The following is a 56,168-nucleotide window of genomic DNA, read 5'->3' as shown; positions in this document are numbered from 1 at the left end:
ACCGGCAGGGAGGCCAGGCATGACGGGGCCCAGCTTTGAACAACTGGTGCGCCAGATCCAGGAATTGCCCGCGCTGCCGGCCGTGGTGCTGGAACTGCTGTCGAGCATAGACCAGGAAGACACGGACGTGCATGTGCTGGCGCAAAAGATCGAGCTGGACCAGGCGCTGGCGGCGAAGACCTTGCGCATCGCCAATTCCTCGTTCTACGGCATGCAGTCCAAGGTCACCAGCATACCGCAAGCCGTTTCCGTGCTGGGCTTTCACAGCATCCGCACCCTCGTCACGGCGTGCGCCCTGACGGGCAGCTTCGCGCCGGTCGGCGGCGGCTTCGATTTTGCCGCCTTCTGGCGCCATTCGCTGGCCACGGCCGTGGCGGCGCGCGTGCTGGCGCCGCAGCTGCAGGTCAATCCGGAAACGGCATTTACGGCCGGCCTGCTGCACGACCTGGGCACCCTCGTGCTGGCCACGCGCTTTCCCGCCGAACACGCGCAGATCCGCGGCTACCGCGCGGCGCACGACTGCCAGATGGCGGCGGCAGAGCAGGCCGTCATCGGCATGGACCATGCGCAGGTGGGCAGCGCCCTGGCCGCCTACTGGAAATTTCCGCTGACCATACAGCAGGCCGTCGCCGATCACCACGCCATCGACCGGCTCGATGGCGGCGGCTTGGCGCTGGTGGTGCACGTGGCCAATGCCATTGCCCACGGGCTGGACCTGTCCGGCCAGGACGACGCCCTCGTGCCGCCCCTGTCGGCCACGGGCTGGGAGCGCTTCGCGTCGGACGACGCGGCCTGGTTCGCGCTGTTCGCACGCATCGAGCGCACCTTCGATGAAATGTCGCGGATCATGCTGGCATGAGCGACGACCTGCACGCGAGCCCGCCCGGCGCCGCCGCGCCGCCGCCCGACGCGATCGCGCTGTCGGCGTTTTTCGACGGCCATCCCGTGGCCACCTTCGCCATCGACACGGACCACGTGGTGACCCACTGGAACAGCGCCTGCGAGCAGCTGCTGGGCTATTCCGCCGCCGACATGGTGGGCACGCGTAACCACTGGAAGGCGTTCTACCGCCAGCCCCGCGCCTGCCTGGCCGACCTGCTGGTGGCCGACGACATCGCGCTGGGCGAAAACGAGCTGTACCAGGGCAAGCTGAAACGCTCCGCCGTCATTCCCGGCGCCTACGAGGCCGAGGATTTCTTCGCGAATATCGGCCTCGACGGCCACTGGCTGCACTTCACGGCCGCGCCCCTGCGCGACCGTCAGGGCCGCCTGGTAGGCGCCATCGAAACCCTGCGCGACGTGACGGAGCGGCACCATGCGGAAAGCGCCCTGCGCAAGGCGCACGCCAACCTGGAACACCTGGTGGCCAGGCGCACGGCCCAGCTGGCCGAGATGAACGAGCGCCTGGCCGACGATATCCGCCAGCGCGAACTGGCCGACACGGAATTGCGCGAACGCAACCTGGCCCTGACGGAACTGAACAACAAGCTGTCGCTGGCCCAGCAAAAGCTGCTGCAGTCGGAAAAGCTCGCCTCCATCGGCCAGCTGGCGGCCGGCGTGGCGCACGAGATCAACAACCCCATCGGCTACGTGTTTTCCAATTTCGGCACCCTGGAAGGCTACCTGGCCGACCTGTTTTCCATGCTCGACGCCTACCAGGAGGCCGAACCCGGCATTGCCGTGCCCGAGGTGGCGCAGCGCCTGCGCGCCCTGCGCGAACAGATCGACCTGGCGTTCCTGCGCACCGACATCCCCCTGCTGATGGACGAGTCGAAGGAGGGCATCGTGCGCGTGCGCCGCATCGTGCAGGACCTGAAGGACTTTTCCCGCACGGACGCGCACCAGGAATGGGTGTGGGCCGACCTGCGCCAGGGCATGGACACGACGCTCAACATCGTGAATAACGAAGTCAAGTACAAGGCGGACGTGGTGCGGCAGTATGGCGACATCCCCGACATCGAATGCCAGCCCTCCGAGCTGAACCAGGTGATCATGAACCTGGTCGTCAATGCGGCCCATGCCATGGGCGAGCAGCGGGGCCGCATCACCCTGCGCACGGGCAGCGACAGCGCGGCGGAGGTGTGGATCGAGGTGGAGGACAACGGCGGCGGCATCGCGCCCGAGCACCTGTCGCGCATCTTCGACCCCTTCTTTACCACCAAGGCCGTCGGCAAGGGCACGGGCCTGGGCCTGTCGCTGGCCTACAGCACGGTGCAGAAGCACCATGGCCGCATCGACGTGCGCAGCACGCCCGGCTGCGGCACCACTTTCCGCATCACCTTGCCCGTGCGCCAGGCGCAGGCCGTCGCCCCATGACTGAACAGGACAACATGAGCACCAGCACCGCGGCCGCGCCGCCCACCATCCTGTGCGTGGATGATGAACCGAATATCCTGTCGGCGCTGCGGCGCCTGTTCCGCCCGCACGGCTACCGCGTGCTGACGGCCGAGAGCGGCGCGGCGGGCCTGACCCTGCTGGAGGCCGAGGCGGTGGACCTGGTCATTTCTGACATGCGCATGCCGCACATGGATGGCGCGCAATTCCTGGCCCAGGTGCGCCAGCGCTGGCCCGCCACCATGCGCCTGCTGCTGACGGGCTACGCGGACATCCAGTCCATCCTCGACGCCATCAACGAGGGCGAGATCTACCGCTACGTGACCAAGCCGTGGGACGAGAACGATATCGTGCTGGTGGTGCGCCATGCGCTGGAACGGCGCGCGCTGGAGCAGGAAAAGCGGCGCCTGGAAGCGCTGACGGCCAGCCAGAACGTGCAGCTGCAGGCGCTCAACGCCAGCCTGGAAGCGAAGGTGGCCACGCGCACGCAGCAGCTGAAGCAGTCGCACGACGAGGTGCAGGCGGCCAACGAGCGCCTGAAGGCCACGTTCGTGACGACGATCAAGGTATTTTCCAACCTGATCGAGATGCGCGGCGGCAAGCTGGCCGGCCATGCGCGGCGGGTGGCGGAGCTGGCGCGCAAGCTGGCGCAGACGCTGGGCCTGGAAGCGCAGGAGACGCGCGACGTGTTCATCGCGGCCCTGCTCAAGGATATCGGCAAACTCAGCCTGAGCGACGAGCTGCTGGAATTGCCCGCCAGCGCCTGGACGGGCGAACAGCTGGCCGCCTTCCGCAAGCATCCGCTGCGCGCCGAGCAGCTGCTGATGGCGCTCGACGAGCTGCGCGCCGTGTCCGTGATCCTGCGCTCGCAGCTGGAGCGCTTCGACGGCGGCGGCTTTCCCGACGGCCTCGTGGGCCTGGCCATTCCGCTGGGGGCGCGCATCCTGGCGCTGGCGTCGGACTACGACGGCCTGCAGATCGGCGCCATGGTGCAGCGCAGCCTGCGCGCCGACGAGGCCCGTACCCTGATCTACGACAGCGTCGGCAAGCGCTACGACCCGGCCGTGGTGGCCGCCTTCCGCGCCGTGATGGACGAGACGGAGCCGCCGCCGCGCGACCTGACGGTGCTGTCGGGCCAGCTGGAGCCGGGCATGGTGCTGTCGCGCGACCTGATCAGCCGCGACGGCCTCATGCTGCTGGCGGCCGAACACGTGCTGACGGCCCGCGTGATCGCCCAGCTGCTCGACTTCGAGGGCAAGAATGGCGGCCGCCTCGGCATCCGCGTGTATGCGCCCGTGAAGGAAGGCTAGGGCGCTGCCCGGGCCGCCGGCGGCGCCACGGGCAGGTGCACGGTAAAGCGCGTGCCGCGGCCCACTTCCGAGGCCACCTCGATGCGCCCGCCGTGCTTGTTGACGATGCCGTACGACAACGACAGGCCCAGGCCCGTGCCGCTGCCCACGGCCTTGGTGGTGAAGAAGGGCTCGAAGATGCGGTGCAGGTGCTCGGGCGCGATGCCGGCGCCCGTGTCGCCGATTTCCACCCACACCCAGCCGTCCGCGTGGCCCGTGCGGATGCTGATCACGCCTTCGCCGCTGATGGCCTGGCCCGCGTTGACGAGCAGGTTCATGAAGACCTGGTTCAGCTGCGAGGCCAGGCAGTTGATTTGCGGCAATTCGCCATACTGCTTCTCGATGCGCGCCTTGTATTTCAGTTCATTGCTGACAATGTTCAGGGTGCTGTCCAGGCCCGCGTGCAGGCTGGCGATCTGCCAGTCCGTCTCGCCCACGTGCGAGAAATCCTTCAGCGCCTGGACGATGTCGCGCACGCGCTTCAAGCCATCCATCGATTCGTTGACGAGGTCGACCATGTCGGCCTGCAGGTAGGCCAGGTCGGCCCGTTCGCGCACGCTGGCCACGCGCGCGGCCAGGGCGGCCGCGTCGGCTGGCTGGCGCATCGCCGCCTCGTACTGGCCGATCACGTCGAACAGGGTGCCCACATAGGCTTGCAGCGAACTCATGTTGGAATTGACGAAGCCGATGGGATTGTTGATTTCATGCGCGATGCCGGCCGCCAGCTGGCCGATGGACGCCATCTTTTCCGCTTGCAGCAGCTGGTCGTGGGCTTCCTGCAGCTTGCTGATCAGTAGTTGCTGCTCCTCGCCGCGCGCCTGCAGCATCGCTTCCATGCGCTTGCGCTCCGTGATGTCCGTCAGCGAGCCGATCACTTCGAACGGCACGCCGTGCTCGTCGCGCACGAGGCGCAGGCTGTCGTGCATCCACAGGTAGCTGCCGTCGCGCACGCGGAAGCGGTATTCATAGGCGCGCGCGCCTTCGACGAAGATCTGCGCCAGGCTGGAAAAGATGCCGGGCGCGTCGTCGGGGTGGATGTGGTCGAACCAGAAGTTGGGGTCGGCCACCATCTCGTCGGGATGGTAGCCCAGCACGTTCAAGGCATTGTTGCTGACGAAGGTCATCTTGAAGTCGCCGCTGGGCACGGTGCAATAGATGATGGACGGGGTGTTGTCGAGCAGGTATTGCAGGCGCCCGGCCGAGGCCGCCGGCGTGCCGCCGTCCGCCACCCTGGCCTCGGAAGAAAAGAAGTCGAAGTCCTCGAACTGCATCGTCACACCTCGCTGCCTGCGCGGCCTCGCCGTGGGCCTGTTGCGATTATGCCTGAAGCGGGGGCGGCTGGCACGCCGCGCGCCGGCTCAGGAGGAGAGCGGCTTGCCGCTCCTGTCCACGATATCCATGCGCCGCCGCAGGCGTTCGGCTTCCTGGGCATCGCCCGCCTGTTCCGCGCGCAGGCGCTGCACGCCCAGCCAGGCCAGCAGGGGACGGCGCCAGCCTTGGTCCGAGGCCGTCGCCACGGCCGTTTCCAGCAGGGCGGGGGTGGCGCGGCCCGAGCGCAGCAGCACGCCGGCCGCCACCAGCTGCGACAGCGGGTCGCTGATGGCGGCCACGGCGCCCGCAGCCGCCGTGTCCTGCGTCGCCGCCGCCGCGGCGCGCTGCGCCTCGGGCAGCAGGGCGATGTCGGCCGCCTGCGCCTTGCCGGCCAGGTAGGCCGCATACGCGCGGTCGGGTGCATCGGCGTCGGCGCGCAGCGCTTCGAAGCCCGGGCAATCGTCGAAGGCCAGGCTGGCCACGCGGGCAGCGCAGCGCAGCAGCTCGACCCTGGCGATCAGGGCGAGCTTGCCGGTGGCGCCCACCTGTTCGCGCGCGCGCTGGAATTCCGTCTGCTCCACCAGGGCGTTGCCGCCCAGGTAGGCGGCCTGGAAACGCTCGATCGAGCCTTGCGCATTCATCTTCCAGTCCGGCACGGGCGGGCCGCTGGAGCAGGCGGCGAGGGCCGCCAGGGCCAGGGCGGACAGGGCGGGATGGATTTTTCTCATGGCAGCTTGATCTCCGGGTTGCGCTTGAATGGCCACTTGCGGTTGATGTCATTGACCAGCTGCTCGACCTTGCGCAGGTTGCTTTCCACGTCGGCGCGCAGCGGACCCAGGTCCGCCGTCGCCGCCTTGGCGTTGGCGCCCACGGCCTGTGCCTCGACCAGCACGGCGTCGACCTTCTTCAGGCTGGCGCGTGTGTCGGCCAGCAGGGCGTTCAGCTGCACGATGGTGGCTTGCGCATCCGTCATGACGCCTTGCTCGCCGAACACGCGCCGGTCCGCATTGCCCACCAGGGCATCCGTGCGGCGCGCCAGCTGGTCGGCCGTGGCCAGCAGGGCGTTGGCCCGCTCGACGAGCAGGCGCGACTGCTTGTCGTCGCCCGTCAGCAAGCCCATGGCGCCGCCCGGACCGCTGAGCTTGCCAGTGACGGCCTGCACGTTGCGCATGGTGCTGTCGAGCGCGGAATCGGTGCCCGTCAGGCTGCCCAGGTTGTTCAGCAAATCTTTCGCGGCCGACAGCAGGCGCGGGATTTCCGCCGCCATGTCGCCCACCAGCAGGTCGCGCGTGGCGTCGTCGGGCAGGGGCGGGTCCGTCAGGATGCCGCTGTAGGCGCGCAGCTTGGCGCCGCCCACGATGCCCCGTTCCAGGGTGAAGATGGAGCTGGTGCGCAGCCAGTGCGCATCCTTCCTCGGCACGTCGACGATGACGCGGGCCTTGCCGTCCGGCGCCAGCTCGATGCGCTGCACGCGGCCGATGGGAAAGCCGGAGAAGGTCAGGTCGGCGCCCACGCCCACGCCGTCCGAATCGTCCGTCGTCAGCACCAGCGTCTGCGTGGCTTCGAAGGCGCCGCGCGCGTACATCAGGTAGACGACGGAGCCGACCACCAGCACGAACATGAAGACGAGCAGGATAGCTGCCTTCAGTTCGGCGTGGCGCACGGGCGGCGGCGCGGGCAGGACGGTTTCCTGCGTGAGACCGGCGGGCGCCGTGACGTCGACCTGGTCGGGAGTGGGTGGCTGGGGCTGGCTCATGGCTTCTGGCTCTCGTATGGGTGGTTCGTGGATCGCTGGCGGTGGCGGGCGCGGGGCATCAGTAGTAATTGCCCATCAGCGATGCCACTTCGATCAGCAGGATGACGGAAAACAGGCGCAGCATCTCGGACAGGCCGTGCGCGGCCCACAGGCGGTTGCGCCGGCTGTGCGGGTCTTCCGGGTAGTACGAGGAGGCGAGGGGGATCAGGGCCACGGCAAAGCTGAAGAAGATGACCTTGAGCATCAGGATCAGGGCCACGGCGGGATTGAAGATCTGTCCCACCACGCGCGTGTAGCCCTGCAGCGCCCACGGGGTAAAACCGTAGATGGTGAGGTAGGCGAGCACCAGCGAGGTGACGCAGCTGACGATGGCCAGCATCCACACGGCGAAGATGCCGGACATGACGCGCGGAAAGTATTCGCGGCGCAGCAGGTCGACGCCCTGGCGCTGCATGGTGTCGAGCACGCCGGAAGAGCGCATTTGCGCAAACGCAATGCCGTCCGGCAAGGTCAGGCGCAGGGCGACGAACAGGGCGGCCGTCAGCGGGATCAGTTCCAGCACCAGCACGCGCACCACCATTTCCAGCGCATAGCGCGACAGGCCGTAGCTTTGCGCGCTGACGACGACAATGCGGATGAGCACCAGGCTGACGAGGGCGCAGGCGACGCTGAACCACACGAGGTTGGGCGCCGTGTTCGTCACCAGCCGGTGCGCCAGGATGGGGCGGTTGGCGCGGTTATAGCTCGACGGCGACAGGGCCAGCGAAAACACGAGGATGGCGAAATGCAGCAGCCGCCACCAGCTGCCCAGCCAGGCCATGGTGGCCCGGTGCAGGCGGCGCAGGCTGATGATGAGGGAAACGGATGGGGTCATCATGGCATCTTAACATTGGATGCGCTGCGGACAAGCGATTGTCCAGCCGTGCGCAGGCCCGCTAGGGGGCGGCCACGCCGGCGATGATGGCGTCGGCCGCGGCGCGCACCCTGGCCGAGCGGTTCAGGTCCGCGTGCATGACCAGCCACACGTCGTAGCTTTCCGCCCGCTCGGGCCAGATGCGCACGAGCTGCGGGTCGATGTCGCCCAGGTGGGTGGCCAGCTCGGCCACGCCCAGGCCCGCCCGCGTGGCTTCCTGCAGCATCATGGCCGAGTTCACTTCCATGGCCACCCTGGCGTTGGCGACGGGTTCGCCGGCGATCTTGTCTCCATGGCGCGGCGTCACGGACTGGTGGTAGATGACGATGTCGTGCCCGGCCAGGGCCGTGCCGCGCACGGGTTCGCCCCGTTCGGCCAGATAGCTTTTTGAGGCATACAGGCCCAGGCTGCGCTTGACGAGGTGGCGCGAGATCAGGTCCGGGTCGGTGGGCCGCACGCCGCGCACGGCCAGGTCCGCTTCGCGCCGCGTCAGGCTGGCCAGCGCGGGCGCCACGTTGAGTACGATGCGGATGTCCGGGTGGGCCGCATGCAGCCGCTGCATGGCGCGGATGACGAAATGGCTGGCCATGGTGTCCGTGGTGGCCACGCGCACCAGGCCGCTTAAACGGTTGTCGACGCCCTGCATCTCGCGCTGCAGCTTGTCGGCGGCCCGCTCCATCGCTTCGGCGGCGCTCAAGGCCAGTTCGCCGGCCGGCGTGGGCACGTAGCCCGATGGCGTGCGCAGGAACAGGGTGGCGCCCAGCGCGCTTTCCAGCGCGGCCAGGCGGCGCCCGCAGGTGGCCTGGTCGATGCACAGCAGGGCCGCCGCGCCGCGCAGGGTGCCGGCGCGGCCGATGGCGAGAAAGATGCGCGCGTTATCCCAGTCCATGCTCCCGTCCTCTTTTTGTTGATGCATTTTTGCATCGGTGTGCCGATTTTATGCCTGTTTACTGCATTCTTCAAGCTTCCTACAATGACTGCCCCCGCTGCCTTTGCAAGGAAACCATCATGTCTGTCCCTCCCCCACGCCGCAGCAACGGCCTGATCCTGCTGACCCTGGCCTTCGGCTTCGTCATGGCCATGCTCGACGTCACGGCCGTCAACGTGGCGCTGTCCGATATCGCGCTCGACCTGGCCATCCCCCTCACCGGCCTCGTGTGGGTGGTCGACGGCTATACCCTGACGTTTGCCGCGCTGCTGCTGGCCGGCGGCGCGCTGGCCGACCGCTACGGGCCGAAAACCGTGTACCAGGGCGGCCTGGGCATCTTCCTGCTCGGTTCGGTCCTGTGCGGCGCCGCGCCCGACGGGCATTTCCTCACGGCCGCGCGCCTGCTGCAAGGGGCGGGCGCGGCCCTGTTCATGCCCAGTTCGCTCAGCCTGCTGACGCACAGTTTCGACGATGACAAGGTGCGCACGCGCATGCTGGGCGCCTGGTCGGCCCTGGTGGGCGTGGCGGGCGCGTCCGGTCCTTTGATCGGCGGCATCCTCGTGCACCAGTTCGGCTGGCGCAGCGTCTTCTGGGTGAATGTGCCGCTGGGCCTGCTGGCCATCGTCATGGCGCAGCTGCTGCTGGCGGCACCGGCGCGCCAGCCGCGCGCGCTGTCGCTGCTCAGCCATGCGCTCGGCGTGCTGGCGCTGGCAGGCCTCAGTTTCGTGCTCATCGAAGGACCCGTGCTGGGCTGGCTGTCGCCGGGCGTGCTGGCGGCGGGGACGCTGACGGCGGCGTCGGCCTTGCTGTTGCTGCGGCGCGAGCGCCGTGGCAGCCATCCGCTGCTGCCGCGCGCCCTGTTTGACAGCAGCAGCTTCGGCGCGGCCAATGGCGTCGGTTTCCTGATCAATTTCTGCGTCTTCGGCCAGCTGTTTTTGCTCAGCCTGTTCCTGCAGCAAGCGGGCGGCGCCGATGCCCTGCAGTCGGGCTTGCGCCTGCTGCCCATGATGGCGGCCTATACGGTGGGGAATTTTATGGCGGGAAGTATTGCGGCGCGTCATGGCACGCGCCGGCCCATGCTGCTAGGCTTGCTGGTGGGTGCCGGCATGGCCTTGCTGTTGATGGCCTTGCGTCCCGCCACGCCCTACGTCTTGCTGGCGCTGGGCACGGCCGTCATGAACGTGGCCATCGGCATCGCCATTCCCGCCATGACGGCCACCGTGATGCGGGTGGCCGGCAAGCAGCATGCGAACAGCGCGGCGGCGGCCCTGAATGCGAACCGGCAAATCGGCGCGCTGGTGGGCGTGGCCCTGATGGGCAGCATCCTGCACATGGTGCAAGACTGGTCGCTGCGCCTGCCGCTGGCCTACGCGACGATCGCCGCCGCGTATGCGCTGGCCGCCAGCCTCGTCTACCGCCACGTGCGGGTGCCGACGGCGGCCGCCGTCTGACGGATTATTGCTGGTGCTTGCTGCGCCATTCGACCAGTTCCTCGATGGTCAAAATGGGCATGCCGTGCAGTTCGGCGAAGCGCTCGATATCGTCGCCGCGCATCATGGTGCCGTCCGGATTCATCAGCTCGCACAGCACGGCGGCCGGGTTCAGGCCCGCCAGGCGCGACAGGTCGACGGAACCTTCCGTGTGGCCACGGCGCTCGAGCACGCCGCCGGGCGCGGCGCGCAGGGGGAAGACGTGGCCGGGACGCACCAGGTCGGACGGCTTGGCATCCTTGGCGATGGCGGCGCGAATGGTGGTGACGCGGTCGGCGGCCGACACGCCCGTCGTGACGCCCTCGCGCGCCTCGATGGAGACGGTAAACGGCGTGCCGTAGCGGCTGCCGTTGTCGGACGACATGGGCGGCAACTCCAGGGCGCTGACGACGTCAGTCGGCAGGCACAGGCAGACGATGCCGCTGCATTCGCGGATCAACAGGGCCATGGTTTCGTTGGTGAGTTTCTCGGCAGACAGGATCAGGTCGGCTTCGTTTTCACGGTCGAAATCGTCGAGCAGGATGACGGGCACGCCGGCGCGCATGGCGGCCAGGGCGGACTGGATGCGACCTTCGAGGTCGTTGGAAAGCAGGGTATAGCTGTTGACTAACATGGTGGAACGCTCCTCGCATCAGCGAAAAACGCAACAGGGCAAGCGAATAGACGCAACTGACCGCATCGCCGTGGCGATGGGACATCACACTACTGCACATCTTCTTTCATCCGGACTATACCGTCGGCTCTGGAGTCACACCAGATCTGCTGACCTCACCAGGCGGTGCCTGGCAAGCGCTCGCGGGCTTGACCGTTGCCGGTCTTACCGCCGGTGGGGAATCGCACCCCGCCCCGAAGACGTATTGTTGTGCCGGTCACATGACCGGCGGCAATACTTTAGCACAGATGAAAAAAACCGGCAGGGCAGGGATGCGTTTGTTATTCGGCAAAGTTGCCTGGGAAAAGCAGTTTTCCCTAAGCTATTTTTAATGGCGGAAAGAGGAATTCGGTGTAAGGTATGCTTACTGAATCTTACCGTTGAGAATACATGAAGCTGAGTAAATTACGCCTGATCTCGGGCGCCGTCCTGCTGGCCTGCGCCTGCATGGCCCAGGCGGAAATCCGTTTGAGCGATCCCCTGCCTGTGGCACCGGAAGTTACCGTTGGAAAACTGCCGAACGGCTTGACCTACTACATCAAGAAAAATGCCCGTCCCGCGCAGAAAGTGGAGCTGCGCCTGGTCGTGAAGGCTGGCTCCATCCTCGAAGATGACGACCAGCAAGGCTTGGCGCATTTCACGGAACACATGGCCTTCAACGGCTCGACGCATTTCAAGCGCAATGAACTGATTTCCTATCTGCAATCGATCGGCGTGAAATTCGGCGCCGACCTGAACGCCTACACGAGTTTCGATGAAACCGTGTATGTCTTGCCGATTCCGACGAACAGGAAGGAAAACCTGGAAAAGGGTTTCCTCGTGCTGGAAGACTGGGCGCACGGCTTGAAATTCAATCCGGCCGACATCAACAGCGAGCGCGGCATCGTGCTGGAAGAGGCACGCCTGGGCAAGGGCGCCAGCGACCGCATGAACAAGGTGCTGTACCCGAAGCTGCTGAATGGTTCGCGCTACGCGGAACGCATGCCGATCGGCAAGGAATCCATCCTGAAGACCTTCAAGCCGGAAGCCATCAAGCGTTTCTACAAGGATTGGTACCGTCCCGACCTGATGGCCGTGATGGTGGTGGGCGACGTGGAGCCGAAGCAGGCCGAAAAGCTGATCCAGCAGCATTTCGGCAAGCTGAAGAACCCCGCCAAGCCGCGTCCCCGCCTGTATGCGGAAGTGCCCCAGCGTTCGCAGACGGAAGCGCTGGTCATCACGGACAAGGAAGCGCCGGACGATACCGTCTTCATCCGCTACCCCATCCGTCCGGCGCAGGAGCCCGTCACGATTGCCGACTACCGCCGCCAGATGATCGAAAACCTGTACGGCCAGATGCTCAGCGCGCGCATGCAGGAATTGTCGCAGCAGGCCAACCCGCCGTTCATCCAGGGCGGCAGCAGCATGGGCAAGCTGGTGCGCGGCTATGAATCGTTCAGCGCGTATGCCTTGCTGGGCAAGGGCGGCGTGCAGCCGGCCGTCGATGCGCTGGTGCAGGAAGACGAGCGGGCGCGCCGCTTCGGTTTCAGCCAGGATGAGCTGGACCGCGCGCGCAAGAACATGCTGCGCAACTACGAGCGCGCGTACAGCGAGCGCGACAAGTCCGATTCGGCCGGTTTCGTCGCCGAATATTCGCGCAACTTCCTCGAGCAGGAAGCCATCCCCGGCATCGCCAACGAGCTGCTGTATGCACAGGAGCTCTTGCCACAGGTAACGCTGCAGGAAATCAACGAGACGGTGGCCAAGGTCATTCCCGACCAGCAAAAGAAACTCGTCGTCTTCATGGGTGCCGAAGCGAAGGCGGGCGATGCCGCCCCGACGGTGCCGACGCAGCAGCAATTGCTCGATGCCGTGGCGCAAGCGGAGCGGCAGAAGGTCGAGCCGCGCACGGAAAAAGTGCTTGCCAGCAAGCTGATGGACGGCCCGCCGGCGGGCGGCAGCATCGTCGCGGAAAAGCGCAACAGCGCCATCGGCGTGACGGAACTGACCCTGGGCAATGGCGTGCGCGTACTGCTCAAGCCGACGGATTTCAAGAATGACCAGGTGCTGATGGGCTCGACCCGCTTCGGCGGCCAGTCGCTGTTTGGCGACGCGGACATCTATAACGCCCGCTATGCCAGCGCCATCGTCGGCAGCATGGGCCTGAAGGACCTGGCGCCGCTGGACTTGCAAAAAGTCATGGCCGGCAAGACCGTCAACGTGGGCGCCTCGCTGGGCGAACTGAGCGAAGGCTTCGGCGGCTCCTCGAGCAGCGCCGACGTGGAAGCCATGCTGCAGCTGGTGTATCTGTATTTCCACGACGTGCGCAAGGATGCGGGCCTGTACCAGTCCTTCATCGGCAAGCAGCAGGACCTGGCGAAAAACAGCATGGCGCAGCCGGAAGCCGTGTTCTACGACGCCATCCAGCACGCCACGTTTGGCGACAACCCCCGCGTCGACGGCGTGCCCCGCGTGGCCGACTTCGACAAGGTGGGCCTGGACCGCTCGCTGGACATCTTCCGCCAGCGCTTTTCCAGCGCGCGCGACATGACCTTCATCTTCACGGGCAGTTTCGATCTCGACAAGATCAAGCCCCTGATCGCCAGCTACCTGGGCACCTTGCCCGTGGCCGACGTGGCGCATGCCTACCGCGACGTGGGCATGCGCCCCGTGAGCGGGGTGGTGAAGAAGGACATCTACATGGGCAGCGAGCCGAAAAGCACGATTTCCATCACCTTCAATGGCGACGCGGCCTACTCGGACGAGCAGAAGCTGACCCTGCAGGCGCTGGGCGAGGTGCTGAACCTGAAAGTCATCGAAGTGCTGCGCGAGAAGATGAGCATGATCTACGGCGGCGGCTTCGAGACGGCCATGGGCCAGCACCCTTACGGCCATTACTCCGTGGCCCTGACCTTGCCGACGGGGCCGGAAAACGTGGACAAGGTGATCGCCGCCGCGTTTGCCGAAATCAACAAGATGAAGACGGACGGGCCTTCGGCGGCCGACCTGGAGAAGGTCAAGCTGAACTGGATCACGCGCCAGCAGAAATCCTTGCGGGAAAACAATTACTGGATGAGCCAGCTGATGGGTTCCGTGACGCAGGGACGCGACCCCGCGCAAATCCTGCGCTTCGAGCAGCGCGTGCGGGCCATCACGCCGCAAGCCGTCCGGCAGGCGGCGCAGCGCTACCTGAACATGGACAATTATGTGCAGGTGGTGCTGTATCCGGAACGTAAAAATGTTGCGGTAAAGTAATCCTTGTTGTGGACATGCGGGGCGGCAGGGCGACGAAGCTGTTAAACTGCCGCCTATTGATGTGATATCGCCAATTAACAAGCAAGGAATGCACGATGGCCAAGAAAGAAGAGCTGGATCCGGAAACCCTGGAATTGATCAACTGGTGCATCGAGGTCGAAGGCTTCCTCGTGGCCGGCGGCGCCACCGTGGCGCAGGCGCAGGACCACATCGAAGAGCAGGTCGAGTGGTTTACCGACCAGTTCTATGACGGCTTGACGCCGGAAGAGGCGGCCAAGGAAGCCTTGGCCTGACCGGCCACAGAGATTTATCAACAACAACGCGGGCGGTGCCTGCCGGGCATCAGCCCGGTAGCGCCGCCCGTTTTGCTTTTCTGAAAAGATTTCTATCGGGCAACTTATTTTCCCTTGACTCCAGGCATCCATGACTCTCCGTTCGCGCATACTCTTATTGTGTTTCAGCACCTTGCTGGGCATCGTCCTCATCGCTTCCTTTTCCCTGTATTCCCTGCGCCAGACCATGATGGCCGAGCGCGTCGAGCAATTGACGGTGCTCGTCGAGCTGGCCAACGCTGCGGTGGAAAAGGCGTATGCGCTGGAACAGTCGGGCAAGCTCACGCGTGAGCAGGCCCAGCAGCAAGCCAAGCTGGCCATCGGCAGCTTCGTCAAGGACGAGATGTATTATTTCGTGCGCGATTTCAGCACGGACCTGCTGTACGTGCACCCGAACGCAGCGCGCATCGGCGTGCCGCAAAAGAACATGAAGCAGTCGGGCGACCGCTACCGCGCGGCCCTGGCCAACAGCCGCATCGGCCTCGTGCAGGCGGACGGCACGCGGCCCGGCGTGGCCGAGCCCGTGGCAAAGATGTATGCGGTGGTGAAATTTGCGCCGTGGGACTGGCTCATCGGCACGGGCACCTACATCGATGACATCAACCACAAGTTCTGGGCCCAGGCGGGCGTGCTGCTGGCCATCGGCGCGGCGCTGATGCTGGTGGTGGGCGGCCTGGCGGCCCTGATGCTGCGCCGCATCCTGGGCCAGCTGGGCGGCGAACCCGATTACGCGGCCGCCATCGTCGCGCAGATCGCCCAGGGCGACCTGACCACGCACATCGACACGCGCCCCGGTGACACGTCCAGCCTGCTGATGGCGATCAAGGCCATGCGCGACAACCTGGCGCACCTGGTGAGCCAGGTGCGCACGGATGCGGAATCGATCTCCACGGCATCGGGCGAGATCGCGTCCGGCAACCACGACCTGTCGGCGCGCACGGAACAGCAGGCGGGCTCCCTGGAAGAGACGGCCTCGACGATGGAAGAAATGACCTCGACCGTGCGCCAGAATGCGGACAATGCGCGCCAGGCCAACCAGCTGGCCATTTCCGCTTCGCAAGTGGCAAGCCAGGCGGGCGGCGTGGTGGGCCAGGTGGTCGAGACCATGGGCGCCATCAATGCCTCGTCGCAAAAGATCGGCGACATCATCGCCGTCATCGACGGCATCGCCTTCCAGACGAATATCCTGGCCCTGAATGCGGCCGTGGAAGCGGCGCGCGCGGGCGAGCAGGGCCGTGGCTTCGCCGTCGTGGCGACGGAAGTGCGCAACCTGGCGCAGCGCTCGGCCGCCGCCGCGAAAGAGATCAAGCAATTGATCGACAGTTCCGCCGAACAGGTGGGCGCGGGTGAAAAACTCGTCGCGCTGGCGGGCGAGACGATGGAAAAAGTCGTTTCCAGCGTGCAGCACGTGACCGATATCGTGGCCGAGATTTCCTCGGCCAGCGCCGAGCAGAGCGCCGGCATCGAGCAGATCAACCAGGCCATCGTCGAGATGGACAACATGACGCAGCAAAACTCGGCCCTCGTCGAGCAGGCATCGGCGGCGGCGCAGGCCATGAACGAGCAGGCGGCGGGCCTGGCGCAGATCGTCAGCGTGTTCAAGGTGGGCGCGGCGGTGCAGCGCGCGGCCCCGGCACCGCGCCGGCTGGGCCGCTAGGCGACTTTTTCTTGAGCGCAAGGGAACTTGGCGCCTGATCGTCTGTCAAACCCTTCTTGGTCCTTCGCGGACGTAGAGTAGAGGTGAGCATGACAGACGGTTTTTCCTATCACGCGGCGTTCGCCCGCAACCTGGGCTGGGTCACGCAGGCGGAGCAGGAGAGCTTGCGCGGCAAGCGCGTGGCCATCGCCGGCATGGGGGGCGTGGGCGGCGTGCATTTGCTGACCCTGGCGCGGCTGGGCATCGGCGCCTTCCACATCGCCGACTTCGACACCTTCGATATCGCCAACTTCAACCGCCAGGCGGGCGCCATGGTCTCTACCCTGGGCCAGCCCAAGGTGGCCGTGCTGGCGCAGATGGCGCGGGATATCAATCCCGAACTGGAGATTAAACAATTTCCCGATGGCATACATGACAGCAATCTGGCCGAATTCTTCGACGGCGTGGACCTGTACGTGGATGGCCTAGATTTCTTCGCTTTCCCCGCGCGCCAGGCCACGTTCGCCCGCTGCGCGCACCTGGGCATCCCCGCCATCACGGCCGCGCCGCTGGGCATGGGCACGGCCGTGCTCAACTTCTTGCCGGGCGGCATGACGTTCGAGGAATATTTCGGCTGGGGCGACTTGCCCGAGGAAGAAAAAGCCCTGCGCTTCCTCGTCGGGCTGGCGCCGGCCGGCCTGCACGGCCCCTACCTGGTGGACCCGTCCGCCATCAATCTGAAGGAGCGGCGCGGGCCGTCGACCATCATGGGCTGCCAGCTGTGCGCGGGCGCGGCCGCCACGGAAGCGTTGAAGATCTTGTTGAAACGCGGCAAGGTGCTGGCGGCGCCGCACGGCCAGCATTTCGATGCCTACCGCAACAAGCTCGTGCATACCTGGCGTCCCGGCGGCAACCGCCACCCGCTGCAACGCCTGGCGATGGCCATCATCAAGCGGCGCCGCGCGGCGCAGGGGGCATAAATGGCGCCAGCACTGCAGATCGATCCCGTCCTGGAAAACATCCTCGACCAGGCGCGCTGGGCGCCCAGCGGCGACAATACGCAGCCGTGGCGCTTCGAAGTCGTCGACGGGCGCCACGTCGTCGTGCACGGCTTCGATACGCGCAGCCATTGCGTGTACGACCTCGACGGCCATCCCAGCCAGCTGTCGCTGGGTGCCTTGCTGGAAAGCATGGCGCTGGCGGCCAGCAGCCATGGCTTGCGCATGGCGGCGCGCCGGCGCGCGGACATGCCCGAGACCTTGCCCACCTTCGACGTGCATTTTGTCGACAGTCCCGGCCTGGCGCCCGACCCGCTGGCGGCCTTCCTGCCCCGGCGCAGCGTGCAGCGGCGCCGGCTCAGCACGCGCCGCCTGCGCGCCAGCGAAAAGGCGGCGCTGGCGGCCAGCCTGCCGCCGGGCTACCAGGTGCAATGGTTCGAGGGCTGGCGCGCGCGCCTGGCCTGCGCGCGCCTGATGTTCGACAATGCCCGCCTGCGCCTGACCATGCCCGAAGCGCACAAGGTGCACCGCGACGTCATCGAGTGGGGCGCGCGCTACAGCGCCGACCGCATCCCGGACCAGGCATTGGGCGTGGACCCCATGACGGCGCGGCTGATGCGCTGGGTCATGCAAAGCTGGCGCCGCGTGGACTTCTTCAATACCTGGCTGGCGGGCACCGTCGCGCCGCGCCTGCAGATGGACTTGCTGCCAGGTATCTACTGCGGCGCGCATTTCCTGCTGCTGGCCGAGGCGCCGCCGCGCCACACGGACGACTATGTGGCGGCCGGCAGGGCCGTGCAGCGCTTCTGGCTGACGGCCACGCAGCTGGGCCTGCAACTGCAGCCGGAATTGACGCCGCTGATCTTTTCCCGCTACGTGCGCGAACGGCGGGCCTTTTCCCGCACGGATGGCATGCAGGAATTGGCGCAGGACCTGGCGGCGCAATGCCAGGCCGTGCTGGGGACGGCGGCCGCCGGGCGGGCCGTGTTTCTCGGCCGCCTGGGCGCCGGGCCGGCGGCGCAGGCCCGTTCCCTGCGCCGGCCGCTGCAGGACTTGCTGGTGGCGCCGGCCGAGGCAAGGCCGCCGGCGTGAACGGCATGCGCCGGGGCGCTGCCGCAGCGGAAAAAGCCGCCGGGGATGCCGGCGGCTTTTCAGCGGGGTGATGCCCATGTCAGGACTTGCGCTGTCCCTCTTGCTGGCGGCGCGCAGTCATGCCCAGGCCAAACAGGCCGATGCCCAGCAGGGCGATCGTGCCTGGCTCAGGTACTGCCGCCTGGAACAATTCCAGGCCGCCCCCATCGGCCATCGCGACGAAACTGTCGGTCAGGCTGCCGCCGACGAAACTGTTCGTATTCCCGCTGAGAGACTCCAGGGGGAAAAACGGATTGGGATTGACGAAGAATAATTGTCCTTGCGGAGTCAGCGTCGCGTTAAGCAAGGCCTTGAAGTCGCCTTGGGCCAGGCCGTCGAAAATGTGCGCTTCGCCCACATCGAGGGTGTAGGTCACGATTGCATAGTCATCCGCGGAGATGCCGCCCACGTTCACCGGCGAGCCTGCGACGTTGCTGAGCGACAGCGTCGTATCCTGGTTGGGATCGATGTACAGCGTCATGGTCAGGGTCTGGAAGGTGGCATGGATGCCGGCAGCCAGGGCGTCCGCCTGGCCGGTGATGGTGAACAGGCCATACATGCCATAGCCATTGAGGGCGTTCAGCTGCGATGGAATGCTGCCGTTGGCGGGGGTGCCGAACGCGGCCTTGCTCAGGAAGCCCGTTTCAGTGAAGGGATCGTTGCCGCCGCCGAGACCACCCACGATGGTCTGTTCGATGCGCGCGTGATATTCAAAGCTGATGCGGTCGGCCACCACCAGGTTGGGGGCGGCGCCGGGAACGGAACCTTCATTGACGGTAAACAAAGGACCGGCGGATGCGGGCGCGCTGATCAGCGCGGCGCCGATGACGGCCGCGGAGAGTGCGAGACGCAGGAATGAGGACAGCGGTTTCATGGCATTTCCTTCAGCGTGAGGGTTGATCGGACCAGGTCACTGTGGCGTCTGCCTCAGATAACCTCATACGCCCTTCAAGCAGAATTTGTACCATCTCATCTTTCTATTTACATTCAAGGACTTACAAAAACGGGTCAGCCATTTTGCGCGCGCGTGTAAAGAAAGCCGACGTTTCGCGCCGCCTGTTCACGGCGGCCGGGAAGGCCAGGGCCGGCGCGGCCCGCGTCTGGCACGGGACGGCGTGCCGGCAGGGCGCCGCTTGCGGGCGCCAGCCTTTCCCGTCCTGGGCTACAGTTGCAGGCAAAGGAGGTCACACCATGCAACTACCATCCCGTCACGCCCCGCTGCGTGCGCACAGCACGCCCGAACCGGATATCCCGCCGCCGCCCGAAGGCGATCCGCTGGTGCCGCCAGCGGAAAAGCCGCCCCACACGGAGCCCGTGCCCGTCGAGGAGCCGACGCCGCCGCCACCCGTCAAGATGGGCTGAACGCGAGGCGCCGTGCTGCCGCACGCCCTGTTTATTTCTAGTCGGAAATGGATTGCGCGGGCGGCCGGATAGCCACGCCATTTAAACAACAAAAATGCCAATAAACGTTGCCGAGTGGATACAAATCAAGGCTGAACTGCTGTGTGTCATGCGGCCGTCACGATTCTGTTCTTATAATGAGACATCATAAAAATTCTTGTACAGGAGACCATCATGGGCAATTCCTTGCATAACAAAATTTACCTGGGCCGTCGCCCTGTGATCACCAGCAAGAACATGGTGGCACTGGCGCTGGCTGGCGCCGTGGCTGGTTGCGGCCTGGCCTGGCTGCTGCTGCGCAGCTACAAATAAGCGCCGTCCTGGCGTCTTTTCAGCGCGCCGTCCGCGGGGCGGGCGGCGGCTGAATCACGTTGCCTGTTGCCGATGCGCAGCGGGGCGCGTACCATGGGGGCCGAACACCTGGCCTTTTATGGAAAAGTAATGAAGAACGAGAAATTAACAACCGATGAATATGACGCGCTGGAGCAAGTTGCACGCGGCATCAAGACCGAGCGCCCCAGCGCTTGCGTTGCTCGCAATGCCAAGCGCCTGTCCGGCCTGAAGCTGCTCAGCTACGCGCGCGATGGCCGCCTGTCCATCACCGAGAAGGCCCAGCAGATGCTGTTCCTGCGCCGCTGCATCATGGGCTTGCGCGCCGTGGCTGCCGATCCGCTGACCAAGCTGGACACGGACGTGGCCTACTTCCTGGGCAAGAAAGCCCACATCGTGGCGCGCGCCGAAGGCGAGGGCCACGACATTTCCGACAAGGGCCGCGACTCGCTGGCCGACATCGACACCCTGGGACTGTAACAGCCGGTCCCTGCCACCGGCCCCTGGGGCCGGTTTTCATATCCCCCATGCATTGATAAACCATCCCCTTTGGAGAACACTTTGGACAGCGCGATGAACTGGTCGGCCCACGAACTGACGATGACGGTCCTGATGACGCCCGATATGGCCAACTTTTCCGGCAACGTGCACGGCGGCACCATCCTGAAATATCTCGACAGCGTCGCCTATGCCTGCGCCAGCCGCTATTCGGGCAGCTACGTAGTGACCCTGTCCGTGGACCAGGTGATGTTCCTGCAGCCCATCCACGTGGGCGAACTGGTGACCTTCCTGGCCTCGATCAACTACACGGGCACGACGTCGATGGAAGTGGGCATCCGCGTGGTGACGGAAAACATCCAGCAGCGCCTGGTGCGCCACGCCAACAGCTGCTACTTCACCATGGTGGCCGTGGATGCCAACCGCAAGCCCGTGGCCGTGCCGCCGCTGGTGCTGGAGACGCCGGAGCAGCAGCTGCGCTTCGAGCAGGCCAAGCTGCGCAAGCTGTCGCGCCAGAAGGTGTCGAAGAAGTAAATTGCCGGACAATAAAAAAACGGCCACCAGAGCGATCTGGTGGCCGTTTTTTTATTGTCTGCCGCCTGCTGGCGGCAGGGAACCGTGATTAACGGTCGCCGTAGCTGCGGCGTGCGCCGTCGGTGCTGCGCGGGTTGGAACCCTTGTAGCCGCCGCCGGTGCTAGGTGCGCCGTCTTTACGCGGTGCGCCCGGCTTGCTGAACGTGCGTTGGCCCGGTTTCGCGCCGCCGCGGTTGTCGCCTGGTTTCCAGCCGCCTGGACGGGCGCTCGAACGTGGTGCCGAGGCCGTTTTCTTCGGCTCGAAACCTTCGATGACATTGACCGGGATCAATTGCTTGGTGAAGCGTTCGATGCGCTTGACGTTCATGCCTTCAGCGTGGTTCACCAGCGAGATGGCCAGGCCATTGCGGCCAGCGCGGCCGGTACGGCCGATGCGGTGGACGTAGTCTTCCGGGAACTTCGGCAGGTCGTAGTTGAACACGTGGGTGATCGTTGGCACGTCGATGCCGCGGGCGGCAACGTCGGTGGCAACCAGCACCTTCACCTGGCCGCGGCGCATGCCGTCCAGGGTGCGGTTACGCGCGCCCTGGTGCATGTCGCCGTGCAGGGCGGCAGCCGAGAAACCGGCGATGTTCAGGCGGTCGGCGATGGTGTCGGCGTCACGCTTGGTGGCGGTGAACACAACAGCCTGGTCCAGCGTTTCGTCGCGCAGCAGGTGGTCCAGCAGGCGATTCTTGTGCGACAGGTCGTCGACGAAGTGCACGCGCTGCGTGATGTTTTCATGCTTGTTGCTCGAGCTTGCCACCTGGATGACCAGCGGGTTTTTCGTGATGCGGCGGGCCATGTTGCCGACCACGCCATCCAGGGTTGCCGAGAACAGCATGGTCTGGCGGCCTTCCGGCGTCGCTTCGACGATTTTTTCGATGTCGTCGATGAAACCCATGTCCAGCATGCGGTCGGCTTCGTCCAGCACCAGGATTTCCAGTTGCGAGAAGTCGATCTTGCCCGAATCCATGTGGTCGATCAGACGGCCAGGGGTAGCGACCAGGATCTCAGGATTCTTGGCCAGCAATTGCATCTGTTTCGGGTAAGGCATGCCGCCCAGGATCGATACGGCCTTGATGCGGCGGATGCCGGTGCTGTACTTGTCGGTGTTGGTGGTCACTTGCAGGGCCAGTTCGCGCGTCGGCGTCAGCACCAGCATTTTTGGCTGGGCAGCCTTGAAGCGTGGACGCTCGCCACGGGCGCGCGATGCTTGCATTTCCTGGTTCGGCGTCTTGCCGGCGGCGCTTTGTTCGGCGCTGGCCAGTTTGTGCAGCGACGGCAGCATGAATGCTGCGGTCTTGCCCGAACCGGTCTGCGACGAGACCAGCAGGTCACGGCCTTCGATCGCGGCGGGAATCGCTTGCGACTGTACCGCGGTTGGCGCGGTGTAGCCCGATTCGGTCAGAGCGGCGAGGATGGACGGATGCAGGCCTAAGGATTCAAATGTCATTCTTTTTCTTTCGTGAAAATCAGCGTTCTTGCAAAAAGCAGAACGCAAAATAGCAACGCCAACCAAAACGAAATGACTCAACTAGAAAGAAATTTCGGCACAAAAGCTTTGCGCCGGGACGGTGTCAGGTGCGACACACAAGGCGGGAGGGCTTTATTAAGCGGCATCCTGTGGATGCGCTAAGGCTTGCGAAGCTGCTAAGTTTGTAGTGCATGTAACTGCGGTGTTGCCATCGCTTCAAGGAAACATATTGCAGCGCACAACGACACTATACCGTATTTGCCGGCATTTTGCACTGTCTAAATGGGAATAAACGCGGGGCCTACCACGTTTTGTCCGTGTTTCCTATGTGAAATCAGTATGAATACGTAGTTTTCGCGCAGTTCCCGGCCCATCAGGCGAGCAGGGCGCTCATGTCGGCGGGCAGCGGCGGCGTCTGCGTCGCTTCCCGCGCCAGGTTGATTTGCCGCGCCGCCCGGGCCACGTCGATCAGGCCGCGTTCCAGCTGGTAACTGCCCCTGGCATGCAGCCACGCCAGCACGTCGGCCAGGTGCCAGATGGTGGCGCTGCCTTCGTGCACGGGGGCGGGAAAGCTGTGGCGGTGTTTGTTCATCAGCTTGTGCAGGTTTTGCCGGGACAGGCCCAGCACCTGGGCCACGTCCGTCAGCCCCACGAAGTCGGGCGCGGCCTCGACGAGGCGGGCGCCGGGCACGACGGCTTTCACGTCGGCCATGGCGCTTTGCAGCGCCGCGCTGGCGCTGCCGGCCTCGCGCGTGAATTCCAGCGCCAGGCGGCCCGCTTGCCCGATGCCCACGAGCGCATCGTCGCAGCCGCCGCTGCCCAGGCGCCCGGCCAGCGCGTCGAGGTCGGTTTCGTCGTCCGGCAGGCGGTATTTGAGGGTGAAGATGTAGTCCATGGCTATTCCCTGGTCTGGCGCTGCTCGAAGGCATGCAGCAGCTTGTGCACGCTGCAATGATCGACCGCCCGGCGGATCGCCCGCGCGTGGTTGCCGGGATTTTTCGGCGTGCTCCAGATGCAGGCGATGCAGAATGCGCCGCAACGGCAGCCGTCATTATTGTAGGGGCAATAGATCTTGCCCCAGGCATGGCTGCCGCCCGTTTCCACGCGCCAGCCCTGGCTTTCCGCGTGGCGCAGCGCCGCTTCGATTTCTTTCTTGGGGTGCGGGGAGCGCGCCATGCGATGCCTCCAAGGTAGACCGTTATTTGACGGTTGTCAAGTGACAACCGCCAAATAACGGTCATCACCGCATTACTCTACTTCCGGATTGACGGCCATCACTTGCGAAAAGCCGCCATCGACGTAGGTAATCTCGCCCGTGATGCCCGAGGCCAGGTCGGACAGCAGAAAGGCGGCCGTGTTGCCCACTTCTTCGATGGTCACGTTGCGCCGCAGCGGGGCGTGCTCGGCCACGAAGCCCAGGAGTTTACCGAAATCCTTGATGCCGGAAGCGGCCAAGGTCTTGATGGGGCCGGCGGAGATGCCGTTGGCGCGGATACCGCGCGGACCCAGCGATTCGGCCAGGTAGCGCACGGACGCTTCCAGCGAGGCCTTGGCCAGGCCCATGGTGTTGTAGTAGGGCACGGCGCGCACGGCGCCCAGGTAGGTCAGGGTCAGCACGGACGCGCCCGGATGCAGCAGGGGCAGGGCGGCCTTGGCCATGGCAGGAAAGCTGTAGGCGGAAATGTCGTGGGCGATGCGGAAACTGTCGCGCGACAGGCCGTCGAGGAAGTCGCCGGCGATGGCTTCGCGCGGGGCGAAGCCGATGGCGTGCACGAGGCCGTCGAGGTGTTCCCAGTGCTGCGCCAGGTCGCGGAAGACGGCGCTGATCTGCTCATCGCTGGCCACGTCGCAGTCGAAGACCAGTTCGCTGCCGAATTCGGCCGCAAATTCCGTGATGCGCTCCTTGAAGCGCTCGCCCACATAGGTGAAGGCGAGGGTGGCGCCTTCACGGTGGCAAGCCTTGGCGATGCCGTAGGCGATGGAGCGATTCGACAGCAGGCCCGTGATGAGGATTTTTTTGCCTTGCAAGAAAGCCATGACGACTCCTGTCTGGGTGGTGGGCGGGTAGAGCGGATGTACCACCGGCCGCGACAGCTAGGCTGTGGCGGCCGGTGGGCATCAGGTGCTGGGCGGGTGGCGTAGCCTGACAACGCCTGACAGCAGCGTCGCGACGCGCACTAGCTTATGCCAGGTGTACTCAATGGCGGGCCTTGGCGCGGTTGTTGCCGCCGCCGCGCTGGATGCGCGGTTTCACCAGGGAGATGGGCGCGGCCTGCACCTTGCCACCCTTGGCGGCGCGGTGCGCGGCCTTGGCGACCCGTTCGGGACGGTCCGCTTCCAGCAGCATGGTGGCGCTGTCGGCGATTTCCTGGGTGATGTCCTTGTTCATCGTGGCCGACGTTTTCGGCACGAGGATGGTGGAACCGGCACGCAGGCGGGTACGCTGGGGAATGTTGTTGGCCTGGCGCAGCACGTCGGCCGTGGTGCCGAATTTCGACGCCAGGGTTTCCAGGCGTTCGCGCGCGTTGGTGATCTTGTGCGTGGTCCAGCTCGACAAGGCATGGCCCCATTGCGCCAGGTTGGTGGTGAACTTGGCGGCGTTTTCCTGTGGCAACAGGATCTTCGTCTTTTCGCCGCCGATGATGACGGGGCGGTTAAATTGGGGATTCAGGGCCTTGAATTCGTCCATCGACAGTTCGGCCAGCTGGGCGGCGACGGTGATGTCGATGTCGCTCGTCTTGTCGATGGCCGTGAAGTAGGGCTGGTTGTCGACGACGGGCAGGGTCAGGCCGTACTGGGCCGGATTGGCGATGATGTTCTTCACCGCCTGCAGCTTGGGCACGTAGTTGCGCGTCTCGGCCGGCATCAGGTCGGCCAGGCTTTCGAAATCGGTGGGCTTGCCCAGCGCCTGGTTTTTCTTGATGGCGCGCTGCACGGAGCCTTCGCCCCAGTTGTAGGCGGCCAGGGCCAGTTGCCAGTCGCCAAACATGTCATACAGGCGCTGCAGATACGTCAGGGCCGCATCGGTCGAGGCCAGCACGCCGCGGCGCTCGTCCTTGAACATGTTCTGCTTGAGGTTGAAGTCGCGTCCCGTGGCGGGCACGAATTGCCACATGCCGGCCGCATTCGCGCTGGAGAACGCCTGCGGGTTGAAGGCGGACTCGATGAATGGCAGCAAGGCCAGTTCCGTCGGCATGCCGCGCTTTTCCAGTTCCTGCACCACATGGAAGATGTAGCGCGAGGCGCGCGCCGTCGTGCGGGCGATGTAGTCGGGGCGGGTGGCGTACCAGTTGACGTGGTTGGCCACCAGCTGGTTGTTAATGTCGGGAATCGCATAGCCGCTGCGGATGCGGCCCCAGACGTCGGCTTCGCGCAGCGGATCGGAGCTGTCGCTGAGGTTTTTCAGCAGGCGGTCGGTCTTTTGCAGGCGGTTGTCGAGGGTGGGGAGTTTCGCCGTGACTTGGGGCGTCATCGGGATCAGGGCAGGTGCGGCGGCGGCGACTGGCGCGTTATCGCTCTCAACACCGGCTTCGTACGCCTGGCTGAGGGCGGGCGCAAGCGCCAGGGCCAACGCCGCCAGGACGGTCGATTTAAAGGAGTTTTCGTGCATAGTGTTCCATTGTTGTCGTCGGAGAAACATCGGACAGACCCATGATTAAGCAGCGAGTGTACGTATATCCACATGCCGGAGTCAAGAATTATGTCAGCATGATGACAGCACATAGGCGGAAATAGCTAAGTTTCCATTCGCCAATAGTGCAATTATTGCAAATTTAATTTGCCGTTTGCGTGATTCGGCCGCTGTTATAGCATACATGGCGACGAAGCCGGCGCAAGCCTGGCAAGCGCCGGGTATGAGACTGCGCAAAGAGTGCGTACAATTTGGCTTTGGCTGGCCAATTGCGCGCCGGCCACGTCACCGATAGAGAGTACGCATATGAACACCCCGCCGCGCCACGACGACGACCACGCCGTCATCATCGCCAATACCGTTGCCTGGATGGAAAAAGCCGTGATCGGCCTGAACCTGTGCCCGTTCGCCAAGGCCGTGCACGTCAAGAAGCAGATCCGCTACGTGGTCTGCGATTCCAGCAATCCGGAAGATCTGCTGGCGCTGCTGATGGACGAGCTGCAAATCCTGGCCGATGCGGACCCCGAGCAGATCGACACGACCCTGCTGATCCACCCGTACACCCTGAACGACTTCCTCGACTACAACGAATTCCTCGACGTGGCCGACGCGGCCGTGGAAGACATGCACCTGGCCGGCGAACTGCAGGTGGCCAGTTTCCACCCGCACTACCAGTTTGCCGAGACGTTCGAGGACGACATCAGCAATTACACCAACCGTTCGCCATACCCCACCCTGCACCTGCTGCGCGAAGACAGCATCGAGCGCGCCGTGGAAGCGTTCCCGGAAGCGTCCGAGATTTTCGACAAGAATATTGCCACTCTGGAAAAACTGGGCATCGACGGCTGGGAAAAGCTCGGCGTGCCGAAGGTGTCCTGATGGCGGACAAGGACTTGCCGCTGCGCCCGGACACGCCCTGCGTGGCCGTGTGCTCGACCACTTTCGATGAAATCTGCCGCGGCTGCGGCCGCACCGTGGTGGAAGTGGCCCACTGGGTGTCGATGACGGATGAAGAGAAGGAAGTGGTGTGGGTACGCATTCTGGCGCAGGGGTATCCGCGCCGGAATACTTGATTTGACCCAACGGCAACTGCTGGGGTCAGACCCCCAAGGACGCTAACGCAGAGCTCAGCGTTGGCGGCCGCGAGGGTCTGACCCCGGTACTATTGGCGTCAGCTATTAATAACTGCCAATAAAATCTTTTTTACCGACTTCGATGCCGTTGTGGCGCAGGATGTCGTACGCCGTCGTTGCGTGGAAGAAGAAGTGCGGCAGCGCGTAGTGGAACAGATAGGTCTGGCCCGTGAAGTGCTTGGTCTTTTCGCCGCTGCCGGTGGTGATGGCGCGCGTTTCGCTGCCGTCGATGTCCGCCTGCGGCAGGCTTTCCAGGAAGGCGATGGTTTTCACGATGCGCGCCTTCAGTTCAGCAAAGCTCTGTTCGCTGTCTTCATACGGCGGCACGGCCACGCCGGCCAGGCGCGCGCCGCAGCCTTTGGCGAAGTCGGTGGCGATCTGGATCTGGCGCACGAAGGGCAGCATGTCCGGGAACAGGCGGAACTGCAGCAGGGCGTTCGGGTCGATTTTCTTGTCTTGCGCGTGTGTTTCCGCCTTGTCCAGGATGGCGGCCAGGCTGCCCAGGATCTGTTTGAAGACGGGGATCGATGCGGAATAGATGGAGAAGGTCATGGTGGTTCCTCTAGGTGAAGTGGCGCGATGATAGCAAGCGGCGCGGTTTTCTGCTGGCCGCCATGGGCGCTGCGCACGCACGTGTGGTTTTTCGGCCCTGTGCATATGGCATGCGGCGGCTGGCAGCGCGTGTTTATTGGTGACTTTTCCCGCTTTTTCCATGCATAATTGCTTCTGAAAAAGTTTCTTCCCGCCCCATCCACCCGGATTCCCCCGTAAAACGTTCGATGATCGCTCGCCAGATCCCTGTTGCCCCGTTCCTGCATGTCTAATTCACCCTACCAACGCCTGCGTGCCCGCCTGAGCGCCCTGTATGGCTCGTCGATCTATGGCGCCCTGCTGCTGGTCGTGTTTGGCGGCCTGGTCATTCCCGCCATCATCGGCAGCTACCTGCTGGTGGGCGTGCACGAGCGCCAGTCGGCGCGCACCAGCCTGAACGAATCGCTGCAGCGCAACGCCGACATCCTCGCGCTGGGCATGCAGGAATCCCTGTGGAACATGAATGCGGAATCGGCCCATTCGCTGGTCGAATCGGTGATGCGCGACCGCGCCGTGCTGCTGGTGCAGGTGGTGGGGCAGGGCGACACGGAATTCATCCGCCTGCAGGCGCCGCAGCGTTCCGTGGGCAATGTGTACCGGGCCGAGCGCGACATCCTCGTGCGCGGCGAACGCATCGGCCACGTCGTGGTCGAGATGGACGATGCGCGCAGCCAGCAGGAGCTGCGCGAAAAGCAGGTGGCGTATATTTTCGTGCTGGGCGCGCAGCTGGCCGTGTCGATGGCGCTGATCGTGCTGTTCCTGAACCGCCGCCTGCTCAAGCCGCTGCGCCGCCTGATGCGCTTTTCCGACCGCCTGTCGCACGGCGATTTCGACACGCGCCTGGATTCGGGCAGCAATGACGAGCTGGGCCGGCTGGCGGCCCAGCTGGAACAGATGCGCGCCGCCATCGGCCAGCTGTTCGAGGACGTGGGCCAGCGCGAGGAGCGCTTCCGCACCATCGTCACGCAGGTGCCGGGCGCCGTCTTCCGCTACCGGCCCGACGGGCCCATCGACTTCGTCAGCGACGCCATCGAGGAAATCGCCGGCTATTCCGCGCGCCAGTTCATGCGCGGCACCACGCATGCCTGGGCCGACCTGATCTGTCCGGAAGACCGCCGCGAACACCGCCGCGCCGTCAGGCAGGCCGTGCTCGAGGTGCAGCCGTACGCGCTGGAATACCGCATCATCGACGCCTTCGGCACCGAGCGCTGGGTGGCCGAGAACGGCCAGCCGCAGGCGGGCGAGCACGGCGTGACCTGGGTGGACGGCATCATCGCCGACATCAGCCAGCGCAAGCACCACGAAATGCGCATCGAGGCGCTGCTGACGGAACAGAGCGCCATCCTCGACAACGTCATGTTCGGCGTGATGTTCGTGCGCCACCGCCGCATCATTTCCGTGAATCGCCGCTGCGAAGACCTGTTCGGCTATGATCCCGGTCAAATGATGGGCAATTCGACGGCCATCGTCTTCACTTCCTCGTATGATTTCGAGGAGGCGGGCGAGCGCCAGTACCCGGCCCTGGCCCTGGGGGGCGACTTCAGCGAGGAACGCCAGTACCAGCGCCGCGACGGCAGCCTGTTCTGGGCGCTCGTCAGCGGCTGCGCCCTCGATCCGCTGCGGCCCAACGAAGGCAGCATCTGGGTGTATGCCGACATCACGGCGCGCAAGGAAGCCGAGGAAAAGCTGCGCCTGTCGGCCACCGTGCTCGAACATATCGCCGACGGCGTGATGGTGGTCGATGCGGACGGCATCATCGTCACCATCAATCCCGCCTTCACGCAGATCACGGGCTATAGCGAAGCGGAGGCGCTGGGGCGGCATGCGTCGCTGACGCGCTCGGAACGCCACGACGCGGCCTTTTACCAGGCCTTGTGGGAGGAACTGGCCGTCTCCGGCTTCTGGCGCGGCGAGATCTGGAACCGGCGCAAGAACGGCGAAATCTACCTGGAGTGGCTGACCATCAGCGCCGTGCGCGACACGCGCGCCGGCACCACCCATTACGTGGGCGTGTTCAGCGACATCACCCTGATCAAGGAGTCGCAGGAAAAGCTCGACCACATGGCGCACCACGACCCCCTGACGGCGCTGCCGAACCGGCTGCTGTTCCACGACCGCCTGCAGCACGCCCTGCAGCGCGCCGGACGCGACCAGGAGCAGCTGGCCATCCTGTTCATCGACCTGGACCGTTTCAAGAACGTCAACGACACCCTGGGCCACCACGTGGGCGACGAATTGCTGCAGAAGGTGGCCGGCCAGCTAGCGGCCCGCCTGCGCGAAGGCGACACCCTGGCGCGCCTGGGCGGCGACGAATTCATCGTCCTGCTCGAGCGTATCGATGGCGAGTATGGCGCCACGCAGGTGGCGGAAAAGCTGATGACCATGTTCGAGCAGCCGTTCACGGTGGCCGACCATGAACTGTTCGTCACCTGCAGCGTGGGCATCAGCCTGTATCCGGACGATGCGCTGGACTTGAACATGCTGATCCGCAATGCCGACGTGGCCATGTACCAGGCCAAGGCGCGCGGGCGCAACGGCTACCGCTTCTACGCGCCGTCGATGACGGGCGAGGGCGTCGAGCGCCTGCGCCTGGAAACCTTTTTGCGCCGCTCGATCGAGAAGAACGAAATCTTCCTCACTTACCAGCCGCAGGTGGAAATCGACACGGGCCGCCTGGTCGGTGTCGAGGCGCTCGTGCGCTGGAATCACCCGGAACTGGGCCTGGTGCCGCCGGCCCGCTTCATTCCGCTGGCCGAGGACAGCGGCTTCATCAACCAGCTGGGCAAATGGGTGCTCGACGCGGCGTGCCGCCAGATGATGCACTGGCAGGCGCAGGGCCTGCGCGTGCCGAAGATGGCCGTGAACCTGTCCGTGAAACAGTTCGAGCGGGGCAGCATCGCCGGCATGGTGGCCGACATCCTCCGGGAAACGGGCCTGGAACCGCAGCGCCTGCAGCTGGAAGTGACGGAATCGGTGATCATGAACACGGGCGACGCGCTGGGCTTCATCAACGACCTGCATGCCATCGGCGTGGGTCTGGCCATCGACGACTTCGGCACCGGCTATTCCTCGCTGGCTTACCTGAAACAGCTGCCCGTGCAGACGCTGAAGATCGACCGCTCCTTCATCAAGGATATCTCGACGGACGTCAACGACGAGGCCATCGCCATTGCCATCATCCAGCTGGGCAAGAGCATGCACTTGTCCGTGATCGCCGAAGGCGTGGAGACGGAAGAGCAGGCGGCGTTCCTGCTGCGCCACGGCTGCAAGCTGGCGCAAGGCTATTTATATAGCCGTCCGGTGCTGGCGCAGGATATGCTGGAGCGCTGGCTCGACCACCCACCACGATAAAGGACTACCCATGGCCGCACACTCTTCCACTTCGCGCCGCCGTTTCCTGCTCGGTGGCCTGGGCTTCGGCGTGGCCGGCGTGGGCGCCCTGGTGCTGGGCTGGGGCGTGCTGCCGCCGCGCCAGCGCCTCCATGGCAGTGCGCCGCTGCCCGTCACCGACGGGGCCGTGGCCCTGAACGGCTGGCTGGCCATCCAGGCCGACGGCACGGTGCTGCTGGCCATGCCGCGCAGCGAAATGGGGCAGGGCGTGCATACGGCCCTGCCCATGCTGGTGGCGGAGGAACTCGACGTGGCTTTGAGCAGCGTCAAGCTGATCCAGGCGCCCATGGATAAAATCTTTGGCAATGTCGCCATGCTCAAGGACAGCCTGCCGTTCCACCCGGACGACCAGGGTCGGCTGAAGGCGCTGGCGCAGTGGACGGTGGCCAAGGCTGCGCGCGAACTGGGCGTGATCGTCACGGGCGGCTCGTCCAGCGTGAAGGATGGCTGGGGCCCCATGCGCGAGGCAGGCGCCTGCGCGCGCGCCATGCTGCTGCAAGCGGCCGCGGCACAGTGGCAGGTGCCGGCCGCGCAGTGCCGCACAGAACAGGGCGAAGTGCTGCATGCGGATGGCCGGCGCGCCAGCTACGCCAGCCTGGCGCAGCGCGCCGCCGGCATGGACCCGGGCACGCCCGCGCTCAAATCCCCCGGGGAGTTCAAGCTGATCGGCCAGCCGGCGCCGCGCCGCGACACGCCGTCGAAAGTCAACGGCAGCGCGCGCTTCGGCATCGATGCCCGCCCGCCCGGCATGCTGTATGCGGCCCTGCAGCTGCCGCCGCGCCTGGGCGATGCCGTCGCCGCCTTCGATGCGGTGCCCGTGCTGGCGCTGCCCGGCGTGAAAAAGGTGGCGGACCTGACGCCGGCGCTGCGCCAGCGGGGCACGGCGTCTCCCTCCTGCGTGGCCGTGGTGGCCGACACGTACTGGCGCGCGAAGACGGCGGCCGCCGCCCTGGCCGTGCAGTGGCAGGCGGGGCCGCAGGCGGCCCTGTCCAGCGATGCCGTGTATGCCGGATTTGCCCGCCTGCTCGACAGCGAGGCGGGCCATGCGTATTACGCCAGCGGCGACGTGGAGGGCAAGGCCGTGCAGGCCTTGCGCAGCGTCAAGGCCGAGTACCGCGCGCCTTTCCTCGCGCATGCCGCCATGGAACCCGTCAACTGCACCGCGCAGGTGAAAAATGGCAAGGTGATGTTGTGGGTGTCGACGCAGGCGCCCGGCATCGCCGTCGACGTGGCGGCCAAGGTCGCCGGCGTCGCTGCGCAGGACGTGACGATCGAGGTGCTGCTGCTGGGCGGCGGTTTCGGCCGCCGCCTGGAAGTGGACATGGTGGCGCAAGCCGTCGCCATCGCCCTGCAGTGCGATGGCCTGCCCGTGCAGCTGCTGTGGACGCGCGAGCAGGATACGCAGCACGATATGTACCGTCCCGCCGCGCTGGCCCGCTTTGCGGCCCGCCTCGACGCGCAGGGCCGTATCGCGTCCTGGGACAACAAATCCGTCAGCGGTTCCATCACGCACCAGTTTTTGCAGCGCAATTTCGGCTTGCCGGGCGCGGGGCCGGACAAGACCACGGCCGAAGGCGAATTCGACATGCCCTATGAGATCGCCAACCAGCGCATCGCCCACGTGATCGCCGACAGCCCCGTGCCGATCGGCTACTGGCGCTCCGTCGGGCACTCGCATAACGCGTTCTTCAAGGAAAGTTTTATCGATGAGCTGGCCCACGCGGCGGGGCAGGACGGCGTCGCCTTCCGCCGCGCCATGCTGGCGCAGCACCCGCGCCACCTGGCCGTGCTCGATGCGGCGGTCGCCAGGGCGGGCACGCCGCCGCCCGGTCACGCGCACGGCGTGGCCCTGCACCAGTCCTTCGGCAGCATCGTCGCGCAGGTGGCGCAGGTATCCGTGGAAAACGGCGAAATCCGCGTGCAGCGCGTCGTGTGCGCCATCGATTGCGGCATCGCCGTCAATCCGAACATCATCGCCCAGCAGATGGAATCGGCCGTGCTGTTCGGCCTGTCGGCGGCGCTGGGCGGCGAGATCACCTTCAAGGAGGGGAAAGTCGAGCAAAGCAACTTCCACGACTATCCCGTGCTGCGCATGGGCCAGACGCCCCAGGTGGAGACCCTCATCATCGCCAGCGCCGAGCATCCCGAGGGCGTGGGCGAGCCGGGCACGCCGCCCATCGCGCCGGCCGTGGCCAACGCCGTCTTCATCTTGACGGGGAAACGGCTGCGCAGCCTGCCGCTGCGCCTGGCCTGAGATGGGTCAGGCCAGGGTAGCGGCCAGTAATTGACGCAGATTGCAGTCGCGCTGCCAGTCGCGCCGCTCCGGCGTGCTGGTCGACAGCCGCGCCAGTTCCTCGGCACCAAGCGCCTGCTGCGCCTGCACCATGAGGTGCGCCAGGCCGCCGTCGGGCAAGACCGTGCCGAAGAAGGCCACGTTGTCTTCGCGCTGGATCAGCAGGGTGGGGAAGTTGTCGATGTCGAGGTCGCCCACCACGTCGGCCTGGTCTTCGATGTCGATCCAGACGAAGAGCGTGTCCGGGTGGCGCGCGGCCAGTTCCTCGAACGTGGCGCGGTAGCTGCCGCACGTGCCGCACCACAGCGCGCACAGGCAGGCCACGGTCCAGCGCGGGCCGGCCAGGGCTGCCGCGACGTCGCTGCGGTTATCGGTCGTGAGGGTCAGGCTGTGCATGGTCATCTATATGAGTAGGGCAATGGACGCGGGGCGCCCGATGCGCGTATTCTACCGCGCCCGGCCGGCGCAGTCCCGAGAATGCATGGGCTTGTTTATCCGTGTTTTTTGATGCAACCCACCTTTCTGGTGGATAATGCTGGTAATTGCGCGCTGATTACGCTGGTCCATGCTGTTTCCTGGCCCCGCAGCCTGACTCCTCCAGTCTGTTTCATGCCCTGCCCGGTGTCAGCGCTCCCGCCTTTGTTTATTTTTATTATGGAATTAGCCAGCTTATGTTGAGTTACCGCCACGCCTTTCACGCGGGTAATCACGCCGATGTGTTGAAGCATTATGTGCAGATTCAGTTGTTGCAGTACCTGAATCAAAAAGATACCGCCTATAGTTATATCGATACCCACTCCGGCGCAGGCGTATATGCGCTCGACGGCGGTTACGCCTCGAAGAATGCCGAGTACGAAACGGGCATCGCGCCCCTGTGGGACCGCACGGACCTGCCCGCCTCGCTGGCCGAGTACATGAAGCTGATCAAGGAAATGAATCCGAGCGGCAAGATGCGCTATTACCCGGGTTCGCCGTACTGCGCCGACAAGGTCAGCCGCGAGCAAGACCGTCTGCGCCTGTTCGAGCTGCACCCCGCCGATGCAAAGATTCTGGCAGACAACTTCCGCAAGGTCGAGGCGCATGCGCTGGCCCAGGGCGAGCGTCCCACCGTGCGCGGCAAGCGCGTCATCATCACCAAGGCGGACGGCTTCCAGAGCCTGAAAGCCCTGCTGCCGCCCCCATCGCGCCGCGCGCTGGTGCTGATCGATCCGCCATACGAAGACAAGATGGATTACCGCAAGGTCAAGGACACCCTGGCCGACGCCCTCGTGCGCTTCCCGTCGGGCATGTATGCCGTCTGGTATCCGGTGCTGCAGCGCATGGAATCGCGCCAGTTCGCCGACAAGCTCAAGCAGCTGCCCTGCTCGGACTGGCTGCACGTGACCCTGACGGTGAACACGCCGTCGCCGGACGGCTTCGGCCTGCACAGCAGCGGCATGTTCATCCTGAACCCGCCGTACACCCTGGAGCCGATGTTGCGCGAAGTCATGCCGTACCTGGTAAAAGTGCTGGGCCGCGACGATGGCGCCAAGTTCGTGCTGGAGACGGGCAAGGGCGGACAGAAAAACACGGGCACGCGCCGCGTCTGAGGGCGCCTGAACTAACCTGCTGCGCGTCGGGACAGGCGGGCTGCGATGCTCACCGTACCAGTACTGGAGTACGGTTGCGCTTCCTGGCCACCTCGCCCTTGCGCCCGCTACGGTGTTGTCAGGTGTCGTAACCATCGTAGTTAAGCAAAGTAAACGCCACGGCAAATATGTTCGTGGCGTTTGTCGTTTACTGTCCCAGCAGCAAGAACACGGTGGGTTTCTTGTGGAAGTCCGGTGCCTTGCCGGCGGCCAATTGTTTCTTCCACTGCCCGCCATTCCACGTCTGCACGCTTTCCGTGTCCAGGCTCAGGTCGGTGGCGACGCAGATCAGGGTGGACGGGGCGCATTGCGCCACGAGGGCTTCGAGCATGGCGGCGTTGCGGTAGGGCGTCTCGATGAAGAGCTGGGTCTGCTTTTCCGTGCGCGAACGCACTTCCAGTTCCTTGATGCGCTTGGCGCGCTGGGCCGCATCCGTGGGCAGGTAGCCGTTGAAGGCGAAGCTCTGGCCGTTCAAGCCGCTGGCCATCACGGCCAGCAGGATCGAGGACGGTCCCACCAGCGGGCGCACGCGGATAGAGTGCTGGTGCGCCAGGCGCACCAGGTCGGCGCCGGGGTCGGCCACGGCGGGCACGCCCGCTTCCGACACGAGGCCCGCGTCGCGTCCCGCCAGCAACGGCGCCAGCAAGCCGGCCAGCGCTTGCGCCGGGGTGTTGACGTTGAGTTCGGAAATGGTGATTTCCTGCAAGGGCTTGGCCAGCGGATACTGGCTGCCGATCAGTTTCAGGAAGGCGCGCGCCGTCTTGGCGTTTTCCGCAACGAAATAATCGAGCTGCGAGGTGATCTGCTGCACCTGGCTGGGAATGATGTGGCCCAGCGGGTCGGCGGGGCCGTCGGACAGGCCGAGGTGGTTGGGGATCAGGTACAGGATGCCGGTCATAGTGTTAGCTTTGTATAGACCGGGGTCAGACCTTCGGGATCGGAGCGTGCTCCATTGAGCCTGCTCCTCCGTCGGGTCTGACCCCAGGGTGATTAAAATGTGAAAAACGCCACGCCTGCCTTGCGCAGCATGCCGGTGAGGGCGATCAGCGGCAGGCCGGTAAGGGCGGTGGGGTCCGTGCTGTCGATGCGTTCGAGCAGGGCGATGCCCAGGCCCTCGTTCTTGGCGCTGCCGGCGCAGTCGTACGGTTGCTCGATGCGCAGGTAGGCGTCCAGTTCCGCGTCGGGCAGGTCGCGCACGGTGACGCGGGTCTGGATGTCTTCCACCTGCGCCACGGCGGGCGTCTGGCGCCCATCGAGCAGGCACAGTGCCGTGTGGAACACGGTCTGGCGGCCGCGCATGGTTTGCAGCTGGCGCAGGGCAACGGCATGGTTGCCCGGCTTGCCGATCTGCGCGCCGTCCAGGGTGGCGACCTGGTCGGAGCCGATGACGAGGCTGCCGGGATGGCGGTCGAGCACGGCCTGTGCCTTGGCCTGCGCCAGGCGCAGGGCCGTGGCGCTGGGGCTTTCGCCGGGCAGGGGGCGTTCGTCGAGGTCGGGCACGGCCACCTCGAACGGCAGGCGCAGGCGTTCCAGCAGTTCCTTGCGGTAGGTCGAACTCGATGCAAGAATCAAGCGCAATGGGGCGGAAGTTGGTATCATTCGGTAGTGGATGGCGGCCGGCATGGCCGCACTGGTCGATGTCAGCGGAATTTCACGCAAATTCCAGGGCGCGGAGCCCACAACTGAGGCTCCATGCGGCATGACGATGTTGATGAAGATGTCACGAAATGGCAATCGGCTTGTAATCAAGGCATCAAAAAAGATGCTTAGCCTTTGACTCGGCGCTTAAAACCCTGTTATTATCGCAGGTTTTCCGGGGAAATTTTCTACCAATGAATGCTTTTGTGATCGACGCCTTTGATTTTTGTCGTATCAGCGGGAGCCGCGAGGGTGTAACTCCTGTCGCTGAAATGACCCGGTTGACCAAGGATTGTGCAGATGCTTCCGGCGATATCGCCTGGAAGGTCGTCGGCGGCACCAGCAAGCTGGGCTACCCGCAACTGACCTTGTCGGTCAACGGCACCGTTCAGCTGGTTTGCCAGCGCTGCCTGACTCCGTATGCTTACGCGATTGATTCTTCGACTGTTCTGATGCTGGGCAAGGATGACGAGCATGCGGACGAGATCGAAGAAATCATCAACGATGAAACGATCGACGTGATCGTCGGCAGCCGCAGCATGGATGCCTCGGCCCTGATCGAAGATGAAGCCTTGCTGGCCCTGCCGCAGGTACCCAAACATGACGTCTGCCCCGATACGGCGCAGCTCGATGCTCTCAAGACTGAAAAGAAGTCGCCGTTTGCGGCACTGAAAGACTTGAAGCCAGAATAAGTTAAGAGAAAAGTTAAGTAGTAGTGGTAGTTTGTAGGGGGCCTCAAAAACCGTAGCGAGCGGTCCAATATCGTCTTGAGTAGCGCAAGCGTACGGAAGTACGCTGAGCAACGCCGAGGCGATAGTGGGGCGCGCAGTAGGTTTGTGAGGTTCCGTTTAGAGAACGTGTCAAACGCGTGTAGTAATCGAGTATGGCAAGTGTAGTGAAATGTAATTGTAATAAACGATGTCGGTCCGGGCTATTTTCGGGTAGTCTTTGCCGCTGGGATACTCGATTCGCATGTATTTGCTAATCGATTGTGCTAAAATTTTAGAACTTATGTATTAGGAGTCATCATGGCAGTTCAACAGAACAAGAAAACCCCTTCCAAGCGCGGCATGCACCGTTCGCACGACTTCCTGGTCGCGCCGCAATTGAGCGTCGAGCCAGTTACCGGCGAAACCCACATGCGTCACCATATCAGCCCTAACGGCTTCTATCGTGGCCGTAAAGTGCTGAAGACCAAAAACGACGAGTAATCGACGTTTTTGTTGGGTAAGATGAAAGCGGTGTTACGTGGTTATTCGGCGTGGCGCCGCTTCTTCTTTTTTATCGGCTGCAATTCATCTTGCACACCGTCATTTTGAATCAAGCTTGCCAGAGCTGTGGTCGCATGCGCCGCCTTGGTATGCTCCAGTCCGATTCACATCTTGCCGCAAGCCCGCAGCGGTACTGAATCAAAACAAATGACAATCAAAATTTCTATCGACTGCATGGGCGGAGATCATGGTCCCTCAGTCACTATCCCCGCAGCAATTTCCTTCGTAAAACATGAGCCTGAAGCCGAACTGATCCTTGTTGGATTGGAAGACGTGATCCGTGCCGAACTGAAAAAACACAAAGCCGACGCGCACCCGCGCCTGTCGGTACTGCATGCCTCCGAACAAGTTACCATGGACGACCCCCTGGAAGTGGCCCTGCGCCGCAAGAAGGATTCGTCCATGCGCGTGGCCATCGAACAGGTCAAGAGCGGCGTGGCGCAAGCCTCCGTCTCCGCCGGTAACACGGCAGCCCTGATGGCCGTGTCGCGCTATGTATTGAAAACCATGTCCGGCGTCGACCGCCCGGCCATCTGCAGCATCCTGCCGAATCAAAAGAACGGCCCCACCTACATGCTGGACCTGGGCGCCAACGTCGATTGCGAACCGCATCACCTGCACCAGTTCGCCATCATGGGTTCCGTGCTCGTGTCCGCCATGGAAGGCATCGCCCGTCCCACGATCGGCTTGCTGAACGTGGGTACGGAAGATATCAAGGGCAATGAAGTGGTGAAACTCACCTCGAAGCTGCTGCAGGCCGACCACGAGCGCGGCGCGCTGAACTTCTACGGCAACGTGGAAGGCAACGACATCTTCAAGGGCACGACCGATATCGTCGTCTGCGACGGTTTCGTCGGCAACGTCACCCTGAAAGCCATCGAAGGCCTGGCGCGCTTCATGAAAGACGTGCTCACTTCCGAATTCAAGCGCAATCCGATTACCATGCTGGGCGCGCTGATCGCCCGCGGGGCCCTGAAAGCCATCGGCAACCGCCTGAATCCGTCGCGTTATAACGGCGCCAGCCTGCTGGGCTTGCGTGGACTCGTCTTCAAGAGCCATGGCAGCGCCGATGCCTATTCCTTCGAATGGGCCTTGCGCCGCGCCTTTGATGCGGCAAAAAATGACGTGCAAGCGCACCTGGCCAGCCTGATCGCCGAGCTGATGCCGCGCACGCCAGTACCGGACGAACCTACATCAACAAGCTCTACCATTTAGTGGACGGGTACTTGCATGACTGTTTTTAGCAAAATCTACAGCAAAATTATCGGTACCGGCAGCTACCTGCCGGAGAAACGCGTCACCAACCAGGATTTGACCGAACAGCTCGCCGCCAAAGGCATCGAGACGTCGGATGAATGGATCGTGTCGCGCAGCGGCATCTCGGCGCGCCATTACGCGGCGCCGACGCAAAATTCCTCGGACCTGGGCGTGGAAGCGGCCAGGAAGGCCCTGGAAATGGCTGGCCTGAGCGGCAACGACCTGGACCTGATCATCGTCGCCAGCTCGACCCCCGATTTCTTCGGCAGCTTCCCCAGCACGGCCTGCATCGTGCAAAACAAGCTGGGCATCACGAATAACTGCGCCGCCGTCGACGTGCAAGCCGTCTGCAGCGGTTTTGTCTATGCGGTGGCAACGGCCGACAGCTTCATCCAGTCGGGCATGCACAAGAACGTGCTGGTGATCGGCGCCGAAGTGTTTTCGCGCATCCTCAATTTCGACGACCGCGGCACCTGCGTGCTGTTCGGCGACGGCGCCGGCGCCATCGTCCTGACGGCGTCCACCGAGCCGGGCATCCTGGCCACCAAGCTGCACGCCGATGGCCGCCACTCGAACATCCTCAGCGTCCCGGGCAGCCTGGCCGGCGGCGCGCTGGACGGCAGCGCCTTCCTGTACATGGACGGTCCGGCCGTGTTCAAGCTGGCCGTCTCCGTGCTGGAAAAAGTCGCCCACGAAGCCCTGGAACACGCCAACATGACCTCGGACCAGATCGACTGGCTGATTCCGCACCAGGCGAACATCCGCATCATGAACAGTACGGCCAAGAAACTCGGCTTGCCGCTGGACAAGATGGTCGTCACGGTGGACCAGCATGGCAACACCTCGGCCGCCTCCATCCCGCTGGCACTGGACATCGCCGTGCGCGACGGCCGCGTCAAGAAGGGCGACAACGTCATGATGGAAGGCGTGGGCGGCGGCTTTACCTGGGGCGCCGTGCTGGCGCGCATGTAATCCCGCAATACTATTAAAAAAACGGAGTCACCATGACACAATTTGCATTTGTTTTCCCAGGCCAAGGTTCGCAAGCGATTGCGATGCTCGACGGCTTCGCCGGCAACCCCGTCGTGGCCCAGACCGTGGCCGAAGCGTCGGACGCCCTGCAATTCGACCTGGGCAAGCTGATCGCCGAAGGTCCGAAGGAAGAACTGGACCTGACCACCAACACGCAGCCCGTGATGCTGACGGCGGCCGTGGCTTTCTACCGCGCCTGGCTGGCGGCCGGCGGTCCCGTGCCGACGGTCGTCGCCGGCCACAGCCTCGGTGAATATTCGGCGCTGGTCGCCGCCGGCGTCATCGATTTCAAGGATGCCGTGCCGCTCGTGCGTTTCCGCGCGCAAGCCATGCAGGAAGCCGTGCCCGTCGGGCAGGGCACGATGGCTGTCGTGCTGGGCCTGTCGGACGACGACGTGCGCGCCGCCTGTGCGGAAGCGGCGGCGGAAAACCCGGCCCTGGTGGTCGAGCCCGTCAATTTCAATGCACCTGCGCAAGTGGTCATCGCCGGCCACACGGCTGCCGTCGAGCGCGCCTGCGAACTGGCCAAGGCCAAGGGCGCCAAGCGCGCCATGAAGCTGCCCGTCTCCGCGCCATTCCACTCGTCGCTGCTGAAGCCGGCATCGGACCGTCTGCGCGAATACATGGCGGGCCTGACGTTCGCCGCGCCGCAGATCGCCCTGATCAACAACGTCGACGTGGCCATCGTCAATGACGTGGCCGGCATCAAGGATGCGCTCGTGCGCCAGGCTGCCAGCCCCGTGCGCTGGGTGGAAACCATGCAAAAGGTGGCCGCGGACGGCATCACGCAAGTGATCGAATGCGGTCCGGGCAAGGTCCTGATGGGCCTGGCCAAGCGCATCGATCCCGTGCTGGTGGGCGACGCCATCGTCGACCAGGCCTCGCTGGAACGCATTTTGACGCAGCTCAAGTAAACAGCAAGCGGCAGTGCAGCGATGCCTGCCGCCAGCCATCTTTAAGGATACTCATGAATTTAGCAAATCAAGTCGTGCTGGTCACGGGCGCCTCGCGCGGCATCGGCCGTGCCATCGCCACCGAACTGGGCAAGCAGGGCGCCACCGTCGTCGGCACCGCCACCTCGGAAAGCGGCGCGCAAGCCATCACCGATTACCTGGCCGCCGAAGGCGTGACGGGCAAGGGTCTGGTCCTGAACGTGACCGATGCGGCGCGCTGCGCGGCCGTCGTCGACGAAGTGCAGAAAACCTACGGCAGCCTGTCCATCCTGGTCAACAATGCGGGCATCACGCAAGACCAGCTGGCCATGCGCATGAAGGATGAAGAGTGGGACAGCGTGATCTCCACCAACCTGTCGGCCGTGGGCCGTTTGTCGCGCGCCGTACTGCGCGGCATGATGAAAGCCAAAACTGGGCGTATCATTAATATCACGTCGGTGGTTGCCTCGTCGGGCAATCCGGGGCAAATGAACTACGCGGCGGCCAAGGCCGGCGTGGAAGGCATGAGCCGCGCGCTGGCGCGCGAAATCGGCAGCCGCAACATTACCGTGAACTGCATCGCGCCGGGCTTCATCGATACCGACATGACCAAGGCGCTGAGCGAAGAGCAGCACGCGGCGCTGTTGACGCAGATTCCCTTGTCCCGCCTGGGCAAGCCGGAAGATGTGGCGGCTGCCGTGGCCTTTTTGGCCTCGCCGCAAGCGGCGTATATCACGGGCACGACCCTGCACGTGAACGGCGGTATGTACATGAATTGATGTGAACGCTAGACGGGGCGGCCATTTGTGGCATGATTCACGGGCCGTTTTTGTCTATAATCGCATCTTTTAGCAGCAGCTTCGGTCGAATTAGCAGCAGACACCGAAATTAGTATTCGGACGCGCAAACCTGATAAAATGCGCGCACTTTCCGTAACACACACTTTGGAGCCATAACATGTCGGATATCGAACAACGCGTTAAGAAAATCGTCGCTGAGCAACTGGGCGTTGCAGAAGCAGACATCAAAATCGAATCCTCCTTCGTCGACGACCTGGGCGCCGATTCCCTGGACACCGTGGAACTGGTGATGGCCCTGGAAGACGAATTCGAAATGGAAATCCCTGACGAACAAGCTGAAAAAATCACCACCGTGCAACAGGCGATCGACTACGCCACCGCACACGTCAAGGCATAAGCCTGTCTGACCGACTTCAGGAGAATCGCTTGAGCCGTTCTAAAAACCGTCGTGTTGTTGTCACCGGCCTGGGCTGCGTTTCACCTGTCGGCAATACTATTGCCGAGGCGTGGGGCGCAATCATTGAAGGTAAATCCGGCATTGCCACGATTACCAAGTTTGATGCACAGCCATTCACCACGCATTTTGCCGGTGAAGTCAAAGGCTTCAATATCGAAGATTACATCTCCGGTAAGGAAGCCCGCCACATGGATACCTTTATCCATTACGGCATGGCTGCGGGCATCCAGGCGATCCAGGACTCCGGTCTGGAAGTGACCGAAGAGAACGCCGAGCGTATCGGCGTCATCATCGGTTCCGGTATCGGTGGCTTGCCGCTGATCGAGGAAACCAAGTCCGAGTACGAAAAGCGCGGTCCGCGCCGTATTTCGCCATTTTTCGTGCCTGCCTCGATCATTAACATGATCTCTGGCAACCTTTCGATCAAATATGGTCTGAAGGGCCCGAACCTGGCGATCGTCACGGCCTGCACCACCGGTCTGCACAGCATCGGTGCCGCCGCGCGCATGATCGAGTACGGCGATGCCGACGTCATGATCGCCGGCGGTGCCGAATCGACCGTGTCGCCGCTGGGCCTGGGCGGTTTCGCCTCGGCACGCGCCTTGTCGACCCGCAACGACGATCCGGCAACGGCGTCGCGTCCGTGGGATACCGACCGCGACGGCTTCGTGCTGGGCGAGGGCGCCGGTGTCATGGTGCTGGAAGAGTACGAGCACGCGGTGGCCCGTGGTGCCAAGATCTATGCCGAAGTGCATGGTTTCGGGATGAGCGCAGATGCTTATCACATGACCTCGCCGCTGGAAGATGGTAGCGGCGGCAGCAAATCGGTGATCGCGGCCCTCAACAACGCAGGCTTGAACCCGGATCAGATTCAGTACCTGAACGCGCACGGCACGTCGACCCCGCAAGGCGACGTGGCGGAAGTGATGGGCATCAAGCGTACCTTCGGCGAGCATGCCAAGAATCTGGTTGTCAACTCGACCAAGTCGATGACGGGCCATTTGCTGGGCGGCGCGGGCGGTCTGGAAGCGGTGTTTACGGTCCTGGCAGTGCACCATCAGGTGTCGCCACCGACCATCAACATCTTCAACCAGGATCCGGCTTGCGATCTCGATTTCTGTGCCAACACGGCGCGTGAAATGAAGATCGATTATGCAGTGAAGAACTCGTTCGGCTTCGGCGGCACGAATGGCACACTGATTTTCGGCAAAGCGAAATAAGCAGGAACTTTCAAGCGCTCGCTGCGGTCAAACCGTAGTGAGCGCTGATTCGGTGCCAACGTTCGTTGGCACCTGAATTTGCCCGGCATGTTGCCGGCGCGCCTTTTTTTCCCATGTTGTATGTCTATCGCTGTTTCGGCGGTCATCCGTACGCCTGTCTGTTTGCGCTGGCTGCAAGCGACGCTGGGCCTGTGTGCCGTGCTGGCCGCCTGGCCCTTGAGCGGTCTGTGGAGCCGTGCGCCCGTATCTGGCGAACTCGTCGGCTGTTACGCCCTGGGCGGGGCTGGCGCCGTGCTGAGTGCGGCTGGAGGCGCGTTTTTACTGCTTTTGCTGCGTTCGCGCAGAAAGCCGCAGGCGCTTGATATTTCGCCGGTTGGCCAGCTGCGGCTGGCGGTATATCTGGAGCATGGCGGCGCGGCGCCGGTGCCGCCGGCAGCGTCGGCAGTGCGCCTGCTGCCCGGCTCGACCCTGTGGCCTGCGCTGCTGGTGCTGTGCCTGATGGACGATGCCGGACGGCGGACGGTTGTGCTGGCCCAGCGGGGCAGCGGCTGTGCCGCGTTCCGCCAGCTGGCCGTGGCTTGCCGGGCGCTCGCGGCGCGGGGAAAGGAAGAATAAAAGTGGGGTGAACACTGAACTTCTTGCAGCGGGCCAACTCTATATCCATACGGGCGCCCACGCTGCATGCCAACGGGGACATGGGGCGTGAGGACAGAGCGCGAGTATGATCAGTTACTGGTCGAGCGGGTGCGGGCTGGCGACAAGCGGGCATTTGACGTGCTGGTATCGAAGTACCAGCGCCGCCTGATGCGCCTGGTGTCGCGCCTGGTGCATGACCCGGCGGAGGCCGAAGATGTGGTGCAGGAAACCTTTATCAAGGCGTATCGGGCGCTGCGGCATTTCCGCGGCGACGCCGCCTTCTATACGTGGTTGTATCGCATCGGCATCAATACGGCGAAGAATTACCTCGTCACCCAGGGGCGGCGCGCCGCCACGTCCAGCGACGCCGACGCCGAGCAGGCGGAATCCTTCGATGACGGCAATAAGTTGCGCGATAACAATACCCCCGAATCAGTGCTGGCCAGCAAGCAGATTGCGGCGACCGTCAATGCCGCCATGGATGTGCTGCCCATCGAGTTGCGCACGGCCATCGTACTGCGCGAAATAGAGGGACTGAGCTACGAAGAAATATCGGAGATCATGGCATGCCCCATCGGCACCGTGCGCAGCCGCATTTTCCGCGCGCGCGAAGTGATCGCGGAGAAATTGAAGCCTTTGTTGGACATGCCGATTGACAAGCGCTGGTAATGTGATGAGTATGAGGTTGGCATGGCTGCGCCCGGTTTCCGCACCGATCCTCTTGAAATGGCAGGGCCTATCATGGACACGCACACACGATTGCTCGAGACGATTTCCGCCCTGGCCGATGGCGAGCTGGCGGCCAGTGAGCTCGAACTGGCCTTTGCCGCCCTCGACACGGACGAGGGCCGGCAAGCCTGGGATGCGTATCGCCGCATCGGCGATACCTTGCGCTCGGACCAGTGCGGCCATGAGTTGAGCGCCCAGTTCGACGCGCGCCTGGCCAGCCGCCTGGCGGCCGAGTCCGCGCCGCTGGCACCCGTGACCGCTGCCATCGTGCCGCCCGGCCTGCCGGAACCGCTGGAGGCGGGGCCGCTGGTGCAGCGCTAGGCCCGTCACGCCGCCGCGCGCCTGCGCGCCCCCGGCACCTTACGCGAGGCTTAACGGCCGTCTGCCGCTCTTGACATGGGCCTTCTACACGATTGACACTATGAACAGGCAATATCTTGCTTTTGCGATATATTGTTGTATGGTTTGCCATGCGTGCTGCCGGGTGTGTCGTCCCCCGAAATTCCGCGATGCGGGTGAATCATGCACGTGGGCAATCGCCTGATCCGTTTTAATATTCGAAAAGATCCTTTCCATGAAAAAAAACATGTGTGCCGCCAGCAAGACGTTTTCAGTGAAGACGCTTTCCGCCTTATTGTTCGGTACGGCTGGTGTCTTCCTCGCCCCGACCATGCTGGGCCTGGCGCCGCAAGCGCAGGCGGCCGTGCCGGCCGTAAAGTTGCCTGATTTTTCCGACCTGGTGGACGCCGTCGGCCCCGCCGTCGTGAATATCCGCACCACCGAGCGCCTGAAAATGGGCGGCGCCGGTGCCGGCGGCCAGGATGAACAGGAAATGCAGGAATTCCTGCGCCGCTTCTTTGGCGGCGCCATGCCGACGCCGCGCCAGCAGGCGCCGCGCGGCGGCCGTCGTGCCGTGCCGCAAGAGCAGGAAGTGCAGCGCGGCGTCGGTTCCGGCTTCATCATTTCGGCCGACGGTTACGTGCTGAGCAATGCGCACGTGGTCGATGGCGCCGACGAAGTCTACGTGACCCTGACGGACAAGCGCGAATTCAAGGCCAAGGTGATCGGCGCCGATGCGCGCACCGACGTGGCCCTGCTGAAAATCGAAGGCGGCAACCTGCCGCGCCTGACCATCGGCGACTCGAACAAGATCCGCGTGGGCGAATGGGTGATCGCCATCGGTTCGCCCTTCAACCTGGAAAACACGGTGACGGCCGGCATTATTTCCGCCAAGTCCCGCGATACGGGCGATTACCTGCCCCTGATCCAGAGCGACGTGGCCGTCAATCCCGGCAACTCGGGCGGCCCGCTGATCAATATGCGCGGTGAAGTGATCGGCATCAACTCGCAGATCGCTACCCTGTCCGGCGCCTACAACGGCATCTCGTTTGCCGTGCCCATCGACGAAGCCATGCGCGTGGGCGAGCAGCTGAAGAAGACGGGCAAGGTGGTGCGCGGACGCATCGGCGTGCAGATCGGCGAAGTGAGCAAGGACGTGGCCCAGTCGCTGGGCTTGCCGAACGCCAAGGGCGCGCAAGTGTCGATGGTGGAAGAGGGCGGTCCTGCCGACAAGGCGGGCATCAAGCCGGGCGACATCATCCTGAAATTCAACGGCACGGCCATCGAGCGCTCGTCCGACCTGCCGCGCCTGGTCGGCGGCGCGCCCGTCAACGGCAAGTCCACCGTCACCGTCTGGCGCAAGGGCGCGCAACAGGACATTCCCGTCACCGTGGTCGAGCTGGAAGGCGACAAGACGGCGAAGAAGGGCGTCAAGGAGCCGGAAGCGCAAGCCGTCAACGCGCTGGGCCTGAAGGTCAGCGACGTGCCGGCCGCGAAGAAGCAGGAGCTGAAAATCGACGGCGGCGTGCAGGTCGACGACGCGGACGGCGTGGCCGCCCTGGCGGGCCTGCAGCCTGGCGACGTCATCTTGCAGTTGAATAATGTTGCCGTCAAAGATGCCAAGCAGTTCAACGCGCTGGTGGCCAAGCTCGATCCGAAGAAATCCGCGGCCGTGCTGGTGCGCCGTGGCGACGTGGCCCAGTTCGTCTCGCTGCGCCCGTCGGCGAAGTAACTAGGTGATCCTCCCGCATTCCGGCCGCAGCCGGGATGCGGTATCCTGCCCGCCATGCACTTTACCCTCTATTCCCGCAGTTATTGCCATTTATGCCAGGACATGCTGGACGCCTTGCTCCTGCTGCAGCCGCCCGCTGCGCCCTTCACGGTGGACGTGATCGATATCGATGCCTCGCCCGATGCCTCGCTGCTGGCGCGCTTCGACGAGCTCGTGCCGGTGCTGTTCGGCGACCTGGCGCAGCCTGAGCTGTGCCATTATTTCCTCGACGAAGCGGCCGTGCGGCGCTGCCTGGTATAGGCTAAATACCAATATTGACACTGCAATGCACCATTCTGGTGCTGAAATCAGGCAAAATTGTGGCCTTGCCCCGGCGCCGGCCTCATAAGACGGGCTTTCTACTCTGAAATCCGGTAAAATGGGGAGGTCGAAAAAGCTACTGTCCGAGGCAGCAGCTTCTGTCGCTTCAAAAGCGCTCGCCTGGGCATGCAGATGTCCTGCTCGGAGCGCTTTTTTCATCATGAGTGGGGCGCCGGGCCTGGCCCGAGCATGATCCCCATGATTCCTGTTAAAGCAGTGTCGTCAACTTCGCACTTATATTAGTTAATGAACAACATACGCAACTTCTCCATCATCGCCCATATTGACCACGGTAAATCGACCCTGGCTGACCGCATCATTCAATTGTGCGGCGGCTTGTCCGACCGCGAGATGGAGGCGCAGGTGCTCGATTCGATGGATCTGGAGCGCGAGCGCGGCATTACCATCAAGGCGCAAACGGCGGCCCTGCACTACAAGGCCCGCGATGGCCAGATCTACAACCTGAACCTGATCGATACGCCGGGCCACGTCGACTTCAGCTATGAAGTGTCGCGCTCGCTGTCCGCCTGCGAAGGCGCGCTGCTGGTCGTTGACGCATCGCAAGGCGTGGAAGCGCAAACCGTGGCCAACTGCTACACGGCGCTGGACCTGGGCGTGGAAGTGGTGCCGGTCCTGAACAAGATCGACTTGCCGAACGCAGACCCGCCGACAGCCATTGCCGAGATCGAAGACGTGATCGGCATCGATGCGGGCGACGCCGTGCATTGCTCGGCCAAGACGGGCCTGGGCGTGCAGGACGTGCTGGAGTCCTTGATCGCCAAGGTGCCGCCGCCGAAGGGCGACCCCGATGCGCCGCTGCAGGCGCTGATCGTCGACTCCTGGTACGACTCCTACGTGGGCGTGGTGATGCTGGTGCGCGTGGTCAACGGCACCCTGAAGCCGAAGGACAAGATCCGCCTGATGGCCACCGATTCCGTGCAGCTGGTGGAAGACATCGGCGTCTTCTCGCCCCGTTCGCAATCCTTGCCGCAATTGTCGGCAGGCCAGGTGGGCTTCATCATCGCCGGCATCAAGGAATTGAAGGCGGCGAAAGTGGGCGATACGGTCACCCTGGCCAACCGTCCTGCCGCCGAGCCATTGCCTGGCTTCAAGGAAGTGCAGCCGCAAGTGTTTGCCGGCCTGTTCCCCGTGGAAGCGAACCAGTACGACGCGCTGCGCGACTCGCTGGAAAAACTGAAACTGAACGACGCGGCCCTGATGTACGAGCCGGAAGTGTCGCAGGCGCTGGGCTTCGGCTTCCGCTGCGGCTTCCTGGGCCTGCTGCACATGGAAATCGTGCAGGAACGCCTGGAGCGCGAATTCGACATGGACCTGATCACGACGGCGCCGACCGTCGTGTACGAAGTGATCCAGCGCGATGGCACCCTGATCAACGTCGACAATCCGTCGAAGATGCCCGATCCGTCGCGCATCGAGGAAGTGCGCGAGCCTATCGTCACCGTCAACCTGTACATGCCGCAGGAATACGTGGGTTCCGTGATCACTCTGTGCATCGCCAAGCGCGGCATCCAGATGGACATGAGCTACCACGGCCGCCAGGTCAAGCTCGTGTATGAAATGCCGATGGCCGAGATCGTGCTGGACTTCTTCGACCGCCTGAAATCGACGTCGCGCGGCTATGCCTCGATGGACTACGAGTTCAAGGAATACCGCGCGGCCGACGTGGTCAAGGTCGACATGCTGATCAACAGCGAAAAGGTCGATGCGCTGGCCATCATCGTCCACCGCTCGAACAGCCAGTACCGTGGCCGCCAGGTGGCCGCCAAGATGCGCGAACTGATTCCGCGCCAGATGTTCGACGTGGCCATCCAGGCCACCATCGGCGCCAACATCATTTCGCGCGAAAACGTGAAGGCCTTGCGCAAGAACGTGCTGGCGAAGTGCTATGGCGGCGATATCAGCCGCAAGAAAAAATTGCTGGAAAAACAAAAGGCGGGTAAGAAGCGCATGAAGCAAGTGGGTTCCGTGGAGATCCCGCAAGAAGCATTCCTGGCAATTTTACAAGTGGACGATAAATGAACCTGCAAGTGATCTTAGGAAATTTCGCTTTAATCCTGTTCGTGCTGATGGTGCTGACGGGCCTGGTCTGGTGCCTGGACGTGTTCTACCTGTCCAAGCAGCGCCGCAAGGCGGCCGACCGCGCCCTGGCCGAGTTCGATGCGCGCCAGTCCCGGCTGTCGGCCGAAGGCATCAAGTCCGATGCGGGCGGCAACCGCGCCGCCATCGAGGCAGCCCTGTTGCGCCAGCCCACCTGGGTCGAGTATTCGGGCAGCTTCTTCCCCGTCATCGCCCTCGTGTTCTGCCTGCGTTCGTTCCTGTACGAGCCATTCAAGATTCCGTCGAGCTCGATGGTGCCGACCTTGCTGGTGGGCGATCTGATCCTGGTGAACAAGTTCACGTATGGCATCCGTTTGCCGATCGTCAACAAGCGCATCATCGAAGTGAACGACCCGCAGCGCGGCGACGTGATGGTGTTCAAGTATCCGAAAGATATGTCGCAAGACTATATCAAGCGCGTGATCGGCGTGCCCGGTGATAAAATCACCTATGAAAACAAGCGCTTGACGGTCAACGGCAAGGAAGTGCAGTACACGCCGCTGGACGACTACCTGGACGACGAAAGCACCGTGTACCACAAGCAGCTGGAAGAAAACCTGACGGGCGTGAGCCACCGCATCCTCAACGATGAGCCGGCGCCGACCTTGAACTTGCGCGAAGTCAAGGATTTCCCGCACAAGGAAGCGTGCGACTACAACGAAGACGGTTTTACTTGCGTGGTGCCACCAGGCAACTATTTCATGATGGGCGACAACCGCGACAATAGCGCGGACAGCCGCTACTGGGGCTTCGTGCCGAACGAAAACATCGTCGGCAAGGCTTTCCTCGTATGGATGAATTTCAGCAACCCGAAACGCGTAGGCGGCATCCATTAAGTCTTTCTTGCATGCACTACCCATGGCTGCCGCGCCGATTCCCCGCGCGGCGGCCAGCCGAATCAATCAGATGACACAGAAACAACAATGAATCTTCAGCTATTGCAAACCCGTCTAGGCTATACGTTCCAGGATGCTGGCCTGTTGCAGCAAGCCTTGACGCACCGTAGCCACAGCAGTTTGCATAACGAGCGGCTGGAATTCCTCGGCGACTCCATCCTCAACTGCGTGGTCGCTTCCATCCTGTACGAACGCTTCAAGGCCATCGACGAGGGCGACCTGTCGCGCCTGCGCGCCAACCTGGTGAAGCAGCAGTCGCTGTACGAAATCGCGCAAAAGCTGGAATTGTCGCAGTTCCTGCGCCTGGGCGAAGGCGAACTGAAGTCGGGCGGCTTCCGCCGGCCATCCATCCTCGCCGACACGCTGGAAGCGCTGCTGGGCGCCATCTTCCTCGACACGGGCTTCGATGCGGCCAGCACGGTGATCCGCGCCTTCTACATTCCCATCCTCGACTCGGTCGATCCGCAGACCCTGGGCAAGGATGCCAAGACCCTGCTGCAGGAGTTTCTGCAAAGCAAGAAAATTTCGCTGCCACAGTACAACGTGGTGGCCACCCACGGCGCCGCCCACAGCCAGGAATTCGAGATCGAATGCCTGGTGCCGAAATTGAACATCCAGGTCTACGGCCGTGGCGGAAGCCGCCGCGCCGGTGAGCAAGCCGCCGCCAAACTGGCGCTGGAGGTGGCCGAGCAGGCACTGCTGAAGTCGCCAGCCGCCAGCCGCAAGCCCAAACCGCGCGCCGCCCAGCTCAAGCTGGCCGGCATTGCCACCATCCAGAGCGACGACGCGCAAGCCCCTGCGGCCCCCGCGATCGCCGCTCACACTACACAGAATCGACACTAGCATGACCACCACCAAAATGCCTGACAACTTCCGCTGTGGCTATATCGCCATCGTGGGCCGCCCCAACGTGGGCAAATCGACCCTGATGAACGTGCTGATCGGCGCGAAGGTCAGCATCACTTCGCGCAAGGCGCAAACGACGCGCCACCGCATCACGGGCATCCAGACCTTGCCGGACGCGCAGTTCATCTACGTCGACACGCCCGGTTTCCAGACGCGCCACTCGAACGCGCTGAACAAGACGCTGAACAAGACGGTCACCAATACCCTGATTTCCTCGGACGTCATTCTGTACGTGATCGAGGCGGGCACCTTCGGCCCGGCCGACCAGCAAGTGATGGACCTGCTGCCGAAGGAAGTGCCGTGCATCCTCGTCATCAACAAGTCCGATCGCGTCAAGGATAAGGCCGTATTGTTGCCGTTCGCGCAAAAAATCGCCGCCATGCGCGACTTCGCCGCCATCGTGCCCGTCTCGGCCAAGCTGCATTTCCAGCTGGAAGGCTTGCAGAACGAGATCAAGCGTTTCTTGCCGGAAAACCAGCCCATCTTCGGGCCGGACGACATCACGGACCGCAGCGAAAAATTCCTCGCCTCGGAAATCGTGCGCGAAAAGCTGTTCCGCTTCGTCGGCGACGAACTGCCGTACACGAGCACCGTGCTGATCGAGAAATTCGAGCAGGAAGGCGATCTGCGCCGCGTGTTTGCCGCCATCCTCGTCGAGCGCGATACGCACAAGTCCATGATTATCGGCAACAAGGGCGCGCGCCTGAAGGAAGTCTCCACCCAGGCCCGCCTGGACATGGAAAAACTGTTCGGCGGCCCCGTGTACCTGGAAATCTGGGTCAAGGTCAAATCGGGCTGGGCCGACAACGAGGCGGGCTTGCGCGCCTACGGCTACGAGTAATCCGCAACCCGGGGGCGACGCCACACGCATGAGCACCACCACGCCAGCGCAGCCTGATCTCGCGCCAGCTTCACTCGTCGTTCCCGCGCCGGCGGCCCTCGCGCCGCCGGCCGCCATTCCCGCATGCGCTCCACCCGCCGCGCCGCGGCGCAGCCGTCCGCCCGCGCGCGACGGCAAGGTCACGGGCCAGCCCGCCTTCGTGCTGCACAGCTATCCGCATAAAGAAACCAGCCTCATCGTCGACGTGTTCACGCGCGAATACGGCCGCATCGCGCTCGTCGCCAAGGGCGCCAAGCGCCCCCATTCGCAGCTGCGGGGCGTGCTGCAGACCTTCCAGCCCCTGCAGGCGGGCTGGACGGGCAAATCCGAGCTGCGCATCCTGACGGGCGCCGAATGGGTGGGCGGCATGTTGCCGCTGGAAAAGACGGCCTTGCTGTGCGGCTTTTACCTGAATGAACTGCTGGTGAAACTGCTGGCGCGCGACGATCCGCATCCCGTCCTGTTCGACCACTACGTTGCCACCTTGAATCAACTGGCGCACAATGAACCGCCGCCCATCGTGCTGCGCAAGTTCGAGCGCGCCCTGCTCAAGGAAACGGGCGTGGCGGCCGACCTGACGCGCTGCACGGGCACGCGCCAGGCCGTCGATGCGGGGCAGGTGTACGTGGTGGACCCGGAGCGGGGGCCGCGCCCGGCGCGCGCCGCCGACGCCTGGCCTAAGATCACGGGCAAGACCCTGCTTGACATGGAGCGCGAAGAATATGGCGATGTGGCCACGCAGGCGCAAAGCAAGCTGCTGATGCGCTTCCTGCTGGCCCATCAGCTGGGGGGCGCCACCTTGAATACGCGCCAGATATTGATCGATTTAATGCAGCTGTAGCGGCGCTGTGCCGCGCGACAGCACTTTACGGATACCATCACTATGAGCTTTTTGCAGCCTTCCGGCCCCGTCATCGACTTGGGCGTCAATATCGACCACGTGGCCACCTTGCGCAATGCGCGCGGCACGGCCTATCCGGATCCGATCCGCGCGGCCCTGCTGGCCGAACAGGCGGGCGCCGACGCCATCACCCTGCATTTGCGCGAAGACCGCCGCCACATCAAGGATGCGGATGTGATCGCCATCGCGCCGCAATTGCTCACGCGCATGAACCTGGAAGCGGCCGTCACGCAGGAGATGATCGACTTCGCTTGCCGCATCCGCCCGGCGGACGTGTGCCTGGTGCCGGAAAAGCGCACGGAAGTGACGACCGAAGGCGGCCTGGACGTGGTGCGCTACTTCAAGGAAGTGCAGGCGGCCGTGCAGCAATTGCAGGGCGAGGGCATCCGCGTGAGCCTGTTCATCGATGCGGACGAGCAGCAGATCGCCGCCGCCGCCGAGTTGAAGGCGCCCGTCATCGAGCTGCACACGGGCCGCTATGCGGACACCGAAGGCGCCGAGCAGCTGGCCGAGCTGGAGCGCATCAAGGCGGGCGTGCTGTTCGGCGTGGGCCGGGGCTTGAAGGTGAATGCGGGCCACGGCTTGCATTACACCAACGTGCAGGCGATTGCCGCCATCCCGGAAATTGCCGAACTGAACATCGGCCACGCCATCGTCGCCCATGCCGTGTTTGTCGGCTGGGAAAACGCCGTGCGCGAAATGAAGGCCATCATGGTGGCCACGCGCCTGGCCAGCAAGGCATAAGCGCGCGGACACAGGAGGCAGCATGATCTACGGCATCGGTACCGACATCTGCAAGATTCCCCGCATCGAGGCGGCGCTGGCGCGCCACGGCGAGCGTTTTGCGCAAAAGATACTGGGGCCGCAGGAGCTGGAAAAATTCCGCGCCCGCAGCGCCAAGCATGCCGTGCGCGGCGTGCGCTTCCTCGCCACCCGTTTCGCCGCCAAGGAGGCGTTTTCCAAGGCCATCGGCCTGGGCCTGCGCATGCCGATGACGTGGCCCGCCGCGCAGATGCTGAACCATCCCAGCGGCAAGCCGATGATCGTCTGCAGCGGCGTGCTGGCGGAGTTCATGGAGCAGCACCGCCTGAGCGCGCAAGTGACCGTCAGCGATGAAGAAGAGTATGCCGTGGCGTTTGTGATCGTGGAACAAGCGGAGTAGCAATGAGATGCCGGGGTCAGTCTTTTCGATCGGAATGCGTCCCATTGGGACGTATTCCCCCGGCGGGTCTGACCCCATTTAAGAGCCAGCAATGACCGAAGCAAGCCCAGAATCTTCCTTGGCGGAAACGCCGCCCGACCCGCGCGCGCAAGTGCTGGCCACCGTCGCCAAGCTGCCGAACCTGCCCGGCGTGTACCGCTATTTCGATGCGGCCGACAAGGTGTTGTACGTCGGCAAGGCGCGCGACCTGAAAAAGCGCGTCTCCAGCTATTTCCAGAAGAACCTGGCCAGTCCCCGCATCGCCATGATGGTCGAGCGCATCGCGCGCCTGGAAACGACCGTCACGCACAGCGAGGCGGAAGCGCTGATCCTGGAAAACAACCTGATCAAGGCCCTGCAGCCCCGCTACAACATCCTGTTCCGCGACGACAAGTCGTACCCGTATCTGAAAATCACCAGCGGCGATGCGCCGCGCATGGTGTATTACCGGGGCGCGGTGGACAAGAAAAACCAGTATTTCGGGCCGTTCCCCAGTTCCTGGGCCGTCAAGGAATCGATGCAGATCCTGCAAAAGGTGTTTTTGATCCGCACCTGCGAGGACAGCGTGTATGCCAACCGTACGCGGCCGTGCCTGCTGCACCAGATCGGCCGCTGCAGCGCGCCCTGCGTGGACCTGATCAGCAAGGAAGACTACAAGAACGACGTGGAAAACGCGGCGCGTTTCCTGCGCGGGCGCCAGAGCGAAGTGCTGGCCGACCTGGAAAAGAAGATGCACGCCTTTGCCGCCAAGCTGAAATTCGAGCAGGCCGTGGTGGTGCGCAACCAGATCGCCTCGCTGTCGCGCGTGCTGCACCAGCAAAGCATGGAAACGACGGGCGACGCCGACGTCGACATCATCGCCGTGCTGGTGCAGGGCGGGCGCGCCTGCGTCAACCTGGCCATGGTGCGGGGCGGGCGGCACCTGGGTGACCGCGCGTATTTCCCCAGCCAGCTCAGCGACGCGGCGGCCATTGCCGAAGAACCCATCGAAGTGGAAGTGCTGGCCGCCTTCCTGGCCCAGCACTACACGGAAAAATTCATTCCCGGCACCCTGATCCTGAACATCGAATTTGACCAGCCGGCCCTGATGGTGGCCCTGATGGAGCAGTGCGGCCACCGCATCAACCTGATCTTCCAGCCGCAGGGACAGCGCCGCCAGTGGCTTGAGCTGGCGCAAAAGGGCGCCGAGATTTCGCTGGCCCGCCTGTTGTCCGAGCAGGGTTCGCAGCAGTCGCGCACGCGGGCGCTGGCCGAGGCGCTGCGCCTGGAAACGGAAGACCTCGACAGCCTGCGCGTGGAGTGTTTCGACATCAGCCACACCCAGGGCGAGGCGACGCAGGCGTCCTGCGTCGTGTTCCACCACCACGCCATGCAGAACGGCGAATACCGCCGCTACAACATCAACGACATCACCCCCGGCGACGATTACGCGGCCATGCGCCAGGTCCTGATGCGCCGCTACGAAAAAGTGGCCAACGGCGACGGCGTCATGCCCGACGTGGTGCTGATCGACGGCGGCAAGGGCCAGATCGAGATGGCGCGCCAGGTGTTTGCCGAGCTGGGGCTCGATATCAGCCTGATCGTCGGCGTGGCCAAGGGGGAAGGGCGCAAGGTGGGCCTGGAAACCCTGCTGTTCGTCGATGGCCGCGCGCCGCAGGAACTGGGCAAGGAATCGGCCGCGCTGATGCTGATCGCGCAGATCCGCGACGAGGCGCACCGCTTTGCCATCACCGGCATGCGCGCCAAGCGCGCCAAGACGCGTCAGACGTCGCGCTTGGAAGAGATAGAGGGCATAGGCGCCAAGCGCCGGCAAAAACTGCTGTCGCGCTTTGGCGGCTTGCGCGGCGTGGTCGA

The 56,168-nt window shown here is 63.9% G+C and carries 56 protein-coding genes and 1 riboswitch (1 of these 57 running past the window's edge); of the genes, 40 read left to right on the top strand and 16 right to left on the bottom strand.

The window, feature by feature from the left end; genetic code table 11:
- The 4 genes in view from EBS11_RS15980 to EBS11_RS15965 are tightly spaced (at most 14 nt apart) and all read left to right on the top strand, a layout consistent with a single transcriptional unit that may run on beyond the window.
- Positions 1–23, top strand: partial view of a hypothetical protein gene (locus tag EBS11_RS15980; RefSeq protein ID WP_290604300.1) — the 3' portion only. Its footprint begins 319 nt before the window's first position; the window shows 23 of its 342 coding nt (coding positions 320–342); the start codon falls outside the window, past its left edge; the stop codon is at positions 21–23.
- Positions 20–859, top strand: a complete 840-nt coding sequence (locus EBS11_RS15975; RefSeq protein WP_290604298.1) for an HDOD domain-containing protein — start codon at positions 20–22, stop codon at positions 857–859. The genes EBS11_RS15980 and EBS11_RS15975 overlap by 4 nt, the downstream gene beginning before the upstream one ends.
- Positions 856–2,316 (top strand): ATP-binding protein, encoded by a 1,461-nt coding sequence (locus EBS11_RS15970; protein WP_290604296.1) that lies wholly within the window; start codon positions 856–858, stop codon positions 2,314–2,316. Before EBS11_RS15975 ends, EBS11_RS15970 begins: the two co-directional genes overlap by 4 nt.
- Before the next feature lie 14 nt (positions 2,317–2,330).
- Positions 2,331–3,644, top strand: a complete 1,314-nt coding sequence (locus tag EBS11_RS15965) for an HD domain-containing phosphohydrolase (RefSeq protein WP_290604294.1) — start codon at positions 2,331–2,333, stop codon at positions 3,642–3,644.
- On the opposite strand, the gene EBS11_RS15960 is transcribed toward EBS11_RS15965, so the two are convergent.
- The 5 genes from EBS11_RS15960 to EBS11_RS15940 all read right to left on the bottom strand — a co-directional run bounded on the left by EBS11_RS15960 (position 3,641) and on the right by EBS11_RS15940 (position 8,552).
- Positions 3,641–4,954, bottom strand: coding sequence for an ATP-binding protein (locus tag EBS11_RS15960; protein ID WP_290604292.1), 1,314 nt, complete (start codon positions 4,952–4,954; stop codon positions 3,641–3,643). The two genes, EBS11_RS15965 and EBS11_RS15960, sit on opposite strands and share 4 nt — an antisense overlap.
- A gap of 87 nt (positions 4,955–5,041) precedes the next feature.
- Positions 5,042–5,722 (bottom strand): hypothetical protein, encoded by a 681-nt coding sequence (locus EBS11_RS15955; RefSeq protein ID WP_290604291.1) that lies wholly within the window; start codon positions 5,720–5,722, stop codon positions 5,042–5,044.
- Positions 5,719–6,750 (bottom strand): MlaD family protein, encoded by a 1,032-nt coding sequence (locus EBS11_RS15950; protein ID WP_290604289.1) that lies wholly within the window; start codon positions 6,748–6,750, stop codon positions 5,719–5,721. Before EBS11_RS15950 ends, EBS11_RS15955 begins: the two co-directional genes overlap by 4 nt.
- 58 nt (positions 6,751–6,808) lie before the next feature.
- On the bottom strand, positions 6,809–7,627 hold the full coding sequence (locus EBS11_RS15945; protein ID WP_290604287.1) for an ABC transporter permease: 819 nt from the start codon (positions 7,625–7,627) through the stop codon (positions 6,809–6,811).
- Positions 7,628–7,685: 58 nt separating this feature from the next.
- The gene (locus tag EBS11_RS15940) at positions 7,686–8,552 is read right to left on the bottom strand and encodes a LysR family transcriptional regulator (protein WP_290604285.1); all 867 of its coding nucleotides are present in this window, start codon (positions 8,550–8,552) and stop codon (positions 7,686–7,688) included.
- Positions 8,553–8,671: 119 nt separating this feature from the next.
- On the opposite strand from EBS11_RS15940, the gene EBS11_RS15935 reads away from it, so the two are divergent.
- The gene (locus EBS11_RS15935) at positions 8,672–10,042 is read left to right on the top strand and encodes an MFS transporter (RefSeq protein WP_290604283.1); all 1,371 of its coding nucleotides are present in this window, start codon (positions 8,672–8,674) and stop codon (positions 10,040–10,042) included.
- A 4-nt stretch (positions 10,043–10,046) separates the two neighbouring features.
- On the opposite strand, the gene ribB is transcribed toward EBS11_RS15935, so the two are convergent.
- Positions 10,047–10,694 carry a 3,4-dihydroxy-2-butanone-4-phosphate synthase gene (ribB, locus tag EBS11_RS15930; RefSeq protein ID WP_290604281.1) on the bottom strand — a complete coding sequence of 216 codons (648 nt, stop codon included), beginning with the start codon at positions 10,692–10,694 and terminating at the stop codon, positions 10,047–10,049.
- A gap of 94 nt (positions 10,695–10,788) precedes the next feature.
- A riboswitch (FMN riboswitch) is annotated at positions 10,789–10,939 on the bottom strand.
- 184 nt (positions 10,940–11,123) lie between these two features.
- Between ribB and EBS11_RS15925 the strand changes: the two genes are divergently transcribed.
- The 5 genes from EBS11_RS15925 (at position 11,124) to EBS11_RS15905 (ending at position 18,025) form a co-directional block, all read left to right on the top strand.
- Entirely contained in the window at positions 11,124–13,967 is a 2,844-nt protein-coding gene (locus EBS11_RS15925) for an insulinase family protein (RefSeq protein ID WP_290604279.1), read from the top strand.
- A 95-nt stretch (positions 13,968–14,062) separates the two neighbouring features.
- Positions 14,063–14,260 (top strand): hypothetical protein, encoded by a 198-nt coding sequence (locus EBS11_RS15920; protein WP_010399555.1) that lies wholly within the window; start codon positions 14,063–14,065, stop codon positions 14,258–14,260.
- Between the two features lie 130 nt (positions 14,261–14,390).
- Positions 14,391–15,956, top strand: a complete 1,566-nt coding sequence (locus tag EBS11_RS15915) for a methyl-accepting chemotaxis protein (protein WP_290604274.1) — start codon at positions 14,391–14,393, stop codon at positions 15,954–15,956.
- 89 nt (positions 15,957–16,045) lie between these two features.
- A complete protein-coding gene (locus EBS11_RS15910; protein ID WP_290604272.1) occupies positions 16,046–16,915 on the top strand; it encodes a ThiF family adenylyltransferase in 870 nt (289 codons plus the stop codon).
- Positions 16,916–18,025, top strand: a complete 1,110-nt coding sequence (locus EBS11_RS15905; protein ID WP_290604270.1) for a nitroreductase family protein — start codon at positions 16,916–16,918, stop codon at positions 18,023–18,025.
- Between the two features lie 79 nt (positions 18,026–18,104).
- Here EBS11_RS15905 and pepA read toward each other — a convergent pair whose 3' ends face one another.
- Positions 18,105–18,938, bottom strand: coding sequence for a flocculation-associated PEP-CTERM protein PepA (gene pepA / locus EBS11_RS15900; RefSeq protein ID WP_290604268.1), 834 nt, complete (start codon positions 18,936–18,938; stop codon positions 18,105–18,107).
- Positions 18,939–19,255: 317 nt separating this feature from the next.
- Here pepA and EBS11_RS15895 point away from each other — a divergent pair, with 317 nt between their 5' ends.
- The 4 genes from EBS11_RS15895 (at position 19,256) to EBS11_RS15880 (ending at position 20,827) form a co-directional block, all read left to right on the top strand.
- Positions 19,256–19,426 carry a hypothetical protein gene (locus EBS11_RS15895; RefSeq protein ID WP_290604266.1) on the top strand — a complete coding sequence of 57 codons (171 nt, stop codon included), beginning with the start codon at positions 19,256–19,258 and terminating at the stop codon, positions 19,424–19,426.
- Between the two features lie 213 nt (positions 19,427–19,639).
- Positions 19,640–19,777: a hypothetical protein gene (locus EBS11_RS15890; protein WP_290604265.1), complete on the top strand. Its 138-nt coding sequence runs from the start codon at positions 19,640–19,642 to the stop codon at positions 19,775–19,777.
- Between the two features lie 129 nt (positions 19,778–19,906).
- Complete coding sequence (locus EBS11_RS15885; protein ID WP_131372926.1) at positions 19,907–20,275, top strand: hypothetical protein; 369 nt, start codon at positions 19,907–19,909, stop codon at positions 20,273–20,275.
- 93 nt (positions 20,276–20,368) lie between these two features.
- Positions 20,369–20,827, top strand: coding sequence for an acyl-CoA thioesterase (locus tag EBS11_RS15880; protein ID WP_152258266.1), 459 nt, complete (start codon positions 20,369–20,371; stop codon positions 20,825–20,827).
- Between the two features lie 88 nt (positions 20,828–20,915).
- On the opposite strand, the gene EBS11_RS15875 is transcribed toward EBS11_RS15880, so the two are convergent.
- The 5 genes from EBS11_RS15875 to EBS11_RS15855 all read right to left on the bottom strand — a co-directional run bounded on the left by EBS11_RS15875 (position 20,916) and on the right by EBS11_RS15855 (position 25,953).
- Entirely contained in the window at positions 20,916–22,322 is a 1,407-nt protein-coding gene (locus EBS11_RS15875; RefSeq protein ID WP_071322891.1) for a DEAD/DEAH box helicase, read from the bottom strand.
- Between the two features lie 394 nt (positions 22,323–22,716).
- Positions 22,717–23,238 (bottom strand): AlpA family phage regulatory protein, encoded by a 522-nt coding sequence (locus EBS11_RS15870; protein WP_290604261.1) that lies wholly within the window; start codon positions 23,236–23,238, stop codon positions 22,717–22,719.
- 2 nt (positions 23,239–23,240) lie between these two features.
- Complete coding sequence (locus tag EBS11_RS15865) at positions 23,241–23,519, bottom strand: hypothetical protein (RefSeq protein WP_290604259.1); 279 nt, start codon at positions 23,517–23,519, stop codon at positions 23,241–23,243.
- Between the two features lie 72 nt (positions 23,520–23,591).
- Positions 23,592–24,380, bottom strand: coding sequence for an enoyl-ACP reductase FabI (gene fabI / locus EBS11_RS15860; RefSeq protein WP_290604257.1), 789 nt, complete (start codon positions 24,378–24,380; stop codon positions 23,592–23,594).
- Positions 24,381–24,540: 160 nt separating this feature from the next.
- A complete protein-coding gene (locus tag EBS11_RS15855) occupies positions 24,541–25,953 on the bottom strand; it encodes a transglycosylase SLT domain-containing protein (RefSeq protein WP_290604255.1) in 1,413 nt (470 codons plus the stop codon).
- Between the two features lie 327 nt (positions 25,954–26,280).
- On the opposite strand from EBS11_RS15855, the gene EBS11_RS15850 reads away from it, so the two are divergent.
- The gene (locus tag EBS11_RS15850) at positions 26,281–26,853 is read left to right on the top strand and encodes a DUF1415 domain-containing protein (protein ID WP_290604253.1); all 573 of its coding nucleotides are present in this window, start codon (positions 26,281–26,283) and stop codon (positions 26,851–26,853) included.
- A complete protein-coding gene (locus EBS11_RS15845; RefSeq protein ID WP_290604251.1) occupies positions 26,853–27,047 on the top strand; it encodes a DUF1289 domain-containing protein in 195 nt (64 codons plus the stop codon). Before EBS11_RS15850 ends, EBS11_RS15845 begins: the two co-directional genes overlap by 1 nt.
- Positions 27,048–27,152: 105 nt before the next feature.
- Here EBS11_RS15845 and EBS11_RS15840 read toward each other — a convergent pair whose 3' ends face one another.
- Positions 27,153–27,659, bottom strand: a complete 507-nt coding sequence (locus EBS11_RS15840; protein ID WP_034779265.1) for a DUF1993 domain-containing protein — start codon at positions 27,657–27,659, stop codon at positions 27,153–27,155.
- A 264-nt stretch (positions 27,660–27,923) separates the two neighbouring features.
- Between EBS11_RS15840 and EBS11_RS15835 the strand changes: the two genes are divergently transcribed.
- Positions 27,924–31,049: an EAL domain-containing protein gene (locus EBS11_RS15835; protein WP_290604247.1), complete on the top strand. Its 3,126-nt coding sequence runs from the start codon at positions 27,924–27,926 to the stop codon at positions 31,047–31,049.
- Between the two features lie 10 nt (positions 31,050–31,059).
- Positions 31,060–33,342, top strand: a complete 2,283-nt coding sequence (locus tag EBS11_RS15830; RefSeq protein WP_290604245.1) for a molybdopterin cofactor-binding domain-containing protein — start codon at positions 31,060–31,062, stop codon at positions 33,340–33,342.
- A gap of 6 nt (positions 33,343–33,348) precedes the next feature.
- Here EBS11_RS15830 and EBS11_RS15825 read toward each other — a convergent pair whose 3' ends face one another.
- Positions 33,349–33,777, bottom strand: a complete 429-nt coding sequence (locus tag EBS11_RS15825) for a thioredoxin family protein (protein WP_290604243.1) — start codon at positions 33,775–33,777, stop codon at positions 33,349–33,351.
- Positions 33,778–34,052: 275 nt separating this feature from the next.
- Between EBS11_RS15825 and rlmJ the strand changes: the two genes are divergently transcribed.
- The gene (gene rlmJ / locus EBS11_RS15820) at positions 34,053–34,970 is read left to right on the top strand and encodes a 23S rRNA (adenine(2030)-N(6))-methyltransferase RlmJ (protein WP_290604241.1); all 918 of its coding nucleotides are present in this window, start codon (positions 34,053–34,055) and stop codon (positions 34,968–34,970) included.
- A 187-nt stretch (positions 34,971–35,157) separates the two neighbouring features.
- On the opposite strand, the gene EBS11_RS15815 is transcribed toward rlmJ, so the two are convergent.
- Positions 35,158–35,907, bottom strand: a complete 750-nt coding sequence (locus EBS11_RS15815) for an SAM-dependent methyltransferase (RefSeq protein WP_290604239.1) — start codon at positions 35,905–35,907, stop codon at positions 35,158–35,160.
- Positions 35,908–35,999: 92 nt separating this feature from the next.
- Entirely contained in the window at positions 36,000–36,608 is a 609-nt protein-coding gene (locus EBS11_RS15810) for a Maf-like protein (RefSeq protein ID WP_290604237.1), read from the bottom strand.
- Between the two features lie 233 nt (positions 36,609–36,841).
- Here EBS11_RS15810 and EBS11_RS15805 point away from each other — a divergent pair, with 233 nt between their 5' ends.
- The 21 genes from EBS11_RS15805 to uvrC form a co-directional block, all read left to right on the top strand.
- Complete coding sequence (locus tag EBS11_RS15805) at positions 36,842–37,339, top strand: YceD family protein (protein WP_290604235.1); 498 nt, start codon at positions 36,842–36,844, stop codon at positions 37,337–37,339.
- Positions 37,340–37,675: 336 nt separating this feature from the next.
- Positions 37,676–37,858 carry a 50S ribosomal protein L32 gene (rpmF, locus tag EBS11_RS15800; protein WP_034749653.1) on the top strand — a complete coding sequence of 61 codons (183 nt, stop codon included), beginning with the start codon at positions 37,676–37,678 and terminating at the stop codon, positions 37,856–37,858.
- A 207-nt stretch (positions 37,859–38,065) separates the two neighbouring features.
- The gene (gene plsX, locus EBS11_RS15795; RefSeq protein ID WP_290604232.1) at positions 38,066–39,133 is read left to right on the top strand and encodes a phosphate acyltransferase PlsX; all 1,068 of its coding nucleotides are present in this window, start codon (positions 38,066–38,068) and stop codon (positions 39,131–39,133) included.
- Positions 39,134–39,148: 15 nt separating this feature from the next.
- Entirely contained in the window at positions 39,149–40,147 is a 999-nt protein-coding gene (locus EBS11_RS15790; protein WP_290604230.1) for a beta-ketoacyl-ACP synthase III, read from the top strand.
- 32 nt (positions 40,148–40,179) lie between these two features.
- The gene (gene fabD / locus EBS11_RS15785; protein WP_290604229.1) at positions 40,180–41,121 is read left to right on the top strand and encodes an ACP S-malonyltransferase; all 942 of its coding nucleotides are present in this window, start codon (positions 40,180–40,182) and stop codon (positions 41,119–41,121) included.
- Between the two features lie 53 nt (positions 41,122–41,174).
- Positions 41,175–41,918 (top strand): 3-oxoacyl-ACP reductase FabG, encoded by a 744-nt coding sequence (gene fabG / locus EBS11_RS15780; RefSeq protein ID WP_034749638.1) that lies wholly within the window; start codon positions 41,175–41,177, stop codon positions 41,916–41,918.
- A gap of 178 nt (positions 41,919–42,096) precedes the next feature.
- Entirely contained in the window at positions 42,097–42,336 is a 240-nt protein-coding gene (acpP, locus tag EBS11_RS15775) for an acyl carrier protein (protein ID WP_008449912.1), read from the top strand.
- Between the two features lie 29 nt (positions 42,337–42,365).
- Positions 42,366–43,616, top strand: a complete 1,251-nt coding sequence (fabF, locus tag EBS11_RS15770) for a beta-ketoacyl-ACP synthase II (RefSeq protein WP_071322906.1) — start codon at positions 42,366–42,368, stop codon at positions 43,614–43,616.
- Between the two features lie 120 nt (positions 43,617–43,736).
- Positions 43,737–44,231 carry a hypothetical protein gene (locus EBS11_RS15765; RefSeq protein ID WP_290604201.1) on the top strand — a complete coding sequence of 165 codons (495 nt, stop codon included), beginning with the start codon at positions 43,737–43,739 and terminating at the stop codon, positions 44,229–44,231.
- 87 nt (positions 44,232–44,318) lie between these two features.
- Positions 44,319–44,921 carry an RNA polymerase sigma factor RpoE gene (gene rpoE, locus EBS11_RS15760; protein WP_290604200.1) on the top strand — a complete coding sequence of 201 codons (603 nt, stop codon included), beginning with the start codon at positions 44,319–44,321 and terminating at the stop codon, positions 44,919–44,921.
- A gap of 72 nt (positions 44,922–44,993) precedes the next feature.
- Complete coding sequence (locus EBS11_RS15755) at positions 44,994–45,302, top strand: sigma-E factor negative regulatory protein (protein ID WP_290604198.1); 309 nt, start codon at positions 44,994–44,996, stop codon at positions 45,300–45,302.
- A gap of 253 nt (positions 45,303–45,555) precedes the next feature.
- The gene (locus EBS11_RS15750) at positions 45,556–47,052 is read left to right on the top strand and encodes a DegQ family serine endoprotease (RefSeq protein WP_290604196.1); all 1,497 of its coding nucleotides are present in this window, start codon (positions 45,556–45,558) and stop codon (positions 47,050–47,052) included.
- A 54-nt stretch (positions 47,053–47,106) separates the two neighbouring features.
- Entirely contained in the window at positions 47,107–47,352 is a 246-nt protein-coding gene (locus tag EBS11_RS15745) for a glutaredoxin family protein (protein WP_290604193.1), read from the top strand.
- Between the two features lie 306 nt (positions 47,353–47,658).
- Positions 47,659–49,452, top strand: a complete 1,794-nt coding sequence (gene lepA, locus EBS11_RS15740) for a translation elongation factor 4 (RefSeq protein ID WP_290604191.1) — start codon at positions 47,659–47,661, stop codon at positions 49,450–49,452.
- Positions 49,449–50,366, top strand: coding sequence for a signal peptidase I (lepB, locus tag EBS11_RS15735; protein WP_290604189.1), 918 nt, complete (start codon positions 49,449–49,451; stop codon positions 50,364–50,366). The genes lepA and lepB overlap by 4 nt, the downstream gene beginning before the upstream one ends.
- Before the next feature lie 87 nt (positions 50,367–50,453).
- Positions 50,454–51,269, top strand: coding sequence for a ribonuclease III (gene rnc / locus EBS11_RS15730; RefSeq protein WP_290604187.1), 816 nt, complete (start codon positions 50,454–50,456; stop codon positions 51,267–51,269).
- Between the two features lies 1 nt (position 51,270).
- Positions 51,271–52,173, top strand: a complete 903-nt coding sequence (gene era, locus EBS11_RS15725; RefSeq protein ID WP_290604185.1) for a GTPase Era — start codon at positions 51,271–51,273, stop codon at positions 52,171–52,173.
- A gap of 28 nt (positions 52,174–52,201) precedes the next feature.
- Positions 52,202–53,053, top strand: a complete 852-nt coding sequence (gene recO / locus EBS11_RS15720) for a DNA repair protein RecO (protein WP_290604183.1) — start codon at positions 52,202–52,204, stop codon at positions 53,051–53,053.
- A gap of 42 nt (positions 53,054–53,095) precedes the next feature.
- A complete protein-coding gene (gene pdxJ / locus EBS11_RS15715; RefSeq protein WP_290604181.1) occupies positions 53,096–53,857 on the top strand; it encodes a pyridoxine 5'-phosphate synthase in 762 nt (253 codons plus the stop codon).
- A 22-nt stretch (positions 53,858–53,879) separates the two neighbouring features.
- On the top strand, positions 53,880–54,275 hold the full coding sequence (gene acpS, locus EBS11_RS15710; protein ID WP_290604179.1) for a holo-ACP synthase: 396 nt from the start codon (positions 53,880–53,882) through the stop codon (positions 54,273–54,275).
- 91 nt (positions 54,276–54,366) lie between these two features.
- Positions 54,367–56,168: excinuclease ABC subunit UvrC (gene uvrC, locus EBS11_RS15705; protein ID WP_290604177.1), on the top strand; the 1,802-nt coding region annotated here is incomplete at its 3' end.

Origin of the sequence: Janthinobacterium sp., from assembly GCF_009923995.1 — a bacterium.
Taxonomy (GTDB): Bacteria; Pseudomonadota; Gammaproteobacteria; order Burkholderiales; family Burkholderiaceae_D; genus Janthinobacterium.
This window is presented reverse-complemented; position numbering and strand designations above follow the sequence as displayed.

Bases quoted from the DNA above. Each gene is read 5' to 3' on its own strand.
- EBS11_RS15975 (WP_290604298.1), top strand. From the start codon at position 20: ATGACGGGGCCCAGCTTTGAACAACTGGTGCGCCAGATCCAGGAATTG.
- EBS11_RS15970 (WP_290604296.1), top strand. From the start codon at position 856: ATGAGCGACGACCTGCACGCGAGCCCGCCCGGCGCCGCCGCGCCGCCG.
- EBS11_RS15965 (WP_290604294.1), top strand. From the start codon at position 2,331: ATGAGCACCAGCACCGCGGCCGCGCCGCCCACCATCCTGTGCGTGGAT.
- EBS11_RS15960 (WP_290604292.1), bottom strand. From the start codon at position 4,954: ATGCAGTTCGAGGACTTCGACTTCTTTTCTTCCGAGGCCAGGGTGGCG.
- EBS11_RS15955 (WP_290604291.1), bottom strand. From the start codon at position 5,722: ATGAGAAAAATCCATCCCGCCCTGTCCGCCCTGGCCCTGGCGGCCCTC.
- EBS11_RS15950 (WP_290604289.1), bottom strand. From the start codon at position 6,750: ATGAGCCAGCCCCAGCCACCCACTCCCGACCAGGTCGACGTCACGGCG.
- EBS11_RS15945 (WP_290604287.1), bottom strand. From the start codon at position 7,627: ATGATGACCCCATCCGTTTCCCTCATCATCAGCCTGCGCCGCCTGCAC.
- EBS11_RS15940 (WP_290604285.1), bottom strand. From the start codon at position 8,552: ATGGACTGGGATAACGCGCGCATCTTTCTCGCCATCGGCCGCGCCGGC.
- EBS11_RS15935 (WP_290604283.1), top strand. From the start codon at position 8,672: ATGTCTGTCCCTCCCCCACGCCGCAGCAACGGCCTGATCCTGCTGACC.
- ribB (WP_290604281.1), bottom strand. From the start codon at position 10,694: ATGTTAGTCAACAGCTATACCCTGCTTTCCAACGACCTCGAAGGTCGC.
- EBS11_RS15925 (WP_290604279.1), top strand. From the start codon at position 11,124: ATGAAGCTGAGTAAATTACGCCTGATCTCGGGCGCCGTCCTGCTGGCC.
- EBS11_RS15920 (WP_010399555.1), top strand. From the start codon at position 14,063: ATGGCCAAGAAAGAAGAGCTGGATCCGGAAACCCTGGAATTGATCAAC.
- EBS11_RS15915 (WP_290604274.1), top strand. From the start codon at position 14,391: ATGACTCTCCGTTCGCGCATACTCTTATTGTGTTTCAGCACCTTGCTG.
- EBS11_RS15910 (WP_290604272.1), top strand. From the start codon at position 16,046: ATGACAGACGGTTTTTCCTATCACGCGGCGTTCGCCCGCAACCTGGGC.
- EBS11_RS15905 (WP_290604270.1), top strand. From the start codon at position 16,916: ATGGCGCCAGCACTGCAGATCGATCCCGTCCTGGAAAACATCCTCGAC.
- pepA (WP_290604268.1), bottom strand. From the start codon at position 18,938: ATGAAACCGCTGTCCTCATTCCTGCGTCTCGCACTCTCCGCGGCCGTC.
- EBS11_RS15895 (WP_290604266.1), top strand. From the start codon at position 19,256: ATGCAACTACCATCCCGTCACGCCCCGCTGCGTGCGCACAGCACGCCC.
- EBS11_RS15890 (WP_290604265.1), top strand. From the start codon at position 19,640: ATGGGCAATTCCTTGCATAACAAAATTTACCTGGGCCGTCGCCCTGTG.
- EBS11_RS15885 (WP_131372926.1), top strand. From the start codon at position 19,907: ATGAAGAACGAGAAATTAACAACCGATGAATATGACGCGCTGGAGCAA.
- EBS11_RS15880 (WP_152258266.1), top strand. From the start codon at position 20,369: ATGAACTGGTCGGCCCACGAACTGACGATGACGGTCCTGATGACGCCC.
- EBS11_RS15875 (WP_071322891.1), bottom strand. From the start codon at position 22,322: ATGACATTTGAATCCTTAGGCCTGCATCCGTCCATCCTCGCCGCTCTG.
- EBS11_RS15870 (WP_290604261.1), bottom strand. From the start codon at position 23,238: ATGGACTACATCTTCACCCTCAAATACCGCCTGCCGGACGACGAAACC.
- EBS11_RS15865 (WP_290604259.1), bottom strand. From the start codon at position 23,519: ATGGCGCGCTCCCCGCACCCCAAGAAAGAAATCGAAGCGGCGCTGCGC.
- fabI (WP_290604257.1), bottom strand. From the start codon at position 24,380: ATGGCTTTCTTGCAAGGCAAAAAAATCCTCATCACGGGCCTGCTGTCG.
- EBS11_RS15855 (WP_290604255.1), bottom strand. From the start codon at position 25,953: ATGCACGAAAACTCCTTTAAATCGACCGTCCTGGCGGCGTTGGCCCTG.
- EBS11_RS15850 (WP_290604253.1), top strand. From the start codon at position 26,281: ATGAACACCCCGCCGCGCCACGACGACGACCACGCCGTCATCATCGCC.
- EBS11_RS15845 (WP_290604251.1), top strand. From the start codon at position 26,853: ATGGCGGACAAGGACTTGCCGCTGCGCCCGGACACGCCCTGCGTGGCC.
- EBS11_RS15840 (WP_034779265.1), bottom strand. From the start codon at position 27,659: ATGACCTTCTCCATCTATTCCGCATCGATCCCCGTCTTCAAACAGATC.
- EBS11_RS15835 (WP_290604247.1), top strand. From the start codon at position 27,924: ATGTCTAATTCACCCTACCAACGCCTGCGTGCCCGCCTGAGCGCCCTG.
- EBS11_RS15830 (WP_290604245.1), top strand. From the start codon at position 31,060: ATGGCCGCACACTCTTCCACTTCGCGCCGCCGTTTCCTGCTCGGTGGC.
- EBS11_RS15825 (WP_290604243.1), bottom strand. From the start codon at position 33,777: ATGCACAGCCTGACCCTCACGACCGATAACCGCAGCGACGTCGCGGCA.
- rlmJ (WP_290604241.1), top strand. From the start codon at position 34,053: ATGTTGAGTTACCGCCACGCCTTTCACGCGGGTAATCACGCCGATGTG.
- EBS11_RS15815 (WP_290604239.1), bottom strand. From the start codon at position 35,907: ATGACCGGCATCCTGTACCTGATCCCCAACCACCTCGGCCTGTCCGAC.
- EBS11_RS15810 (WP_290604237.1), bottom strand. From the start codon at position 36,608: ATGATACCAACTTCCGCCCCATTGCGCTTGATTCTTGCATCGAGTTCG.
- EBS11_RS15805 (WP_290604235.1), top strand. From the start codon at position 36,842: ATGAATGCTTTTGTGATCGACGCCTTTGATTTTTGTCGTATCAGCGGG.
- rpmF (WP_034749653.1), top strand. From the start codon at position 37,676: ATGGCAGTTCAACAGAACAAGAAAACCCCTTCCAAGCGCGGCATGCAC.
- plsX (WP_290604232.1), top strand. From the start codon at position 38,066: ATGACAATCAAAATTTCTATCGACTGCATGGGCGGAGATCATGGTCCC.
- EBS11_RS15790 (WP_290604230.1), top strand. From the start codon at position 39,149: ATGACTGTTTTTAGCAAAATCTACAGCAAAATTATCGGTACCGGCAGC.
- fabD (WP_290604229.1), top strand. From the start codon at position 40,180: ATGACACAATTTGCATTTGTTTTCCCAGGCCAAGGTTCGCAAGCGATT.
- fabG (WP_034749638.1), top strand. From the start codon at position 41,175: ATGAATTTAGCAAATCAAGTCGTGCTGGTCACGGGCGCCTCGCGCGGC.
- acpP (WP_008449912.1), top strand. From the start codon at position 42,097: ATGTCGGATATCGAACAACGCGTTAAGAAAATCGTCGCTGAGCAACTG.
- EBS11_RS15765 (WP_290604201.1), top strand. From the start codon at position 43,737: ATGTCTATCGCTGTTTCGGCGGTCATCCGTACGCCTGTCTGTTTGCGC.
- EBS11_RS15755 (WP_290604198.1), top strand. From the start codon at position 44,994: ATGGACACGCACACACGATTGCTCGAGACGATTTCCGCCCTGGCCGAT.
- EBS11_RS15750 (WP_290604196.1), top strand. From the start codon at position 45,556: ATGAAAAAAAACATGTGTGCCGCCAGCAAGACGTTTTCAGTGAAGACG.
- EBS11_RS15745 (WP_290604193.1), top strand. From the start codon at position 47,107: ATGCACTTTACCCTCTATTCCCGCAGTTATTGCCATTTATGCCAGGAC.
- lepA (WP_290604191.1), top strand. From the start codon at position 47,659: ATGAACAACATACGCAACTTCTCCATCATCGCCCATATTGACCACGGT.
- lepB (WP_290604189.1), top strand. From the start codon at position 49,449: ATGAACCTGCAAGTGATCTTAGGAAATTTCGCTTTAATCCTGTTCGTG.
- rnc (WP_290604187.1), top strand. From the start codon at position 50,454: ATGAATCTTCAGCTATTGCAAACCCGTCTAGGCTATACGTTCCAGGAT.
- era (WP_290604185.1), top strand. From the start codon at position 51,271: ATGACCACCACCAAAATGCCTGACAACTTCCGCTGTGGCTATATCGCC.
- recO (WP_290604183.1), top strand. From the start codon at position 52,202: ATGAGCACCACCACGCCAGCGCAGCCTGATCTCGCGCCAGCTTCACTC.
- pdxJ (WP_290604181.1), top strand. From the start codon at position 53,096: ATGAGCTTTTTGCAGCCTTCCGGCCCCGTCATCGACTTGGGCGTCAAT.
- acpS (WP_290604179.1), top strand. From the start codon at position 53,880: ATGATCTACGGCATCGGTACCGACATCTGCAAGATTCCCCGCATCGAG.